This is a genomic window from Desulfonatronum sp. SC1 (assembly GCF_003046795.1).
GTDB lineage: Bacteria > Desulfobacterota > Desulfovibrionia > Desulfovibrionales > Desulfonatronaceae > Desulfonatronum.
Genome location: NZ_PZKN01000011.1, coordinates 1 through 57,671 on the forward strand (window position 1 = coordinate 1; position 57,671 = coordinate 57,671).

Below are 57,671 nucleotides of genomic sequence, written 5' to 3' on the forward strand. Positions count from 1 at the left end.
TTTTAAGCGTGAACATCTTTGAACGAAATCCATTATTACAGATAGTTGGAAATTACAGCTACGAAAACGAAGTTCGGTCAAACACTAACCAGTTGAGTTTCTTTGATTAAACGTTGGGACACTAGTGATATCGACCAAATCGTAAACATCTTTAGGGAGATTTAGCATTTTTTTCCCACCCGGCCACGGTGTTTTTTTATTTTGCACGAAAAATGCCAACCAAGTGCCGAACTGGCAGTCAAACCCTTCCGGAGCTTCTCATGACCACGACTATTGAACACCGCCCCATCCAGACCCTTGAAGAATTTTACCACCTCATGGACCAGACGGCCCTTGTCCGACGCAAGGCCGCTCAAGACGCCCTGGCCGGACGGGAACCCGCGGAATCGGATATCGCCTCACTGCGTAACGCCCTGGAAAGTTTGAAGCAGATTCCGAACACTGACTCGGAAAAACCTTTCGAACGACTGCTGCGCATGGACGACGACCACGCGGTGACCGTTGACCTGGACTACGAAATCACGGAACTGGCCAGGGACGTGATGTTCTTGGAGTTGGGCGAGACGGCCCTGAAACTGGTCATCGAGGATCAGACTCCAGGCCTGCTTTCCCAGTCCGATCAGTTGGCCCAGCGGCTGACCAAGGCCTTGGGCCACGCGACCTTGCGTTGCTTCATCACGGACCGCGACGGCACGGTAAACAACTACTGCGGCCGGTACCGCTCCTCGGTCCAGGCCGTGTACAACGCGGTCTTCCTGACCCGTTTCGCCCGAAGCCGCGTTACCTGGCCCATAGTGATCACCTCCGGCCCGTTGTCCGGCCCCGGCCTCCTGGACGTCAGCGTCATCCCGCCAAAAACCTACGTCATGGCCGCGTCCAAAGGCCGTGAATACATGGACCTTGCTGACGCCTACGGCAGCTTCCCGGCTCCTGATGAACAGAACCGCATGCTGCAAAATCTGCACGGCGATCTGAACAACCTGCTGGAAATGCCGGAACACCGGAAATTCGGCCTGATTGGCTCAGGCTTGCAGGTCAAGTTCGGCCAGCTCACCGTGGCCCGCCAGGACATTTCCGGGTCCGTCCCCGAGGCCGAATCCCTGGCCTTCCTGAAGACCGTCACGGCCCTGATAGAACGCCACGACCCTAAAGGGCACACCATGCGCATCGAAGACACCGGCCTGGACATCGAGATCATCCTGACCATCGGCTCCGGCGATAAGCGCAAGGACTTCGACAAGGGCGACGGGGTGCTGTTTCTGGACCAGGCCTTGAGTCTGAACATCGGCAAGGGGCCCCACTTGGTCTGCGGAGACACCTTCTCCGACCTGCCCATGCTCCGGGCGAGCCTGGAACGCTGCCCGGACACCCACGCCGTGTTCGTGACCCGCAACAAGGAACTGCACAAGGCCGTGCTCGACCTCTGCCCCAAGGCCAGCCTCGTGGCCGAACCGGACATCCTGGTCCTGGCCCTGCACGCCCTGTCCCGTGTTTCCCAGTGATCCGGACCATCCAGACCGACATCACCACCACGAACAGAGACGCTCTCCCAACCATCCGAACCACCGTCATTTCCATAAGGAGACCCATCCCATGGCCCTGAACAAAGAACTGCTCGACATCCTGGCCTGCCCCAAGTGCAAGGCCGACGTCACCCTGACCCCAGCCGAGGACGGCCTGACCTGCGCACCCTGCCGGGCCGTCTATCCCATTAAGGAGGAAATCCCGATCATGCTCATCGAAGAGGCCATCCCGCTGGCGGACTGGGAAAACGGGGTCCGGGAACGGGGCAAGGGCGCTCACTGAAACCAAGGCCCCCATGATCCCCCGGGCACGCGCTGGCCCCATCCCTCTCCTGCTCATTTTCCCTTCCCTCCTCTCTCCGCTCCAGGCTGAACCTTCCCGGCCGACCCCGCCCGTGCCTTCCGGCAACCGGGGTCGGCATCAAAAACATCGAAGAGGCCCCACATGGCTTCGCTTCCGATACCGACCCGAATTCCACGAGAGAATCACTAGAATGGGAAATGCTACTGTTCTCATTCCACTTTGCTTTCAAAATGACACTATCCAGAGAAACTCGAATTGGAGTCATGACCGAAATCGCAATCGAAATCGGTATCGAAATCGAAACAACCAAATGCCTTCCTGAATGACTGCGATTTCGATCTCGATTTCGATTGCGAGCTGTCAATTTACGTCAGTTGAATGCAAACCGGAATAAGGCCATCCCCCCGTTTCCTTTTCCTGATCAACGCACAGCGTTGATGCCCCCCAAAAAAATCACCTTAAACACGCCGCTTCGCGTCGTATACGCACGGGTGTTTTCGGGGTTATTATGACAACCTTAAATAATACAAAACAATTTTGACGCCTTTGTTCCCCCCGATATCCTTCTCGGCCATGGTCTCCAACCTGAAGGTCATGATCCGTGAGCCAGGGGCAAGGGGCCAATAGCCCAGAGCATGAACCAACTCGGGAGGAGAAAAATGCACAGCCAACAGGAGTCGCCGGGCAAGGATGGAACCTTGCTGCAATTGGTCACGTTTCACATCGGAGACGAGGAGTTCGGGGTGGAGATCCTCAAGGTTCAGGAGATTATCCGGATGATGAGGAACAGTCAGCGGCCAGCGAGGAGATCAACCGGGGGATGGAGGACATCAACCGGATCTCCACGGAGACCAGCGAGGTCATGGACCAATCGGCCCAGGCCGTGTCTGAACTGGCCCGCCAGGCCGTGGAACTGCGTACCCTGGTGCAGCAACTCAAGCAGGGTTGATCCTTTCGCCCGGCCCGATCTTCCTGATCGGGTCGGGCGATGATTTTCCCGCGAGGACAACGCCACATGGCATGTAGCGTTTAGGAGGATTATGAAACAGACTGCCTTCGAAACGAACCTCCGTGCTGCTCCCGCCAGCCAGGAGAAGGATGACTTCCCGCCCAAGGCAGCCTTACGAAAGAGCGAGGCAATGCCGCTTGAATGTCTGGAAGCCGCCGGGATAGGGAGCTATGTCGTAGATTTGGCCGGAGATGCCTGCAACAGCTCAGCCGTGTTCAACTCCCTTTTAGGCATCCCGCAACAGGAAAAACACCATCTGGAAATTTGGCCGTCCACCATTCATCCGCAATGGCGGAAACAGGTCATGCGTGCGCACGACGACGCCATGAAAAAAGGTGAGCGTTTTGACCAGGAATACAAAATCATCCGGCAAGAAGACGGCAGGAACATTGGGTGCACGACGTGGGAAGTTTTGAAAGCGATGATCAGGGCAGGCCGTTCAGGATGATAGGCGCCATCAGGGACATCACGAAACGAAAAAGAATGGAACAGAAACAGGAAAAACTCCAAGTACAACTGCTTCAGGCGCAGAAGATGGAGGCCGTGGGCGTCCTGACGAGCGGCGTGGCCCATAATTTCAACAATATCCTGCAGACCATGGTCGGAACCATTGAACTTATGCGTCGAAGCGTTCCCCATGAACATCCCAACGCCGACCGTCTGCGGACACTCGCCAATTCCGTTGATCGCGGCGCTCATCTGGTCCGACAACTGCTGCAGTTCAGCCGCAAGGCAGAAACCCACAAGGAATGGACGAATATGAACCGGGAAATCGCCCATGTCGTGGCGCTGCTGGAACACGTCATCCCAAGGATGATCAGCGTGGAGTTGCGCCTTGCTGAAGAGATCTGGACCGTCAACGCCGATCGGATTCAGGTGGAGCAGGTGCTGCTCAACCTGGCGAACAATGCCGTGGACGCCATGCCGGACGGCGGCAGGCTGATCTTCACGACGCAAAATGTGGTGGTCGACGATCCGCATGCCCTCGGCCTTGCGGGTGTCAATCTCGGACCTCATGTTTTACTGACGGTCACGGACACGGGGTGCGGCATGGACGAAGAGACGCTGCGACACCTTTTCGACCCCTTTTTCACCACGAAAGGCAACGACAAGGGCACCGGCCTGGGGCTGGCCACGGCATACGGGATCATCACGGATCACGGCGGGGATGTCGCGTGTTTCAGCGAGCCTGGACTGGTGACCACGTTCCAGATCCACTGGCCGGCTGTGCTCGATCGCGGTGAAACTCGGGATGTACAGGAGCAGGTAGCCCCGGACTATCCGCACGGCGACGAAACCATCCTGGTGGTCGACGACGAGCCGGGCATTCGCGAAGTAACCGGCGAGGCTCTTGAATCGTTGGGTTATACCGTGATCGCCGTGAAAAACGGAGAGGAAGCCCTGATCGATTACGAAAAAAAGAAAGAAGCAATCCGGTTGGTCATTCTTGATCTGGGTATGCCCGGCATGGGAGGTAGACCCTGTTTGCTCGAATTGCGGCGCATCGATCCCGAGGTGAAGGTCCTCGTGTCCAGCGGATACCATGGAGCCGGCCTGGTTGATGACATCTTGAAAAACGGTGCGGCCGGATTCATCCACAAGCCCTACCAGCTTCGCGACCTGGCCGTCCGGATTCGAGACGTGCTGGACCATGGACGGCAAGAGAACGGGGAGGTGAAGCAGAGGATATTGCGTTTAGGGTCATAAGTTTCGCCGAGGAGTTTGCGCGATGGGCCCCTATAATGGTCTTGCGCGCTCTGGCCGGGGAAGTGGAGACAGCGGCCCATGCCGGTGATCTGGATGCCGTGCGGGGAAAGGTGGGCGAGTTGGAGAGGCGGTTCCAGGAAGTGCGGGAAACGATGGAGCGCGTCGACACGGGAATGTAGAAGATCGGCTACATGAGAGCCGGTTTGGCAGGACTGTTCTTGAAGCGGAAAGGAGGAGCACATGCACCAATGGCCAAATTCGGATCACCGCCTCGGGGACCGGTTGCGGTATTTACGGACGCTGAAAAACATGACCCAGGCCGAACTGGCGCAAAAGCTCGACATCAGCCTGAGACAGTATAACCGCGTTGAACGGGGCGAGTCGCAACCGACCATCTCGTTGCTGGAACGGATTTGCACGGTCCTCGATTCATGCTTGAGCACGCTGTTCCTGGTTTTCGACGCGGAGGGAAGAAGTGACTGTCTCAAAAGGGCGGGACGAAACCAAGCGATTTGCGGACAGTCATTGACCGGGATGTGGGCCTTGAGAACAGGGTCCGGACCGCCTCGGTGGTCCGCTTCCTTGTATCAGCTTCTGGGCTACACACCTTTTTCCGTCAAGCCTACCTTGCATCGCTTTTTGAAGCATGTTTCTCCGGAGGATCAGTCCGCGTTCAACACGTTCATTGACGCGGCGAAGCAACCTGGAAACATCGAGAGCCAGTTCCTCCATATAATCACCAAATCCTCGGAAAAACGCTTTGTGATTCTTTCCAGGGACTTTTTCCCGGGTGAAAACAATGATGAAGAACCATATATTCTTGTTCAAGATGTAACGGATCGAATACTCATTGACCGTGATCTTGTCCGCGGAAAGGAGCAATTGGAAAAATATGTTCGCGAGAAAAACAGCGAACTCGAATTAACACTGGGTCGATATCAGCAGGAAATTTCAGAGCGTATCAAAGCGGGAAAATTTTTGAATATTTACAAGATGATGGTCATGAGCTCAAATGACGCGCAAATATACGTCAATATTGAAGGAATCATCGTCATCGCGAATGTCGCCTATGAAAAACTTACAAACATTCCGGTGCAAAAAATTATCGGAAGATTACACGATACATTCATATCCAGTAATTTTGGCGATGCATATTACGATCTTGAAGTTAAACCGCGCATGGATCTCGCTCTTCTGCGCGGAAGAAAAGCTTTTTATGACGGATGGATAACCATGGACTCAGGCCGCAGGTATTTGAGTCGAAGCTACACCCCATGCAGAGAGGGAAAAGAAATGGCCGGGGTGATCATCACGGTACATGACCTCACCCACCTGATGATCGCCCGTGATCAGCTCGCGGAAAGCGAAGCCCGCTTTCGCAACCTCCTCGCGAACGTCCCCAACGTGGCCGTCCAAGGGTATCGGATGGACGGCACGACTTTTTACTGGAACCAGGCTTCGGAACAAATCTACGGCTACTCCTACGAGGAAGTCGTGGGCCGCAATCTCCTGGACCTGATCATTCCTCCGGAAATGCGGGAGAAGGTCAAAACGGCGATGCAACACATGGCCCAAACCGGCGAGCCCATCCCCGCGTCCGAATTGTGGCTGATGCACAAGGACGGCTCCTCGGTCCCCGTTTATTCCAGCCACGCGATCATCAAGAAGGATAGCGCCCTGCCGGAATTGTTCTGCATTGACATCGACCTCACCGAAAGATTGCTGGCCGAGAAGGCGGTGCTCAACCAAAAATCCTACCTGAGAGCAATACTCGATACGACACGAGACGGGTTCTGTATTGTCGACTTGCAGGGCAATCTCGTCGATGTCAACGAGGCGTACTGTCATATGTCTGGGCACACCAGGGAAGAGCTGCTGCGCCTGCACATCAAAGACCTGGATATTGAGGAAACGCCGGCTGAAATCGCGGAAAGACTTGCACGCATCCTCACCAATGGTTGCGAGCTGTTCGAGGTCCGGCATCGCAAGAGCGACGGAACACTTTTCAACATCGAAATCTCCTCGACGTTTCTGAATGAAAATGGGGGGCAGATCGTCAGCTTTTTGCGGGACATCACGGAGCGAAAGAAGGCCGAAACAGCGTTGACCCAAGCCAGGGAAATCGCGGAAGCGGCCAATCGGGCCAAAAGCGACTTCCTGGCCAAGATCAGCCATGAAGTCCGGACGCCTTTGAACGGGATCGTCGGTTTTGCCAACCTTCTCGTGGACACCTCTCTTGATGCGGAACAGCGCGAATGCGTCACGCATATTACCGCGAGTTCGGAAAAAATGCTCAACCTGCTCAACACATTGCTCGACTTTTCGAAGATCGAGGCCGGCAAGATCGAACTACGGGATGAACCCTTCTCGCCCCGCTGGACCGTGGAGGAGGCGGTGAACCTGATGATCCCCGTGGCCCGACAAAAAAACCTTGCCCTGAAATGGAACGTTGCGGAAGATGTGCCGGATGTTCTCCGGGGAGACATGGACAGGTTGCGACAAATTCTGCTGAACCTTGTCGGCAACGCCGTCAAGTTTACGGACCAGGGCACAGTGGACCTGTCCTGTGGACTGGAGTTGATTGAAGGCCCAGGAGCCCTGCTGCGTTTCACGGTCAAGGATACGGGGATCGGCATTCCGGCGGACCAGATTGATGCGCTGTTCTCCCCATACGTTCGCGGAAAAAACGTGAACACCCGTTATTCCGGCACCGGGCTGGGGCTGGCCATCTCCAAGGAACTGGTGGAATTGATGGGAGGCGAAATCCGGGTGCAAAGCACCGAAGGCGAAGGCTCGACGTTCTGGTTCACGGCGTGGTTCAAGAAGGATTTGGAGCCAAAGGAGGATGCCGCGTAACCAGGGCGAAGGCGTTCTGGATTGGGAGTACGGATTGCCAAGTTCAAGCCCGATCGATAGTGAACATTCTACAGGCAACGCAACGATGATGCTCTTCGAGAATGCCACCATACTCTGAAAAAAAAACAACGACCACGATCACCGCATCGCCGCCGCGGTCAACGAATCGAGGAGAGGGCATGCGAATTCAATCCATTCTATTCTTCTTCGTTCTGTGCTTCGTCCTGTTTTCGTGGATAACTTCCCCCGCCAAAGCGGACGATATCATCATCAATGTGGATATTGACTTTGCCCAACTCCAAAAAGAAGCGGAACTCTACTTTAAGTTGAGCAGCGCGCTTTTCTCGGCGTTTACATCCCAGCCAAGCCTGATGCAGGGTTCGTTTACCGCGAAATATGATGACGGGGCCGACGCGTCGCTTGAGATATTCAAACTCCCGATTCCCGTATATTTCAGGAAAGAACACTCCCTGCAGCCGTTTATCAAGCTGACCTACGGGTATAGCGAATACACCCGCGTTCTTGAGCCCTGGGACTCCCGAATACCATTTGAAGAGGACTTCGGAAAGCGGGAAAAGGTGAAGATAAAGACAAACAGCCTGGGATTGAGAACGGGCGCAAAATGGAAATACGCTCACAATCTCTCCATAGAGCCGTCATTTGGCATCGCCTACACGCACGTTCACCACAAACAATACGCCAGAATGATGATCACGGATTACATCATCCAGCGCCACCCCTCATTTCACCGTGATCTTTACGACACAACCGTCGAACTCGTCACCATCAGCCCGGGCGTAACGCACTCCCTGGATTATCCTTTTGGTCCCGGGACGATCGGCTTTGACGCGCAATTCCTGACCCAGTACTCAAAAGTATTTCGCTCCAAGGGCAGGTATGGGCAGATCACGGCAAACAGCAGCATCACCCATCTGGTCGTGGATTATGATTTTCCTCTGGGGCGTTCTTTTTTCAACAGAGAAATTTCGGTCAAGCCCTTTGTCGGCAGAACGGATTATTTCGGAGATCTGAGAGCGGGCATGGGGTTGCGGACCATGTACGAGTATGGCTTGGACTTCATTGTGGATATCAAGGATTATGGAGCCTATCTCTCCAGACTGTCCTTCGGCGGATCATACATGAAGGGCTATCAGTTGACTGGCTGGAAAATCGGATTAGGCTGGGAATTTTAGCACGGCCCAGCATGGAGGTAGACAGTGAGCACATTCCCTTTTTGGATCGGATTCGGCGACATTCATGAACAGACCGGCAACCTTCGTCTGATTCCGAACCTGGCCGAGGCCGCGGGGATCCTGGTCAGCGGGGACCTGACCAACCGGGGCAAGAAGCCCGCGGCGGAGCGCATTCTGGAGCAGATTCGGAAAATCAACCCCAGGATCTACGCCCAGATCGGCAACATGGATTATCCGGAAGTGGAGGATTTTCTCAACGCCCAGGGCGTGAACATCCATGCACGGGGCCTGGACCTGGGTCATGGAATCGGGCTGATGGGCGTGGGCTACTCCAACCCCACGCCTTTTGGCACGCCGGGGGAAGTCACGGACGACCAGCTGGCCGTCTGGCTGGCCCAGGCCCACGAGCCGGTCAAGGATCTGCCGCACCTGTTGCTGGTGGCCCATAACCCGCCCTTCGACACCGCAGCGGACAAGGTCGGCGGCAAGACCTCCGTGGGCAGCCGGGCCGTCCGGGCCTTCATCGAGAAGGTCCAGCCGGAGGTCTGCCTGACCGGACACATCCACGAAGCCCGGGCCGAGGACCGCATCGGCAAGACCCAGGTGATCAACCCGGGCCCCTTGTCCGGAGGCGGCTACGCCCTGATCCGGCTGACCGAGACCGGACTGCGCGGCGAGTTGCGGATGATCGGCCAAAGGTCCTCATAGCGATACATCATGAAGCTGTACTCATGGAACGTAAACGGCTTCCGAGCCGTGCTGAACAAGGGCTTTTGGGACTGGTTCCATCAGGCCGACGCCGACGTCGTCGGCCTGCAGGAAATCAAGGCCACGCCGGACCAGCTCGCCGACCAGGATCGGCAAGCCTCCGGCTATCTGGACTACTGGAACCCCAGTCGAACCAAAAAAGGCTATTCCGGCGTGGCCTGCTTCAGCAAGGTGTTGCCCCTGGACGTGACTCTGGAACTGCCCGACGAGCGTTTCCACGGTGAGGGCCGGGTGATCCGGCTGGAGTTCCCGGACTTCCACTTCTTCAACATCTATTTCCCCAACGGCCAGATGAGCCTGGAACGGCTGGACTACAAACTGGGCTTTTACGACGCCTTCCTGGAACACGCCCAGGATTTGCGCCGCTCCAAGCCCGTCGTGGTCTGCGGGGACTTCAACACCGCGCACAAGGAAATCGACCTGAAAAATCCCAAGGCCAACGCCGAAACCTCCGGCTTTCTGCCCATCGAACGCGCCTGGATCGATTCCTTCATCGCCGCCGGATACGTGGACACCTTCCGGATGTACACCGACCAGCCGGATCAGTACACATGGTGGACCTACCGCTACGGCGCCCGAAGCCGCAACGCCGGGTGGCGCATCGACTACTTCTTCGTCTCCGAGGAACTCAAGCCCGCCGTCCGCCGAGCCTGGATCGAGCCCGAAGTTCAGGGCTCGGACCACTGCCCGGTGGGGTTGGAGCTGGAGTTGTAGCCGCTCGAACTCAAGCCGCACCGTCAAGTATTCTGATGGATGGAAACCAACCGCCCCTGCTCCAACCGATACACCCGCTCCATGTATTCCAGTCCCGCCGGACGATGGGTGATAAGCAGCACGGAACGGCCTTGCATCAGGGGGCGCAGTTCCGTCCACAACGCGGCCTCGGTTTCGGGGTCCAGCCCTTCGGTGGGTTCGTCCAGGATCAAGATCGGCGCGTCTTTGAGCAGGGCCCGGGCCACGCTCAGCCGCCGGGCCTGACCGCCGGACAACCTGGCCCCGAACTGACCGACCTGGGTATCCAGGCCTTCGGGCAAGGACGCGACGAACTCTTCCAGCCGGGCCTTGCGAAGAGCTTCCCAAAGCTGAGCTTTTGTGGCCCGGGGACGCCCCAAGCGCAGATTCTCGGCAATGGTGGCGTTGAACAGGAACACGTGCTGCGAAACCACGGCCATCCGGGCCCGGACCTCTTCTCCGGATACGGTGCGCAGCTCCCTTCCGGCAAGCCGGACCTCGCCCTGGTCATATTCCCAGAACCGAAGCAAAATATGTTGCAGGGTGGTCTTGCCCGACCCAGCCGATCCAACGATGCCGACCCGTGCGCCCTGGGGCAGGTCCAGATTCACGCCGCAAAGCGTCGGCTCTCGGCGGTCCGAAGCCCCGTGGGGATAGGTGAACCACAAATCGCGAATCACTAGATCCGCGACCTGCCGCGGTTCTTGCGGCGCGGCGGGCTCGGCTACCGGAGGCCGGGCCTCGGTGATTTCCAATATCCGGCTTGCGGCCATCCGGATCTGCCCCCACATCCGCCACGCTCCCGGCAGGGGCAAAATGGCCTCGAAACTGACCAGGGCCAGGACCGCCAGCATGGGCAGCGTAGCCGGAGACCAAACACCCGCGCCCACCAGGGGGATGCCGACCAGCAGCACCAGCCACATGGCCAAGCCCGAGGCCAGCCCCACCATGCCCTGGGCCATGCTCTCCAGCCGGGACGTCCGGGATTGCAGCCGAATCAGCCGGTCGCTTTCCCGCTGGACCAACTCCCGGTGCCTGGGTCCGGCTCCGTAGACCAGCAGATCTTCCATGCCCCTCAGACCGTCCACCACCAGACACCGCAACCGGGCGGCCGCTTCGACTTGCCCCGCGCCGTCCGCCGCACCCTTGGAAAGACAAAACGCCGGCAGCACGGCCCCGGCCAGCAGCCAGAGCCCGGCCAGGCCAAGGGCCAAGGTCGGTTGGAAAACCCAGAAAAAACCAAAAGCCACTCCGACCACGCAAACCGCAGTCCCGGCTGGCAGGAGCAGGCGCAGATAGAAGTTGTCCAGCAGGTCGATGTCCGCTCGCAACCGGCTGAACAGATCCGCGCTGTGCATCCCTCCTCGCCCGTCTTCCTTGTTCAGACCAGCGGGCGCCAGGGGAACCAAGCGCTCAAAAAAACGCACCCGCAGATCAGCCAGGAGGCGCAACGTGGCGTCATGACTGACCAGCCGTTCGAAATACCGCCCCACGCTACGGACAATGGCCAGGGTCCGAATGGCCCCGGCCGGAAGGAAATAATTGAACAGCACCCCGCTGACCCCGGCCAGGGCCATGGAGGCCAGAAACCAGGCCGCCAAGGCCAGCAGAGCCATGTTGGCCAGCACCGTGACCACGGAACAGGCCAGTCCCAGAAGCAGCCAGGGCCATTTGGCCCGAGCCATGGACAGCAGGAGTCGAAAAACGCGCATCACCCACCGTCCCGGCATGTTTCTGGAGGACACGCATCCTTCGGCCGCGTGAGTTCCACCACCACGTCCGCGAACTCCCGGACCCGTGGATCATGCGAGGCGATGACCACGGTTCGTTTGCCTGAAACACCATCGGACACTTTTCCCAACGCGGCCAGCACCATCTCGGCACCCTGATCGTCCAGGTGCGCCGTGGGCTCATCCAAAAGCAGCAACGGAACGGGTTTGCCCAGAGTTCTGGCCAAGACCCGAGCCAGGGTCAACCGCTGGCACTGCCCGCCGGACAACCCGGCCCCACCCTCGCCCACACGGGTTTGCCAGCCCTGGTCCATGGCGGCCAGATCCCGGTTCAAGCCGATCAGCGCGGCAATTTTGTCCAGGGCATCCCAGTCCACGGTATCCACTCTTCCAGGCTGCCCACTCGGTCCGGAAGCCCCGCCCAGCAGTACATTCTCCCACATCGTGGTCGGCGCGATATACGGATTCTGAGGCATCCAAGCCACGTGCCGCAGCCAGTGTTCCAGATCCATGCCCGTCAGGTCCGTCCCGTTGACCAGAATGCGTCCGCCTTCCGGGCGGGCCGTACCCAGAAGCAGCCGCAACAGGGACGTCTTGCCCACGCCGCTGGGCCCGATCAGGGCCAAGCGGCTTCCGGACGGAACGTGCAGGGAAAACCCGCGCAGCACTGGTTGGTCCGGTGCATGGCTGAAATCCAGATTCTTAATGTCCAGTTCCACGGTGGACCACTCCGGGCAGACTCCAGAAGCCGATCCTGATGGTCGAGGCCGTTCGGCCAGCAGAGCCGTCAGCCCTTCGGACGCGGCCATGGCCGAAAGTCGGGAGTGATAATGGACGCCCAGGGTCCGCAGGGGAAGATAGAATTCCGGGGCCAGCAAGAGGATGAAAAACCCGGCCTGGAAGGCCATGCTCCCGGAAAGCAGCTTGAAACCGATGATCACGGCAACCACGGCCAGGCTGACAGTAGAGAAGAATTCCAGAACCAGAGCGGAGAGAAAGGCGATTCGCAGGACGGAGAGAGTGGATTCCCGGTAGTCGTCGGTGATCTCGGCGATGATTCGGGCTTCCCGGCGGGTGGCGTTGAACAGCCGCAGCGTGGTCAGGCCTTGAAGGCTGTCCAGAAACCGGGCGCTCAGCATTGCCAGTCGCCTCCATTGGCGCTGGTTCAGCTTCTCGGCCCGAGAGCCGATCAGGAACATGAACAGGGGAATGAACGGTGCGGTGAACAGCAGGATCAACCCGCTGACAAAATCCATTGGAAAGACGAAGGCCAGGACGGCCAGGGGAAGCAACGCGGCCAAAGCGGCCTGGGGCAGGTACCGGGAAAAATAGGCCTCCAGCCCTTCGATCCCGTCCACCACATGGTGGGCCAGATCGCCGCTGGAACGGCCACGCAGCCGTTCCGGACCCAGGGCGGCCAAATGATCCATAACCCGCATCCGAAGCAGACTCTTGACCCGCATCGCGGCCCGCACCCCGAACTGCTCCCCGCCCCAGACCAACCCGGCCCGAACCAGCATCAGCACCGGCAGAGCCATCAGCGCCCCGAAGACATTCTCCAACCCGGACGCCTCAAACAACACCTGATGCACCACAAAGGCCAGCAACCCGGCCTGAACGATCAGCAAAACCCCGGCCGCCGCCCCCAACCCGATCCCCGCCAGCAACAATCCGCGCACCAACCGCGCATTCCCACGCAACCAGTCCTTGGGGGTCGGTTGGTCGGCCTTGGTTTCTGTTATTGAGTCAATCACGCGGGGTCAGCTTTTGGGCGGGGCCAGGCAGAATTCACGATCACCACTCATCCTAACCAGTTGCGGCCTTCTCGCTACGGAATGCGGAGAAACCACCTCTTCAGACGGTGATAACGTCCCGAATGGCATTGAAAACATGGTCCAGGTCATTGAAAATGTATCCGGACAGCGGCGATGGTTCAATTGTTCCATCCAGGTTATGGCGGTGATGCGGGTGGGTTGAAATTGACGGAAAATGAGGAGAGTTATCCCATCTTATAAGCGGCTTATTCGTATAAAGCTGGTAGGAGTACACCATTTCGGTTTGCGTCTGGATAATCCGGACCTCAAGCCGATATGAGGAAGGAAGCAGCGAGCACCGTACCCGGAGAACAAACCTGGAAAGAGCCTCGTCAAGAACAATGATCTTTACGGATGAAACGAGACGCTGAGACCTTAAATGGTCAATGATGCTTGACGAATCAACTCGCTCAGACATTATTCATGATCATCCTATTGACGTCTTTCCACGCCTGACGCATTTCCTCGGCAGCCTTCCAGTCAAACCAGTCGTCTTCCATGGCAAGATCAGCCCTTTCCCGCAACATGAGGCTGAATCGTTCAAAATCACAGCCATGCTTGTTTTCCAAATCCTGTATCGTCGATTCATAGCTACGGATCTTTCTCTGGGCAAAGTCGATAATGATATCCGTCAAGGCAGATTTCTCATCCTTATGGATACCCGCAACGACAAAAGGCTTTGCGATATCATGGAGTATTTCTTGACTATACATTTGCTTGCTCCTGCTTTTCAGATTTTTGCCCCGCCATCTGCCCGGGCAACAACGGCGGCATGGGGCATTCCAGAGCGTCGCTGACGGCCCGCAGGATTTCGGCCTGGGCTATGGAAACCTGGCCGTCGGCCACGATGACCGCGGCGCAGGCCGTGATCAGGTCGCGCTTGGAGGATTCGCGCAGGCGGACCAGCTTGTTCAAGGCCGCATCCAGAGCCTGAATGCCGCACTGCTCACGGGAACGCAGGCCCAGGACGGGCAGACGCAGTTCATTGGCCCCGGCTTCGAAGGCCATGGCCGTGTCTTCGGCCCGGGCTCCCACATGGGCCAGGGCCGAGAGGATCAGCGAAATCTGGTCCACGACCTGGTGCAGGGCCGCGTGACCAAAAGCCGAGGTCCGGCCCGGCACGAAGGATGGCTCCAGGTGGCGGAGTACTGCACGATGTAAGGCCCATTCAAACAGCCCGACCCGTCCGTCGGCCTTGATCAGCCCTTGCAGAGCTGAGCGAAACGCCGGATACCGGTCAAAGGGCATCCGACGCAGGGCCGGGAAGCAGATATCCAGCAGCGGCAAGCGCAACTCTCTAGGCAGCTCCACACGAGCCAGGTCGGCCACCTTGCGCTCAAGGGCCGGCCCGAAAATATTGTCCAACAACGCAAATTGCGCCTTGGCCACGCCCTGCTCCCGACTGAGCAGCATGGCGAACACCACCCAGTGGGCCTGGACAGTATCATGGGCAGCGTCCAGCAATACGGGGGGAATTCGCTCCCGGAGCCCCCGGGCATGGGCCACATGGGCATCGTCCAGTCGGCCCACGGAGGCGGTCAGGCCAACAGCCGTCGGCGTACCGGACTGGGCAGCGGGTCGCGCCGGAGGACTTGGTCGTTCCTGGTGCTGTTCCCGAGTCAGACTGGAAAAACCGAACTCCTTGGCGGCCGCGCCCGTCCTTGTCCGCACTTGTGGTCGGGGAAAGTCCGATATGACCGGATACGTTCCGTCCCAACCCGGCTCCACCCGTCGGATGCGTTCCTCCAGGGGTGGGTGGGTGGCGAACAGGGAGGTCATGAGCACATTTACGCCCTGGGCGAAAAACATGTGGCTGGCCTGGGCCGCGTTGGCGTGCTCCAGCCGCGAGCCCTGGGAAATGGCGCCGATCTTCTTCAGCACCCCGGCCATGGCCCGGGAGTCCCGGGTGAACTGAACCGCCGAGGCGTCGGCCAGGTACTCCCGCTGCCGGGAGACAGCGGCCTTGATCATGCTGCCGAAAAACATCCCCAGGGAACCCACCAGGATGAACCCCACGCCCAGCACCAGGGGCAAGGCCGCCCCCCGACGATCCCGGGACCGCCCGCCATAGACGGTCATCCGCAGGATCACCCGTCCGGCCAGCCCCAGGATGATCAGTCCGTGAATCACGCTCATCAACTTGATGTTCATGCGCATGTCACCGTTCAGGATATGGCTGAACTCGTGCCCGATCACGGCCTGCAGCTCCGAGCGGGTCAGCAGCCGGGCGGCTCCGCTGGTCAGCCCCACCACCGCGTCACCGGGGTTCTGGCCCGCGGCAAAGGCGTTGATGCCGCCCTCCTGGTCCAGCATGTACACCGGAGGCACGGGCAGGCCCGAGGCAATGGCCATTTCCTCCACCACGTTGAGCACCTTGCGCTCATCCGGGTTGGCGCTGTCCGGCATCACCAGCCGCCCTCCCAGCAGTTCGGCCACCGCGGCCCCGCCGCGTCGAAGCTGGACCATTTTGAAGATGGTCCCGAATCCGATAATGGCCAGGATCATCGCCCCCAGCATGGCCAGCAGGTCGGCCATGCTCTTGAACTCCCGCCAAGCCTGGGCCGCGTTGGGCGCGTCGGTCAGAATCAGCAGATAGATCAGGGCATAGACCGTGAACACGATGCCAATGGTGGCCAGAACGAACAGCACCACCAGAACCATGCTTTTACGCCGGGCCCGTTCCTGACTCTCAAAAAAATCCATGGTGTAACCAGCCTGAATGAATGTTCAGAACGCCTCCACCCATCACTGCTAAAATTGGACCTTGGGCACTTCCCGAAACTCCCTGCCCTCGAACTCCAGCAGCGTGGCCGGACTGAACCCGAACATCCCGGCAAAGATGGTCTGGGGAAAGGACTCCCGGTAGGTGTTGTAGGTCATCACCCCGTCGTTGAAGGCCTGCCGGGCGAAGGCGACCTTGTTTTCCGTACTGGTCATTTCCTCGCTGAGCTGCATCATGTTCTGGTTGGCCTTCAGGTCCGGATAGCTCTCCACCAAGGCGAACAGCTTGCCCAAAGCCCCGGACAGCATCCCCTCGGCCCCGGCCAACCCGGCCATGGCCGCGGCCTGCCCCGGATTGGCCGCCGCGGCCTGCATGGCCCCGTAAGCCTGGTTCCGAGCCGCGATCACCGCTTCCAGGGTCTCGCGTTCATGCGCCATATAGGCCTTGGCCGTCTCCACCAAATTGGGGATCAGGTCGTAGCGCCGCTTGAGCTGCACGTCGATCTGGGCAAAACCGTTCTTGTACCGGTTCCTGAGGGCGACCAACTGATTGTAGATGCGCACCACCAGAAAGCCCAGGGCGGCAAGCAGAACCAGGAAGACGACAAATGACGTGGACATGTGAGGATTCTCCTGTTTGAGGGACGAAAGGAAATGGGCAGCATGACCGAGAGGCTGCTTCGGACGACGCCTTGGAAGTTGTTCAAAAAGCCGGACTTGTCAACGGTTTTTGGCAAATACATGCTGTTCAAAAAAAACATCCAGCCCCTCCACATACACCGCACCGGAACTCAGAAAGCCCGAATTGTGGCCCCCGGAGATTTCCAGAAACATCTTCGGTTCGGGCGCGGCGGCGTAGAGGGCTTGGCCATTGGCATAGGGAATGATTTCGTCTCCCGGGCTGTGCACCACCAGCACCGGGGCATGGACATCGCTTATCCGTCCCAGGGTGTTGTAGCTGTATTTGGCCAGCCAGCGTACCGGAAGGAAGGGATAAAGCCGGGCGGCCATGTCCGGCAGGGAGGTGAAGGTGGATTCCAGGATCAGGGCTCCCGGAGCCTTCTCTCGGCCCACATGAGCGGCTAGGTGCGCGGCCACGGCCCCGCCCAGGGAGCGGCCGAAAATAATGATCCGCCCGGGTTCGACGCCCTTTTCTTCGACCAGAAAGGCCCAGGCCGTCTGGGCGTCCAGATAGGTGCCGAACTCGCTGGGCCGACCCTCACTGCGCCCGAAGCCCCGGTAGTCGAAGATCAGCACGGACAGGCCCAGGTCGCGGAAGATACGGATGGAGTCCAGACGATGGCCGATGTTTCCGGCGTTGCCGTGGCAAAAAAGCACCACGCCACGGGCGTCCTCAACCGGAACGAACCAGGCGTTGATGTTCACCCCGTCCGAGGTGGACAGCGTCAGGTCGTCATACTCCCAGCCGACGTCCGCCGGGGTCAGGGAAATCTCAGCCACGGGATGAAAGACCATGGCGTCCTGGCGAACATAGACCCATCCGGCCAGCCCCAGGTAGAGCAAGACCAGGATCACGGCGATGGTCATGGTGGAGTGCATGGCCGCCTCGCTAATCACAGGGTTTCTGGGGAAGGTCGCGTCGGAATTCTGATTCGTTCAGGCGGTTCACCCAGTATTCGGAACAGAGATCGAAAAGCCGCCATGCCTCCAGATCGGCCCGTTCGAACAACCGCGACCAGTTCACGGCATGGAAGTCACGCCAGAACTCCGTCCGGCCATTGCGTTTTCCGCTGGTAAAACCAGGCTCCCGGTCCAACTGCGCGTAGCACAGATTGAGCAGAACCGAGAGATCCAGCACCGGCGGATGATGCAGCGCGCGGACCAGGGCATAGGCGGCACGCCCCTGGACCAGTCGGTTGACCAGGAGTTGAACGGACAAGGCGGCGTGGACATCGTCTCGCCGCAGGCCGACCTCCTCGGCGAGGCGATGCAGCACACTCACTCTCTTGGCCGGATAGGGCCAGATAATCCGCGGATAATGGCAGCAGCGGTTGATTTGCTGGTCCAGAGCCGTTTCCACCAGCCGGTGCAGGGCGATGCTTTGTCCGGTGGAAGCCTGGCCGGGACGCTTGCCGGACAGGGCGTCCACCACGGGATGCATGACCCTGTCCAGGGCCACGTGGGACAGGTAACCCAGGACAAAGGCCTTGTCCCGTCCGGACTTCTCCTCCCGCGCCCAGGCCGCCATGCGTCCGAAGGACTCGGTCCGGGTCCGCGGGTCCGACCCGTGCAGCACCCGGGCCATCCGCCGCCCGCGAGAGAGGGGGTGATAGAAAAAAGCATCCGGGATGATCGAGCCCAGGGAGAAGAACAAAGGATGGGCTTGTATCAAATCCGTCGAAAAATGGTCGGCAACAGCGTTTTTCGATGGATTCCGAGTCTGTTTCCAAAGCCGCCGAGCGAACCAGAGATGGGTGTTTTCCTTAGGCATGCGATACCTCCACGACGCATGGAGATGACGGTTCTCGACGCGTCGCAACGACGTGTTCCATTCGCACGGCTGGGCGGGTGCGCGTCAGGTCAGCAAATGCAGTTCGTACTTTTTGGACACCAGGGCCTGAAATTCCGTCACGGTGGCGAAGCAGGCCTTGAGCCTCTTTCGCTCCGCCGCGGAAAGCCGATCCGGCATGATGAAATTGTCCGGCTTGTCCCTATTTTCGATCATTTCGGCCTGATTTCCGGTGCGCAGAACGTGAAAAAAAGCATAGGCCTCCCGCATCCTCGCCCCAAATCCGGCGGATAATGCCCCCGCCTCCAGCAGGCCCGCGATTCGTTCCTCGGTGGAGGTGGACAAAACGCCGTGCTCCGCGGCCAGGGTTCGGATTCCCTGGGTCAGGGGGAAAATTCCGCCTTTTTTTACATCCAGCCCCCCTTTATGTGCCCCGCTCTTCTGAACGACAAAATTATTGAACAAGCCCAGGGGCGGGCTGAAACGCACGGCTTCGCGGGCCAGGTAGCGCAAGATCAGAGGACGTTCGACGATCCGCCGGAGTAGATGCCGCCGGAGCTTCCAGCCCGGTTCCGGGTCTCCGGCCACGGGACGCATATCCAGCAGCACGGATATCTTGAGAATGCCCTGCTCATCGATCTCATCGGTCATGTCGTCCACGGCCCGCTCCCAATCGGCGGCGCTCAAACGCCACTGAGCGGCGTTGATCATCACCCCGTGCGGGCAGGGAGGAACACCCAGTTCCAGAAGCATCCGGACGAATCGATGGGCGAAGACCTCGAAAAAAATCGCCGCCTCGTCCCCCTCTTCATCGTCATAAACCAGGGCGTTGTCCTGGTCCGTGGCCAAATATTGCTCCTTGCGTCCCTCACTGCCCAAGGCCAGCAGGCAGAAGGCCGCTGGAGGCGGTCCGGTCCCGGCCAAAACCAGGTCATGCACCCGGACCAGAATCTTGTCGCGCAAGTCGGCGATCAGCCGCCCAAGGGCAAAGACTTCGTCTCCACCGTCAGAGAAACGGCCAAGACAGTGGACCGCGGAACGGGCCGCGAACTCCTGGACCGAGCCGAAGGCCCGGGCCAGGTCCGCAAGGCTCCCGGCCCGGGCGATTTCTCCGGACAGTCTGTCCGGATCATCGCTCCAGGCCGAGGGCCGTCGTCGTTTTTCGTCGTGGTCTGTAGGTTCGTGGGTCATTCAGCTCCGACGCCCAGATAGTTCCTGATCTTCTGTTCCTCGTACCTGCGCGACGCTTCCGGGTCGGGCCTGAGCTTGGAGCCCAGATATCCGGCCGCGAATGCCGCGGTCATGGAGATGATGGCCGGGTTGCGCAAAGGGAAGATTGCCATGGGATTATCAAGAATGTCCACCCAGACCGTGGGGCTGATGATGATCAGACCAACGGCCAGCGTGGTGCCCGTGCCAATGCTCAAGGCCGCGCCAAAGGTGGAGAAGTTCCGCCAGAGGATGGACAGCAGCAAGGCCGGAAAATTGGCGCTGGCCGCGATGGCAAAGGCCAAGCCGACCATGAAGGCCACGTTCTGGCCCTTGAAGGCCAGGCCCAGGGCAATGGCCACCACGCCCAGGCCCAAAGTAGCGATCCTGGCCACCTTGACCTCCTCTTCCTCGGAGGATTTCCCGGAACGGATGACGCTGACGTACAGATCGTGGGACAGCGTGCTGGCCCCGGACAGGGTCAGTCCCGCCACCACGGCCAGAATAGTGGCGAAAGCCACTGCGGCGATGAAGCCCAGGAAGACGGTCCCACCAGTGGCCTCGGCCAGCAGCAGCGCGGCCATGTTCCCGCCGGAATCCATGGCGGCGATGACGTCTTGGCCCACGATGACCATGGCCCCGAAGCCGATGGTGAAGGTCAGGATGTAGAAGTAGCCGATCAACCCCGTGGCGTAGAACACGGATTTCCGGGCCTCCTTGGCGTCGGGCACGGTGTAGAAGCGCATCAGGATGTGCGGCAATCCCGCGGTACCAAACATCAGGGCAATGCCCAGGGACAGGGCGTCCCAGGGATTGGTCACCAGCCCGCCCGGAGACAGGACGCCGTCGCCGTAGGTCAGGGCCGCCTGCTTGAACAATTCACCGTAGCTGAACCCAAAATGGAGCAGGATCAGAAAAACCATCAGCGTGGCTCCGCCCAGCAGCAGGACCGCCTTGATGATCTGCACCCAGGTCGTGGCCAGCATGCCCCCGAACAACACGTACATGATCATGACCATGCCCACGATGACCACGGCCAGCTCGTAGGGCATCCCGAAAATCATCATGATCAACGAGCCGGACCCGACCATTTGGGCGATGAGGTAGAAGCACACGGTCATCAGGGATCCGATGGACGCGGCGATGCGGATCGGCTTTTGGGACAGCCGATAGGCCACCACGTCCACGAAGGTGTACTTCCCGAGGTTACGCAGCGGTTCGGCGATGAGAAACATGATGATCGGCCAGCCCACCAGAAACCCGATGGAATAAATCAGGCCGTCGTATCCCCGCAGGGAGACCAGACCGGCAATGCCCAGAAACGAGGCCGCGCTCATGTAGTCCCCGGCCAGGGCCAAACCGTTCTGCCAGCCGGTCACGCTTCTGCCCGCGGCGTAAAACTGGGACGCGGAGCGGCTTTTCTTGGCCGCGTAATAAGTAATGACCAGGGTGGCGCAAATGAAGAACAGGAAAAAGACGATGGACGTAACGTTCGGCTGGCCGATGGAGGTGGCGATCTGGTCCATTTTAGTCCCTCCTCATGCTTTTCAGCACGTCCTTGACGGACTTGTCGTAGGAAGAATTGGCCCAGAACACGTAAATTCCGGTCAGAACCCAGGCCAGGACAATAAGCAGCATCCCCACCGGAATGCCGATGGTCAGATGCTCTCCGATCTTATACGCCAAAATGTCCTTGGCAAAGGCCAAAACAAGAATGAATCCATAATACGCAACCAGCATGATCGCGGCCAGGGTGAGGGAAACCTTCCATTTGCTGGCGACCAGACGCTGAAACTTCTCGGCATCCAGCGAGCCTTTGGGACGATCGGTGGACATGTGCATCTCCTTTATGATTAAAAAAACGAACAAGACAGGTCATGGCTAAAACCCGCGAACCATGAACCCCCTTGTTCTTTTTTGCACATGCTCTTCGCCGAACGGCGCGATTGGGAAGGTCAGGGAACGGACGAGCAGATATCCACCTACGCATCCTCATCCGGCGGAAATACGTTTGGCACTTGAGCGTCGATGCGACGGATGAACACCCCGCGCTCGCCTTCCCGCCCGCCGCGCCTTGCCTGCCGACAAGCGCACCAACGCGCCTTGTGTTGTCGAAATACAGAAATACAAAGTCTGACCCCGATCCGCTAGCTCGCTGAAGGCGATGGAGCCTCCCCCCTATTGTCAACCATCCAGAGACCAAGGTTTACAATAGAGCAATGCCTATGGCATAAACGATCGCATGAATGCCACCACGATCCGAATATATGAGCTGTTGGCGGAAACGCCGCACTGGCAGTCCGGCGAGCAACTCGGTCACGCCCTGGGCATCTCGCGCGGTGCCGTCGCCAAACACGTCGGGCAATTGCGCGAGCGCGGCTGCGTGATCGAGGCCGTCTCGCGTCGCGGTTACCGCTTCGTCTCGGCGCCGGACGCGCCTGAGGCGTTCGCCGTCGTGCCGTTGTTGACGACTCGCGTCCTGGGACGGCATCTGATCTATCTTGACGAGACCGACTGGACCAACCGCGAAGCCGCCCGCCTGGCACAGGCCGGCGCCGCCGAGGGCACGGTCGTGGTCGCCGCGGCCCAGACCGCCGGACGCGGGCGCTTCCAACGTCACTGGCATTCGCAGCCGGGGCTCAACCTCACCTTCAGCCTGCTTCTGCGCCCCTCGCTTGAGCCCGCCCGCATCCCGCAGCTCCCCATCCTGGCCGCCGCCGCGCTGCTGCCCGCGCTCGACCGCGTCTTCGGCGATACCCCATCCAAGCTCGCCATCAAATGGCCCAACGACATACTCGCCGACGGACGCAAGCTCTGCGGCATCCTCTGCGAATGCGAGACCGAAGCCGATCTCGTGCATCACATCATTCTCGGCATCGGCATCAACGTCAACAGCAGGCGCTTCCCGGTGGACCTTCGCGAAACGGCCACTTCCCTCGCGCTGGAAACCGGCAGGAGCACCGCACTGGCCCCTCTGCTGGCGGACATCCTCAACAGCTTTGAACCTCTCTATCTGCAATGGTGCGGCATCAGCGACTTAGCCCCGTTCCTGCCGCTGCTCATGTCGCGCAGCCATCTGCGCGGGCGCGACCTCGCCATCAGCGGTGCCGCCGGCACGCTGCATGGCCGCTTCAGCCGCATCCTGCCTGACGGACGCCTGGAAATCGAAGCGCCCGAAGGCCTGACCACCGTCCACTCGGGCGACGTCACACTGAAAGGAACACCATGAACGAACCCATTCTAAAACAAGCCGCCGACATCTCCCTAGGGGGGGACACGCTGCCGCGCGAACTCGCCGACGCCCTGGCCCGGCTCGACGGCGAGGCGGTGCTCGACCTCGTCGCCCTCGCCAATCGCGTGCGTAACCGTTTCGCGCCGCCCTTCCAAGCCTGCTCGATCATCAACGCGAAATCCGGCGCCTGCTCCGAGCAGTGCCGGTTCTGCGCCCAGGCGGGCACGCACGCCACGCACGCCGAGACCTATCCGCTGCTCTCGGCGCAAACCATCGCCGACGCCGCGCATTCCGCCTACGAAAGCGGCGTACGCAGTTTCTGCATCGTCACCAGTGGCTACGGCATGCCCAGGGTCGATAGCGACTTCGAGCAGGTGCTCAAGGCCATCGACACCATCCGCGCACGTTGCCCCGGCATGGGCGTCAGTGCCTCCTTGGGCATGCTCGGCGAGGAAACCGCCCGACTGCTCGTTGAACGCGGCATCGAGCACTACAACATCAACTTGCAGACCGCGCCCGAACGCTACGCCGAACTTATCACCCGCACCCACAGCGTTCAGGAGCGCATCGACACCATCAAACTGTTCAAGCCCGGCGGCGTAATGATCTGCTCCGGCGGCATCCTCGGCACCGGCGAGACCATGAACGACCGCCTCTCGCTGGCCTTCACGCTCGGCGAACTGGCCGTGGACATCATCCCGCTCAACATCCTCGTTCCGATCCAGGGCACGCCGCTTGAAAACCAGCCCCCGCTGCCCGCTATCGAAGTAGTCAGAACCGTCGCGCTCTTCCGCCTGATCAATCCGCGCGCCGTCATTAAGCTGGCCGCCGGACGCGAAAGCGTCATGAACGACTTTCAGGGGCTGCTGATGCTCGCCGGCGCCAGCGGCTTCATCACAGGTGGCTATCTTACCACCCGCGGACGCTCCGTTGAACGCGACATAGCTTTCCGCCGCGAACTCGACATCTTCGCCTCCGCCGCGGAGACCGTCCCATGAACAACCTCGCCGACTTCGACCGCCGCCACATCTGGCACCCCTACACCTCCATGACCGCGCCACTGCCCGTCTACTACGCGGACAGCGCCGAAGGCGTGCGCATCCGCCTGGCCGACGGGCGCGAACTCATCGACGGCATGGCCTCCTGGTGGGCGGCCATCCACGGCTACCGCCATCCCGCGCTCAACGCCGCCCTGACCGCGCAGGCGCGCCGCATGTCGCACGTCATGTTCGGAGGTCTGGCCCACCAACCTGCGGCGGACGTGGTCGAGCGCCTGCTCGCGCTCGTCCCCGAGGCGCTCGACTGCGTCTTCCTCAGCGATGCAGGCTCCGTGGCCGTCGAAGTCGCCATGAAAATGGCCATCCAATACGCGACCGGCACCGGACAACCCCACCGGCGGCGTTTTCTGACGCTGCGCGGCGGCTACCACGGCGACACGCTGCACGCCATGTCCGTCAGCGATCCGCACAACGGCATGCACACCCTCTTCAGCAGTGCGCTCCCCGCCCAGTTCTTCGCCGAACGCCCGCCCGCCGGATTCGACGCGCCGACGGACGAACACTACATCGGAAAACTTGCCGCGCTCCTGGACCGGCACGAGCGCGACATCGCCGCCGTCATCCTCGAACCCATCGTGCAGGGCGCGGGCGGCATGCACTTCTACGCACCCGCCTACCTGCGCTTCCTGCGCGAGCAAACCGCTCGCCGAGGCATCCTGCTGATCCTCGACGAGATCGCCACCGGCTTCGGCCGGACCGGCCGCATGTTCGCGCACGAACATGCCGGCATCGTGCCCGACATCCTCTGCGTCGGCAAAGCGCTCACGGGCGGCATGATGACGCTCGGTGCCACACTGGCGACGCGTCCCGTCGCCGAAGGCATCAGCACTTCGGCGGACCTCCCCTTCATGCACGGCCCCACCTTCATGGGCAACCCGCTCGCCTGCGCCGTCGCCGCCGCCAGTTTGGATCTGCTGTGCGCATCACCCTGGCAAACACGGGTCGAACGTATCGGCAAGGCATTCCGCGAAGGGCTCGAACCTTGCCGCTCCCTCCCGGACGTGGCTGACGTGCGCGTCCTTGGCGCCATCGGCGTCGTGGAAATGCGCGAGCCCGTCGATGTGGCCGCCTTCCAGCACGAGTTCGTCAAACGCGGTGTCTGGATACGCCCCTTCGGACGCCTCGTGTACATAATGCCGCCCTACTGCATCGAACCATCCGACCTCGCCACACTCACCCGGGCCATTCGCGAGGTCGTCGCCCTGAACCCAACCGCATGATGCAAACCCCGCGCACCCAAGCCATCCTCGAAAAACCATGAACGTATCCGCGCATCACGACTGGCAAAAGCGCCTCGACGACCTCGAAGCCCGCGGTCGCCTACGCGGCCTCGCCGACCTTGAACCGCTCCCCGGGCATCGTGTGCGCACCGCCGACGGCGCACTCCTCCTGAATCTCGCATCCAACGACTACCTCGGCCTGGGATGCGACCTCAGCGTGCAGGAAGCCTTCCTCGCGAAAATGGCCGCGGAGCCCGTCGGCACAACCGGCGGCTTCACCGCCTCGGCCTCGCGTCTCATGAGCGGAAACCACCCCGCCTGCACCGCGCTCGAAAACCTCATCGCGCAAGCCTACGGCAACGGCCGTTGCGCCCTCGTCTTCAATAGCGGCTACCACGCCAACCTCGGCATCCTCCCCTCGCTCGCGCAACGCGGGGACGTCATCCTCGCCGACCGTCTCGCCCACGCCAGCCTCATCGACGGCATCCGCCTCAGCCGCGCCGCCTGGCAACGTTATCGCCACGGCGACACCGCACACCTGCGCGCCCTGCTGGCCGCGCATCCGCCCGCGCCCGGTCGCCGCACCTTTATCGTCACCGAATCCATTTTCAGCATGGACGGCGACTGCGCCCCCCTGCACGAACTCGTCGTCATCAAGCGCGAGCACGATGCCATCCTGATCGTGGACGAAGCGCACGCCGTCGGCGTACGCGGCGCGCACGGGCTTGGCCTCGCCGAGGAAGCGGGTCTCCTGGCCGATGTGGACATCCTTGTAGGCACTTTCGGCAAAGCGCTCGCCTCCGTCGGTGCCTTCGCCGTTGTCGAACCCCTTGTCCGCGACCTGCTCGTCAACACCATGCGTTCGCTAATTTACACCACCGCCTTGCCGCCCATCACCCTCGAATGGACGCGGCATGTTTTCGCGTACGCGCTCAAAGCGAACGACCGCCGCCGCCAGCTGGCCGCAAACGCCGACCTCTTCCGCCGCGAACTCGCCCGCATCACCGGCAAACCCGCGAACGGCTCGCACATCGTTCCGCTTGTCGCGGGCGCCGATCAAGCCGCCGTGACGCTCGCCGCCCGCCTGCGCGGCGAAGGCTACCTCGTGCCCCCCGTCCGGCCTCCCTCAGTGCCGCCGGGCACCGCCCGCCTGCGCTTCTCGATCTGCGCCGGCATGAACCCGGACGATCTCGCCTCGCTCGTCCGTCTCGCCGGAATCATCCAACGGGAGAATGCGCCATGAACGCCACTTGGCTGAACCGAGCCAGCAACGCAAGACTGCTGCTCTTCTTCAGCGGCTGGGGCATGGACGCATCCGCCGTCCGCCATCTCGACCCCGGCCACCGCGACGTGCTCGTCCTCTACGACTACCGCGAACCCGACGCCATACCGCATGCTGACGCCATCGCGGCCTACCGGATCATCGATCTAGTCGCCTGGTCTCTCGGTTGCGCGGCCGCCAACCGCGCCGCCGGACGCCACCGCTGGTGCCTTGCCACCGCTCTCGCCATTGCCGGCACCCTCACACCCGAGGACGACCAAACCGGCATCCCCGCCCACTGGATCGACGCCACCACCGCCAACCTTCACAAAGGCGGCTGGGAGAAATTCCTCGCCCGCATGCGCGCCCCGGATGAATCCCGCCCCGCCATGGCGTACACACCCTCGCCGTGCCGCGACATCAACGCGCGTGCCGCCGAACTCGAAACGCTTCGGCACCTTCCCCCGCCCGAAGCCGCCATCTTCACGGCGGCGTTCATCGCCACGCGCGACCGCATCATCCGGCCCGACGCCCAACGCCGCTGCTGGGCGCACTACGGCGTACCAACCCACGACATCGCCGCGCCGCACAATCCCTTCAGCCGCTGGCGCACCTGGGAGGAACTGGTGCGGGAGACCACTCCTTCCGCGGTCGCGCCGAACAAACAACGCATCGCCCGGTGCTTCGCGCGCAGCGGCGACACCTATCCCGCCGCCGCCGTGCAGCAGAGCGCCATGGCCGATACTCTTCTCGACGCCCTGCGGACCGCCTGCCCAGTGGGGCGCTACCGCCAGGTGCTCGAACTCGGCTGCGGCACCGGTACGCTCACGCACCGACTCCTCAACCGCCACCGCCTGCAAACGCTCCACCTCAACGACATCACCGCGCAATGCGAACGTACCGCTCAACAAGCCCGCCGCATCGCCCCCGCCTGCGACATCCGTTCCTGTCCGGGCGACATGGAATATATCCCTCTGCCCGGCGGCAACGACCTCGTCATCTCCAACGCCGTCCTTCACTGGGCGGCCGACCCACCCGCCCTCCTGCAGCGCCTCGGTGCAACCCTGCGCCCCGGCGGCATCCTGGCAACCGCCACCTACGGCCCGCGCAACTACCGCGAAATCGCCCGCCTCACCGGCCTCACGCTATGTTACTGGACGCTCGACGACTGGCGCAAAGCCCTCGCGGTACGCTACGAAATTCTGGACGCCGCCGAGAGCATCCGCACCTTCCACTTCCCCAGGGGCCTCGACGTGCTACGCCACATGCGGCGCACCGGCGTCAACGCCCTCGGCGACGCCGCCTGGACGGCGGGTCGGACCGCCCGCCTTTGCCGCGATTACGACCGCGCCTACAATACCGCCAACGGCGTCCCCCTCACCTACCACCCTCTCATCATCATCGCCCGCAAGCACCCCGCCCCGCATGACAAAACAAGGACCGGCACATGATTATCTTCGTTGCAGGCATCGACACCGACGTCGGCAAAACGGTCGCGACCGGACGGCTGGCGGCTGTCTACGCGGCCGCGGGGCGGCGCGTCATCACGCAGAAACTTGTGCAGACCGGTTGCGAAGGCATTGCCGAGGACATCCTTGAACATCGCCGCGCCATGCAATACGATCTGCTGCCGGAAGATCTTGCCGGCTCGACCTGCCCCTATGTCTTCAAGTTTCCGGCGTCCCCGCATCTTGCCGCGGCTCTGGAAGGCCGCCGGATCGACACCGCCAAACTGACCGGGGCAACCAACACGTTGGCTAGGCACTACGAGATCGTGCTCGTCGAGGGCGCGGGCGGCCTTTGCGTACCGCTCGACGGGCAAACGACCCTTTTGGATTTGTTGGCCCGGCAGCACTGGCCCACCGTGCTGGTCACGACACCGCGGCTCGGTTCCATCAACCACACCCTGCTCTCGCTCGCCGCGTTGCGTGAGCGGCGCATCCCCGTCGCGGGTATAGTCTACAACCTCCATCACCCCTCCCCGCCGGAGATCGTGGACGATACCCTCCACATCATCCGCGACGCCCTACGCACTATCAACCACCGCGCACCCGTGCTCCACATGCCGACAGCCGCGAGCGGAACCACCGACGAGCGCTTCGTCAGTGGGGCAGAGGCATTGCTCGCAGCCTGCCAGCCGTAATGAGCATTGTCTTGGGTGTTTCCGTACTTCTTGTCGAGATGATAATTGAGACGGCCAAACACAATATCAGGTTTTACCTCAATGTCTTTCGCCTATGTACACGACAAAAGTTTACCAAACTTTTAAAATCGGCAAAGGATTTCGTGTGCAAAGGCTTAATTCTTCTTAATCGTATTCAAAACCGACCAGTAATATCAATTGCCGTAAATCGTAACACAACATATGACATCTTAAAACTTATACTGACTGCCAAAGATGTCGTCCTCGCAAAAACAAAGGTCCCTCCCCGCGATGAAGCACGAAAAGGGGCCATATTGCTACAAGTCTGACGAATCGCGTCGATCAGTGATCCACGGCCGCTCCGGCGCCGCGCGGCGAACGGATGGATTCCACGAGGTCTTGGATCTCCTAGGGTGGAGCCTTGGTCATGGAGGAGACGATCTGGGCCATGGCGAAGTTCAAGAGCATGCCTATGGTCCCGATGCCTTCCACGGCGATCCCGAAGAATCAGGGGGCCACGCCGAAGAAGCGAGTCTGGATGATGGTGTGCATGGTGAAGGAGGGCGAAGTGGGTGAACCTCGCCATGGCTGCATAACGGAGCGAGCGCAACCGAGGAAGCCTGCTGATGAAACCTGAACTCCAGACATGAGTATTGCGGAAAATCCGCAATATTCGGCATCACATTTGCGGATTATTCACACATGAAGAAAGCACGCTTCATGACGTACATAGACCGACATCTTGACCTTCGCCAGGAAGCGGAATGAACGCTCTTTGTAACGCTGTGACCAGCCTGCCTCTTCTCATGGCCAGGGAAGCAGCCGGTCACGAAGACCCGCCTCAATAATAAACGCCCCCTTCCCGCTTGAATCGCGGGAAGGGGGCGTTGCTGTTTCAGAATTGATGAATAACGCTGGCTAATGATCCACGGCCGCTCCGGCACCGCGCGGCGAGCGGATGGATTCCACGAGGTCTTGGATCTCCTGGGGGGGGGCCTTGGTCATGGAGGAGACGATCTGGGCCACGGCGAAGTTCAAGAGCATGCCGATGGTCCCGATGCCTTCCGCGGTGATCCCGAAGAACCAGGGATCCACGCCGAAGAACCGGGTCTGGATGATGTAGAACATGGTGAACCCGATGCCCGCGGTCATTCCGGCAATGGCTCCCTCCTTGTTCATCCGCTTGGAGAAGATGCCCATGATGATCACCGGGAAAAAGGACGAGGCGGCCAGACCGAAGGCAAAGGCCACGATCTGGGCCACGAACCCTGGTGGATTGATGCCGAAGTATCCGGCGATGATCACGGCCACGCCGATCATGATCCGGCTGACGAGCATGCGCTGCTTTTCCGTGGCCTGGCGGTTGATCATCCGGTAGTAGAGGTCATGGGACACCGATGACGAGATGACGATGAGCAGGCCCGAGGCCGTGGACAAGGCCGCGGCCAGACCTCCGGCCGCCACCAGCGCGATGACCCAGTTCGGCAGATTGGCGATTTCCGGGTTGGCCAGCACGATGATGTCCCGGTCGATGTACAGCTCGTTGGGATTGTCCGTGGGGTCGTTGGCCACCAGCCGCTGACCTTGCGGCCCGGTTTCTCCGGTGAACCGAGGGATTCCGACAAAAGGCGCCCCGGCCCGAAACTGCATGATCCCGTCGTCGTTCTTATCCACCCAGGCCACCAGTCCGGTCTGTTCCCAGTTGGTGAACCAGGTCGGGGCATCGGCATACGGCTGCTCGTTGAGGCTGTCGATGATGTTGTACCGGGCAAAGGCGGCCACTGCCGGAGCAGTGGTGTACAGGATGGCGATGAACAGCAGGGCGTAGCCCGCGCTGATCCGGGCGGCCTTCACGCTGGGCACGGTGTAGAAGCGGATGATCACGTGGGGCAGTCCGGCGGTGCCGACCATCAGGGCCATGGTAATGCAGATCACCGAGAGCATGTTCATGTTCCCCGGACCAAAGGCCGAGGTGTATTCACGAAACCCCAGGTCCGTGGCGATATGGTCCAGGGCCGAGAGCAAGTACTGTCCGGCATACTGTCCCTCGGCAATGGTCGAGCCAAAGCCCAGTTGCGGGATGGGATTGCCCGTGACCTTTATGGAAAGGGCCACGGCGGTGATCACGAAGGCCGTGATCAAGACGCAGTACTGGGCCACCTGGGTCCAGGTAATGCCTTTCATTCCGCCCAGGGCCGCGTAGAAAAAAACGATGGCCATCCCGATGAACACCCCGGTGTTCACGTCCACTTCCAGAAAACGGCTGAACACGATGCCCACGCCGCGCATCTGGCCGACAACGTAGGTGATGGAGACGAAGATGGCGCAGATCAGGGCCACCAGCCGGGCCGTGCTGGAGTAGTAGCGGTCGCCCACGAAGTCCGGCACCGTGAACTTGCCGAATTTGCGCAGATACGGGGCCAAGAGCAAGGCCAAGAGCACGTAGCCCCCGGTCCAGCCCATCAGGTACACGGCCCCGGTATAGCCCAGAAAGGAGATCATCCCGGCCATGGAGATGAACGAGGCCGCGCTCATCCAGTCCGCCGCCGTGGCCAGGCCGTTGGCCAGGGGCGGCACCCCGCCGCCGGCAACGTAAAACCCCTTGGTGTCCTGCACGCGGCAGCGCCAGGCAATGGTTAAATACAATCCGAATGTTATGAAGACCATGATATAGGTCCAGGCTAAGATCGACATGGGATGCTCCTCGTGTTCGCCCATGACGCACCGGCAATGCCGGATCATGGACATGAATGCCAATGAATACCGCTACTCTTGTACGTCGTATTCCTTGTCCATCTTGTTCATCAGATAGCAGTAGACGAAAATCAGCACGACGAAGACGTAAATAGATCCCTGCTGAGCGAACCAAAAGCCCAGCGGGAATCCACCCAGACTGAAATTGTTCAGCGGGTTCACCAGAAGGATCCCGAACACATAGCCTACGACGGCCCAAATCCCCAGAAGAATGGCGATCAATCGCAAGTTCTTCCCCCAGTACTCATCCATTCGTGTCTTCATGCTCCCCTCCCAAGGATTCAGGTTGTCTATACAAAAACTGCTTGGAATGGACACCATTGCCCATTCCTTTGCAGGGCGCCGCACTGTTTCTCACGCTGGCTGTTCAAAAAATCCTTTGTCTGCAGTCCGTTCAAAAATTCCAATTTCAAGGAGCAAGAACAATTCAAGATCGAAGCGTATTGTATAGATACGTGAGAGATTGAATTGTTTGCAGCGACGCAGCAATTAGGAGTTTTTCAACGGAGTTCTATATCCAACGCCAGCTCCTCCCGGCCAAGAACAGGTCACGCAGGGTCTTGATCTTCCCGCCGTGCAGCTTATGAACGAAGAACAAGAACAAGTACGCGGTCTGCATGGCGTCCTGCAGGGCGTTGTGCTCGTCGAACAAGGGCAGGCCGTATTCCTTGCTCAGGTCCGCCAGCGTATAGGAAACGTTGAGGTTGTAGCGATCGTAGTAGTTCTCCCACTGCGACTCCTTGTACAGCATGGCCAGCCGCATGGTATCCAGGCAGGGGTTGTGCAGGGTCCCGCCCAAATGTTTCTTCAAGGCCCGGTTCATGAACCCGATGTCCAGCCCGATGTTGTGTCCCACCAACAGGGCCTGACCGCAGAACGAGACGAATTCCGGAAGCACGGTCTCCAGCTTGGGAGCCTCTTCGGTCTGGCAAGGGGTGATCCGGTGGATCAGGGTGCTGCTTTTGGGAACGTATTGATCCGGCTGAATACAGGTGTAAAAGCAGTTCTGCAGATCGATGCGCATTTCCCGGATCCGCACCGCGCCGATGGACACGACCTCGTCCCGTCGCTCGTTCAAGCCGGTCAATTCCGTGTCAAAAACCACGAACTCGTACTCCGTCAGGGGCTTGTCCTGGCTGAAAGCGGCAAAATACTCGCGGTTGGCCTTGAGCAGGGCATGTTCATCCCGGCGACTCCAGGGCAACGAAGGCCACCAGGAGAAAAGGCTTTGCAATGGATGAGTCATGGTCAGCATATGCGCATTACGGCAGGTTAGACGTTGAGCATGAAGGCCGACTTCAAGAAGTTCTGCAGACTGGTGATCACCGAAAACGCGCCTTTCAAGGTTTGTTTTTCCAGGTCGGACAGTTCAGCGGGATCGACGAAGTTGTTCGGGGTCTTGCCCCCCTCTAACCACTTTAGTTGATGCACCAGCCGGAGTTGCATCAGAAATTCATAAGCCTCTCGGGCTTTGCGGTAGAGCTCCTCGGGGATATGCCCGCCGTCGGCCACGGCTTTAAGCCTGCGCAGGGTGTTCGTCTCCTGGCTGCCGTGGCGCAGGGCCATCAACCTGGCGAAGTCCCAGAAGGGAACAAGGCCTCTGGCCTTGAGATCCAGCCGGTTCTTGTGCTCCCCGTCGCGTTCCACGATGAAGTTGCGAAAAAATGAGAGTGGCGGGCGGGAAGTGAAGCAGTCCTGAGCCAGATGGCGAAAAAACAGATCCTTTCCCTGCAAGGTCTTGGTCAAATGATCCCGCAGCTTTTCGGCCAAGGCCTTGTCGCCGTATCCGGGCCGAAAATCGAAAAAGATCGTGGAGTGCAACACTTCCTGGGGCTCGGGAACGCTGACCCAGCGGTCGAAGTTGGCCCGCCACGCGGAATACGGCAAACGCCACTTGGGATTGGAGGCCATGATATCCCCCAGGCACCGGGGAAAGCCGCATTTGACCAGATGCTCGATGGCTTCTGCCGCGAACTTGGTAAAGTACGCTTCAGCCCGCTCTGCTTCCTGCTCGTCCCGTGGATCGGCGTACACCAGGGCGTTGTCCTGGTCCGTGCGAAAGGTCTGCTCCTTGCGGCCCTCGCTGCCCATGAGCATCCAGCAAAACGGCAGCGGCGGCGGACCGAGCTGCTCCAGGAGCAGGGTCAACAGGCGATCCAGGATCAGGTCGTTGAGCACCGTGATCACCCGGGTGATGTTGTCGGCCTTGCCGCCTTCCTCGATCAGCGGGCGAACAACCTGGGGAACCTGCCTGGAAACCTCATGCACGCCCTCGAAGGTGCGTTGAGCCAGAATTTCCCTGAACAGGTACAGCGGAGACTGGCCTTGGAGCAACATAATGTCGTGGCTGGTGACCACGCCGACGATCTTGCCCCCGTCCTCTACGGCCAGATGGTGAATCTGGTGAGTCATCATGGCCAGCAGAGCGTCGAAGCAGACCGCGTCCGCCGGAATGGTCCGCACCGGGGAACTCATGATCTCCCGAAGCGGGGTACGGTATTCCAGCCCCTTGGCCACCACCTTGGACCGCAAATCCTTGTCCGTGATGATTCCGCGAACGATGCCCTTGGCGTCTTCCACCAGCAGGGACCCGATCCGATGCCGGGCCATGTATTCGGCGGCCTTTTGCACGGAATAAGTGCCAGGGGCTGCCTCCACGTCGCGCTTGATCATGTCCGAAACAGGGACGCTGAACAGGATCAGGGAGCCCTCGCCCTTGGGCGTCAACCGTTGTCGACGTAGCTCGGAAAAAGACTTGTGGATGTAATTTTCGGAAAAGGATTTCAGGTAGTACTGCGCCAGACGAGGATCGTTCTTGACCAAGTTCAAGAATGTCTGCTTGTTCAATAAAAAGCAGAAGGTGTCCTCCAGCGCCTCCACGGTCATGCTGGCCTTGGCGCCGCGGATGATGCCCAAGGCCCCGAACACGCCGCCCTCACCGCGAAAATCCTTCAGGGTCACCTCTCCGGACTCGTCCTGCAAATAGAGCTTCACGCCGCCTTTTTGAATGAGGTACAAATGGACGATATCCGTGACCCCTTGCGTCAGGACCACGGTCCCCTTGGGGAAAAAGTCCAAGGCCGCGTCCTCGGCCAGTTCTTCCAGGGCACCAGGGCTCAGTTCGTTGAACGGCAGGGTTTGTTGCAGAAACTCCAGGACAACGCCGGGATTGAGCGAATGGCTTTGTGGCGCCTTGACGGTGAACATTTCCATAATCTCCTGGGATTCGCGACCGGTATGCCGTGGAGAGTACTCCCCGGCGTTGCTCTTCAACTCAGGTTCTTTCCGGTCAGTATCTGTATACTTGGTGATTTTTGCCAAGGCATTCGATTTCAGGTCAAAGGCGGAAAAAAAACCGTCAATAAGCACAGGGCCGAAAGAACGGCTTTCTGCTCCGCTCACCCCAACCGCTGAACCGAATTATTCCGCCTTTCACGAATCATCCGGAACCATAATCGTGACATGAGCCGCCGGTGTTGCCCGTACCCGCGAAACATGGCAGATTCCAACCGTCGTTCGTCAGATGATACGAGCCGTTCACGATCCGTATCCATCCACCAAAGCCCTTCCCGGGCTCACTTTCATGCCTACCTCTGGACACCCTCATGCCCATAGCCGATTTGAACACCCTGGACATTCTGATCCTGATCATCCTGGGATTCACTCTGATTCGCGGCCTGTTTCGTGGATTCATCGGTGAGATTTCCTCCGTCGCCGGACTGATCGTTGGATTCTTCCTGGCCAACAAGTACCACACCATGCTCCTGCCACTGGTGGAGAGCATTCTGCCGGATCGCGGCACGGCCCAGTTGGTCAGCTACGTCCTGGTCTTCTGCACCGGGTTGGTGGGCGTTCTGATGGTCGCGGCGGTCCTGCGGCACATCTTGAAGGTTATCCTTTTAGGCTGGGTGGATCGCTTCGCCGGAGGCGTGATCGGCCTGTTGAAAGGCGGACTGATCTGCGTTCTTCTGGTCCTGATCCTGACTACATTTCTTTCGCCGAAAGCCGACATCCTGGCCTCCTCCCGGATGGCCCCCCAGGTCAATCGCTTCTCGGCCATTCTAGCGGATCTGCTGCCACGGGAAATGCGTCGCGAATTCGAGGAAAAGAGCCAGCCTTTGCGCCAGACTTGGCGCGAAAACGTCCAAGAACGGCTGTCCGGCGACCAGGGAGGACAGCGGCCATGACCGGCGATCAAACCGCGCTAATGCGCCTGCGGGACGTACTGGAACGCCTGCTCGGCCCTGAAGGTTGCCCTTGGGACCGGGAACAGACCCCGCCAAGCCTGGCCGACTATTTGGTGGAGGAAGTGCATGAACTGGTGGACGCCATCCGCTCGAACAAGCCGGACGACGTCCGCGAGGAACTGGGCGACGTCTGGTTCCTGCTGCTCTTCGTGACCCGGTTGATGGAACGGGACGGACGCTTCACCCTGGAAGACGTCCTGGATCAGGCCGCGGCCAAGATGGTCCGGCGTCATCCCCACGTCTTCGCCGAAGCTTCCTTCGCGGACCTGGACGCCCTCTGGGCCAACTGGGAAAAGGAAAAAAAGAAGGAAAAAGCTGACCGCGGCCCTTTTGAAGGCATCCCATCGACACTGCCCCCCCTGTTGCGGGCCTACCGCATCAATTCCAAGGCCGCCCGGCTGGGCTTCACCTGGTCGGATGCGGACGGTGTGCGGGAACAACTGAATCAAGAATGGCAAGAATGGCACGCCACCCAGGTTGAAGACGGCGATTCAGCGGAAAAAGCCCTGGACGAATACGGCGACTACCTGTTCACCCTGGTGGAATACGGACGACGGCAGGGGCTCAAAGCCAACGAAGCCCTGGACCGGGCCAACCGCAAGTTTCTAAACCGCTTCGCCAAGCTCTCCCGCTTGGCCGAAGCCAGAGGAATCGACCTGGAAGGACTGGACCTGAATTCCTGGAACGCCCTGTGGAACGAAGTGAAACAGCGCCATGAACCAAGCCAAGATTGACCAAATCCTCGGCCTCTGCGCCGAACTGTCCGTGGAGGATCTGGAACAACTTTCAAAAGACCTGAAGAAACTCCTCTTCCGGTGCCGGGTCCAGGACAAGATCGACCTGCGCCGTGAAGACGTGGCCCAACGCCTCAGCGAGGCCATGGATCATCGGATGGAGAAGGTGGCGGACAACGCCTGACAATTTCGACACCGAGGGAAGGACAGGATGCTGACGGCGGAGCAAAGCAGATACATCGTATTGAAGATCCTGATTCCGACGGTGATCATTAACTTTTTCCTCAACGCCGGGATCGGCTACCTAACCTTCCATCGAGTACCCATTGTACCGCTGTGGGGGAATCCGGGTGTAGGCCCAGATACTCTCGGAACCACGTTCTTCCTGACGCTTATCACCTTTCTCATCCTGGCGACCATCGTGAGATGGGATATCGCCTCGGGCAACGTGAACGCGTGGCCGCGGGCAAGGCAACGGCTCTGGCTTGTCACCAACTGGCCAACAGGAAACCTTGCTGGGGCATTCTTGCTCGGGCTGGCGTATCTTGCTGTCGTGGGACCGCTTGCGATTGCTCTGCTCCATTTCCTCGGCCCTCCCGCCTACTCGTTTAGTGGTGCAGTGCTCGTCAAGGCAGTCTATTCTGCCCTGCTCTCAGTTCTTGCTGTTCCAGTGATCGTGGCGCTTGCTCTACGCCAGCAGCGGCACGGTGAGATCAGCCCGACGGATGAATGAGATTGGGCGACATGATTTCGACGATCCTTTCAACGACTTGCCCAGGCGTCAAACCCGCCGTGTCGATGATCACGGCGTCGTCAGCGGGCTTGAGCGGGGCGATGGCCCGATTGCGGTCCTGATCGTCGCGTTGGCGCAGATTGGCGATCAGGGCGTCCAGATCCTCGTCGACGCCCATCTCTTTGAGTTGCAGCCAGCGCCTCCTGGCCCGCTCCTCGGGCGCAGCGTCCAGAAAAAATTTGTACCGGGCCTGGGGGAAGACCACGCTGCCCATGTCCCGCCCCTCGGCCACCAGGGAGGTTCCGGCCCCCAGACGTTGCTGGGCCTGCTTGAGAATCTCCCGCACCACGCCCACCTTGGCCAGATTCGAGGCCCACATCCCGACCTCCTCGCGCCGGATTTTCTCGCCCAGCGGCTCCCCATTCAGAAGCAACGCGGCCTCACCGCCTCGTCCTTGCAGGGCGAACTTGAGCCCAACCAGGCGATCCCCTAGGACGTCCTCGCTCCAGGTCCAGCTTTGCGCTCCCAGGCCCAGGGCAAAAGCCCGAAACATGGCCCCGCTGTCCAGATAGGCGATGCCCAGCCGATCGGCGACCATTCTGGCCACGGTGGTCTTGCCCGACCCGGCCGGTCCGTCCAGGGTGACGACCAAAGGCTGTTCAGAAATAACTTCAGATGACCGCGCGGGGTTTTGTTCAGCCATGGAGCACGGCCTCCAGTTCCCGGACGAAAATCCGGTTCTCCTCTTCCGTTCCAACGGTCACCCGCAGATAATCCTCCATTCCGTAACTCTTCAGCGGCCGGATGATCACCCCTTGCTCCAGAAGTTTTTGAAAGACCTCCAGAGCGGACAAGGCACCTTCCCTTGGCTTGAACAGTAGAAAATTAGCCTGGGAAGGAAAGACGCGGCAACCAAGCCGGGCCAATTCCGTCGTCAGCCAAGCCCTTCCGACCTGGACGCAGTCCAAAGAGGCCTGGACGAAATGAACATCGCGCAAAGCGGCCAGACCGGCGATTTCCGCGAGGATGTTCACGCTGAAGGGCGGCTTGACCCGAATCAACGCATCCGCCAACCAGGGCGGCATGACCCCGTATCCCAGGCGTAACCCCGCCAGCCCGTACAGCTTGGAAAAGGTCCGCAGCACCACCACGTTGGGAAAATCGCGCAGCCGAGACAGCAGGGAGTAATGGTCCATGGGCGAGGCGAAATCCATGTAGGCTTCGTCCACCACCAGCAATGTCCGCGATGGGAGTCGGCGGGCAAGGATTTCCAGTTCCTGGACCGGAGGGGCGTATCCCGTCGGATTGTCCGGGGTGGTCACGAAAACCAGGGCGGTTTGCTCGGTCGCCGTGTGCAGCAACTTGTCCCAGGGGAAGTGAAAATTCTCGTCCAGGGGAACGGTTCGGATTTCCACGCCGCTGAGCTTGGCCAGCAGGCGATACATGCTGAAGCTGGGCTCGAAGATCAGGATGTGATCACGACCCTGTCTGGCCGCGACCCGGATCAACAGGTCAATGATCTCGTCCGAACCATTGCCGGCCACGATCCATTCCTCCGGCTGCCCCAAATACGCCGCCAAGGCCGCCCGCAACTCCGGGCTGCCCGACCGGGGATACCTAAACACTCCGGCGGCGTGATCTTGCAAAGCCTTTTGAACCAACGGCGAAACACCCAGCGGATTCTCGTTGCTGGCCAGCTTGATGACCCGCCGCAAACCGTATTTCTCTCGGATCTCGTCAATGGAAAGCCCAGGAGCGTAGGGGCTGAAGTTCTGAATTTCAGGACGGAGGAAAGGTTGTTGATGCACGATAAAGCCTCGTGTTCTTTCACGACAAAAGCCTTGAGAACAGGGAGACGCACATCTCCTCATTCCCAAGGCGACAGGGGAACCGGATCTAGCCGGATGCGCTCACCACGGGATCAAGCCCAGCCGCTTTTCAGTATCTCTGCAGGCAACAAACATGGGTTACAATATGCTGGGTCGAATGAATATAAGCAGTTCTTCCTTTCTTTCTTCAGTGATCCTGCTCTTGAAAAGAGCCCCCAGGCCAGGAATGCTTGCCAACCCGGGCACGCGATTCTCACGCTGACCTTCCGCGGCCTTGAACACGCCGCCCAAAACGATTGTTTCCCCGTTATTGACGATCAACTTCGCCTCGGCGGACTTGGTGTCGATATTCTCCCCCATCGGTACGTCGTCCTTGACGACAAGATCGAGAATGAGCTGGTCGTCAGGGGTGATTTGCGGCGTGACGGAAAGTTCAAGAACCGCGTCTTCAAAATCAGGCTGGGGATTGCCTGCTTCATCAAGCACGTTGACCCGCACACGGGTGCCTTGCTTGATCACCGCCCGCGAGTTGTTCAACGTTACAATGCGTGGGCTGGAGACGGTCCTGGATTCGCCTTGCAGCTCTCCGAGCTGCAACTGAACGTCCAGGGTGAACATATCCGGCCCAACGAGCTTGGAGATGAAGCCTCCGATTCCAAATGTAGGAAGCATGGCGATGGGAGTATTGACCAGGTATCCGGTCTGTCCGACGCCGCCCTGGTTGATTGGGATTCCTCCGCCGGCCGCTCCGTAGACCCCTCGATAGTACTCCGTGGTGACGCCTTCGATGCCACCGCCCCAGCGGAGTCCAATGGCGCGTTGAAACTCGTCCGACGCATAAACGACCCTGGCCTCGATCATCACTTGTCGTTCGGGCTGGTCAAGTCTCTCGATGATTCCCTGAATCTGCCGGATTCGCAACGGAGAGTCTGTCAGGATCAGCGTGTTGGTCCGTGGGTCGAAGCTGAGCCTGCCCCTGTCGCTCAGAAAAGGTCGTGTCCTGGCGTCCATCTCCGCCGCGGTGGCGTAATTGATCTGAATGTAGGCCGTCTGCAACGGTTCCAGGCGTTCGATGGTTTCCTGGGCCTGCATGGCGGCCTCCCGGGCACGGCGGCGTTGTTCCCGTTCGCTTTCCAACTGCGGGGCCGTGCTGATGCGCAGAATGTTCCCGCGGACCACCATTCCCAGATTGCGCTGGACAAGGACGAGGTCCAAAACTTGGTCCCAGGGTACGTTGTCCAGTTTCATGGAGATCCGACCGCCGACTCCGGCGTCCAGGATCAGATTATACCCGGCAACCTCGCCGATGAGCCGCAGCACGTGCTCCACTTCGGCGTTCTGCATATCAATGGAAATCGGCGTCCCGACGTACTCTTCGCGCATGCCCGGAAACAGCGCTTCCTCCTCGGGAAAACGAGTTTCCAACGCATCCTGGACCGGACGCTCCCGGAACTCCGAACGAGCCGTCGGCACGGCGGATGGTTTGTCGTCTTCCGCTTGGGCTTGGGCGTCCACGAAACGCAAGACCAGTCCTTCCGGCACTTTCTCGGGCTCGATGACTACCGGGCCGGTGGCTGTCAATATCAACTCCCCGCCGTCGTCCGTATTCCGCAGCAACCCTGTTTTCACCGGATGTCCGAAGGCGTGAAGCTGGTGCAGTCGGGCAGCCGCCGCCACTATAAAGACATCGGGAAACAGAATCCGAATTTGCCCCGGACGAGCCGAAACGGATCGCCACGTCAGTTCGCCGGTCGCTTCCAGACGGATGCCCACGACGTCGTCGGCCTGAAAAAACGACGCCTGGCGTATGCTGGGCCGTGAATCAACCGTCTTTGATTCTCCAATAAAATTCTCGCTCGGTTGCGTGGCCCTCGCCTCGGGCGACACTATTTCATCGGGCATGGGCTCCGGGGCGATTACCTCGGCACCGATGGAAGCGCTTCTAAAAATCGTCACCAGTACGAACGCGATCGCGCCGCAAAAGAGGAGCGGCAGTCGGTTCGTCCACCGTCTTCTCGTCCGAATCCTTATCGCACGCTGGGCGCTACCCATGGTCATCTCCCTCGCTTGGATGCAGCTTGAGGATCACTTCCCTGACCTGTTCGCGACCGGCGATGTCCAGGCCATATTCCTCGATGATCACCTCGTTAGCGGTGATCCGGCGGACTTTGCCGCCGTACCGTCCCACGCCCACTCCGGGCCGAAGCACGAATCCCTTGCCGTCGGGCATCTCAACCATGGCCAGAGCCTGGTCGGGACGATCCATGGCCCAGACGATACCGATCACCCGCAACTGGGTCGCCTCGACGCGCTCCAGCGGGGTCAACTCTCTGGCCGGGACCTGAGCCCGAAACGCCTCTTCCGGCGGGGCCGGGCGGACGAACGGACGAAACGGATCCGGCTTGCCTACCGGGCGAAAGACGTAGCCGTCCGGGGTACGCAACCAGTCCGGAAGTTCCAGGGAGGTGCCCATGAACAGCTCCTTCACCCCATTGTCCTCCCCTTCGACCGACCAGCCGGTGCGTGGCGAAACGAGCTGAAAAAAAAGCATCAACGCCAGAAAGAAGGACGGAAACAGTCCAGCGGAAAACAACAATAGGCCCATCAGGTTGCGTGGAAATCTCCTCCGCGCACCGGCTTGCCGGGTTGTTCGGGGTGCGTCCTGCTGCGTGGGCGTCATGGAATCCCTCGGCGAAAAGCGCCGGACTATCTGCGCCGCCTGGTTTGTTGCTGCTGGTTTTGCTGTTCCTGCGCGGCCTTGATTTCCCGCTCGGTCAGTGCCCTGTAGACCTGGATGGTGCTTTCGGCGTTCAGGATGATCGGGCCGGTCCCGGCCACGGCGGTGGGCTGCAAACGAAGGCGATCCAGGCTGACCAGTCGATCCAGCCGGGCCATGCGGTCAAAAAAGGTGATCAGGTTATGGAACTCACCGCGCATGCGCAACTGGACCTCGCGGGAGGCGTAGAAATCGTGCTGAACCTCCCCGCCGGGTTGAAAGAGCATGAACTCGACACCCACGTCCATGCCCAGCCGCTCGATGGCGGCCAGAAGCCGTTCACGTTCCTGGGCGTCCTCGGGCAGCAGCATCTTGGCCAGGAGCAACTCGTACTCCCGGGCCTCCACTTCCTCCTCCAATTCCGGCAGCCTGACGGCCAGCCGGCGGTTGGCGGTGATGGAAGTTTCCAGATTCTGAATATCTTCTTGCAGAAAGGCCTTGCGCTCGAGTTTGGGCATGAGCGAAAAAAAGGCGTAGCCACCCAAAGCGACGACGATCAACAGGACGAGGATAGCCAGCTTGTGCAGCTTGCTCAGGTTCTCCAGTTGCTTGACCACTGTACGACTATCCATGATCGGCCCTCTCCAGGAAGTAGTCGGCCGGCGGAGGACCGAAGGATACCCGAAAATGAAACTCCACCAGCGACAGGCCCTGCACCTCCCGGCGTAAGGTCCGCTCCGTCACCACGCCGCGGACAAAGGCCGATGTCCGAAGGATTTCCACGTAGGCGGCAAAGGACTGGTTGTCCATGGCCACCCCCCGCAGCTGCAAAACCCCATTCTTTTCCAGGTGGAAAGTCTCGAACCAAATCCGCTCTTCCGGCAGCAAGGAAATCAATGCGTCCACATAGCGCACCGGCAGGGTCTGGATGCTTCGGATATCCGTGATGATCTGAATTTTCGACTCGATGGACTTCAGCTCGTTCTCCATCCGCCGGACCCGGGCCACCTCGGCCATCAAGGCCAGGTTCTCGGCTTCCCTGGCTTCATGAACGCGCTCCAGCTCCTGGACTTCGGAGCTGATCCACAGATGGGTCAATAAAATCACGCCCCCGACGAGTACGAAGGCCAGCACCAAAACGCCCAGGTCCAGGCGCAGGGTGGAAATCCGCGGCCGTTTCTCCGGGGGGAGGAGGTTGATGCGGATCATGGAACCGCCTCCCGCAGGGCCAGCCCGGCGGCCACGGCGTATTGCGGCCCCACGGCGCGAAGATAGGCCGCGTCGAACTGGGTCGGGTCCGGCTCCAGCTTGCGCCAGGGATCGAGGTAGCGCACGTCCAATTCCAACTCTCGCCCCAGACGACCGGGCAGCCCGGCCAACAGGCTGCCTCCTCCGGACAGATATAGGGTTTCAGCGGGTTTGGCCTCCGGCACCGAACCGAGATAAAATCCGATCAGGCGCCGCACCTCGCCCGCCCAGGAGACCACCGCATCTTCCAGTTCATCAACGACCACTGCCCGTTCCGTGGACGGCAAGTCCCCCGGACCGTTGATTTTCATTTTTTCGCACTCCGCCCTGGACCGGTTCAATAATTTCGCCAGCCGGTCGGTCAACTGAAGGCCTCCGAAACTCAATTCACGGTGAAAGACCAACTGCTTGTTCCAGACCACGCAAAACACGCTCAATTGGCCGCCGATGTCCAAAATGTACTGGGGACGGTCGATCAGTTCCGGATAGTTGAATTCAAAACAGTTGTTCAGGGCGAAGGCGTCCACGTCCATCACCCGGACTTCCAGACCGGCCCGGGTCAGAATGCTCAGCCGCTCCTCCACTTCTCGCTTCTTGCTGGCCACCAAAAGCACGTCCACGGTCCCTTCCTTGACTCCGGGACCGAGATTTTGGTGGTCGATATACACGTCCTGCAGATCGAACGGGATGTACTGCTTGGCTTCCTTGACCAGGAAACTCTCCATGTTCGTCGCAGCCTCGAAAGCCACGTTGACCTTCTTGACGATCACGGCATGTCCGGTCATGGCCGAGATCACGCCTTTCTCCCGAATGCCCAGATGACGCCACAGCTCGGCCAGCCGATCCGCCGCCTTCTCCCCCTTGTCCATGTCGCCGACGGCCAGGGGAATGCGGCCGATCCGGCTCAGGACCGGCTTGCGACGACGCAAGCCCAGGGCGACGACCTTCATCCAACCGCTGCCCAGGTCCACTCCGGGAGGAGGACTTTTTTTGCGAAGCTCAATGGTTATAGCCAATCCGAGCCCTCCGGATGTTCATGAGCGGCCACAAACGAAAACCGATTCCGCGCGATCATAATTATTGGAAATTCACGGGACAGAAGGGCCGCAGGGTCAAAACGGGGCAATTGGCGCTTTTTACGACCTTCTCCGCCACCGAGCCGAACAGTATCCGATCGATCCCCTTGCGGCCATGGGTACCCATGATGACCATGTCCACGCTCTCCTCATCCGCGCACTTCACTATCTCTTCCGCCGCATACCCGCTGACCACGCGCCCGGTGACGTTGACGTCCGGCAGGTACTGCGAAATAAAAGCCTCCATACTCTGTTCCGCCCCGGAGACGATTTCTCCGACAAAGGTTTCAATGGAGTTGGGCGGAACGTGAAAGCTGACGTACTGATTTAGCGACGGGGCCGAGTACAAGAGTATCACCTCCGCCCCAAAGGCCTTAGCCAAGGAATGCGCGTACCCCGCCACCATGGGGCTGACTTCCGAAAAATCAATGGCGCAAAGAATCTTTTTCATGTCCACCATCGTCATATCCTCCCGCGGGTTGGGTGAAGAGCAACGACCTTGAAGCGAAAATCGGCGACAATCGCCGCTTCTTCAATGCCATGTGTTTATAGTTCTGCCAAAGTGTTAAACAAATTGCAAGGAGGGGAAGTGCCTCCCATCTTCCGAGTAAGCGAAGTTGATTCTCCAATCAATTGATTTTCCTGACCATCCATCAAGCGTTATCCCAAAACAGGCGACGACGCTGTTCCGGATGTGCTCTTTGAACTTGCTTCCCGAACCCGCTACCCGAGGCTGCTTTTCAGGCAAATGGGGGATGGCCCAAAGAAGAAAAAAACGGTAGAAGTCAAAACGCCTTCAAACAACATCTTGCTTTGACTTAGAACTATCGGGGATCGCCTCATCATGCGGTTAATCGATTATGAACACTATATAAAAAGCGAATCCACGGCTCGTCGCTATCTGCTGAAATTTTGCTGGAAAAACCACCAGCGTTTCTGCCCGCGCTGCCGGCAACGCAAGAACTACCCCTTGACCGACGGTCGACGTCGTTGCGCCCAGTGTTCCTACACCTACCACGACTTCAGCGGACGCTGGATCAACAACTGCGACCTGAGCTGCAGGAACTGGCTGCGGATCATCAAGCTGTTCGAAATGGACCTGACCGTTCTGGCCATGAGCAAGGAAGTGGATCTGGCCTACAACACGGTGTACAAGGCCGTGACCACCATCCGTTGCGCCATCGCCGCCAGCGCCATCGACGCCAGAGACTTTTTCGGCCCGGAACGCAGCATCGAGCTGAAAACCTCCGGCAGGGTCCTGCGCGTCGTTCCGTCTTCCAAACTGGCCACGCCGGTCTTCGGAGTCATCGAACACTCCGGAGTGGCCTTCGTCGACCTCGTTCCGGGCCTGCGGCCTGAAACGGTATTCCATTTTCACCAGAGCTTCGGCCTGGAGTTGGGCCATTGGGGCAAGACCTATTACAGCGCCCCTTATCAACGCTACCATACCCTGCTTTTCTGTACCACAGCCCCTCCGCCCCGCTTTCTGGAATTCACCCTCCCTTCGCAAACGCCTTCCACCGGGCCTTCATCCGACTTCCTCACATACCTCCTAGACAAGATCCGCCGCTATCGCGGCCTCTCTCCGGAAAAATTCCCCCTGTACGTCAAGGAACTGGAGTTTCGCTACAACCATCGTAACGCGGACATCTTCACCGAAACCGCCGGGCTACTTTGCCGGCTTGTGCCAAAATTTGGGTAATCAGCTTTTTTATTGACCGCTTTCGCGATTTCTCCCATGAGTGTGGTTAACGGATTGAATCTAGAAAAAAACCTATGGAGATCGTCATGTCCCAACTCGCTTCCTTTGCGGCGAGCCTTCCCTTCGTCGGGCTCGGATTCCGAATCAGGCCGTTTGCGGTCCAGGTCCTGGACCGAATCCGGAAAACCGTGCTGTCGGCGTTTCGGAGCATCCTGCTTGGGCGCCGTCCTGGAAGCGAGCGCGAGACGGACATCCCCCGGGCCTCTGGGTACGATCTGTTGGTTATGCAGGCACGAGAGATCCGCGGTCAGTGAGTTTTTTTTCATCAACCGTCTTTAGACTAAGGAGGCCGTATGCAGATTAACCGCAGGAATTTTCTTAAATTTTCAGCCGTGGCTGGCTCGGCGCTGGCCTTCGGTGGCTTGGGGTTCGACCTCAAGCCCACCGTGGCCAGGGCGCAATTGCTCCAATTGAAGGATGCCAAGGAAACAACCTCGATCTGTTGCTACTGTTCCGTGGGCTGTGGGCTGATCGTGCACACGGCCCAGAGCGGTCCCGACAAGGACCGGGCCGTGAACATCGAAGGCGACCCGGATCATCCCATCAGCGAAGGCTCCCTGTGCGCCAAGGGCGCTTCCCTGTGGCAGCTTGTCGAAAACGACGACAGGATGAGCAAGGTTCTTTACCGCGCCCCCAACTCCGACAAGTTCGAGGAAAAGACCTGGGACTGGGCACTGAACCAGATCGCCCGCAAGGTCAAGGACGCCCGGGACGCCACATTTGAGGTCAAGAACGCCCAAGGCCAGGTGGTCAACCGCACCAACGGCATCGCCCATACTGGCTCCGCCGCCCTGGACAACGAAGAGTGTTGGTATCTTTCATCTTTGATGCGTTGCTTCGGCTTGGTGTACATTGAGCACCAAGCCCGGATCTGACACAGCGCCACTGTAGCGGCTCTGGGAGAGTCGTTCGGACGCGGTGTGATGACCAATCACTACATCGACCTGATGAACAGTGATTGCATTTTGATGATGGGCGCCAACCCGGCGGAAAACCATCCTGTTTCTTTTAAATGGGTAATGAAGGCCAAGGAAAAGGGCGCGACTCTGGTCAACGTGGATCCTCGCTTTAACAGGACTTCCTCCAAGTCCGATCTTTACGTGACCATGCGTTCCGGAACGGACATCCCGATTCTGGGCGGCATGATCAAGTACATCATCGACAACGAACTGTACTTCAAGGACTACGTCGTCAACTATACCAACGCCGCCTTCCTGGTGAATCCCGATTTCGGTTTCGAAGACGGCCTGTTCACCGGCTTCAAACCCGAGACGGCCTCCTACGACAAGACCACCTGGACATTCCAGATGGACGAACAGGGCATCCCCAAAAAGGATCCCAGCCTGAAGGATCCCAACTGCGTCTTCCAGTTGATGAAAAAGCATTACGAGCGGTACGAACTGGACCGGATCGAGAAAACCTCGGGCACGCCCAAGGACCAGCTTCTGGCCCTGTACAAGACCTACGCGGCCACCGGCGCTCCGGACAAGTCCGGGACCATCATGTACGCCATGGGCTGGACCCAGCACACCACCGGCGCGCAGATCATCCGGACCATGGCCATGATCCAGCTCCTGCTGGGCAACATGGGCGTTGCCGGCGGCGGGGTGAACGCCCTGCGCGGCGAGTCCAACGTCCAGGGTTCCACGGACCAGGCCCTGCTGTTCCACATCATCCCCGGCTACAACCCCACTCCCCGAGCGGCCATGGCCACCTTCGAGGACTATCAGAAAGCCACCACCCCGGTGAGCAACGATCCCAAGAGCGCCAACTGGTGGCAGAACCGGCCAAAATACGTGGCCAGCCTGCTCAAGGCCATGTATCCTGACAAGGATCCGAGCGAAAGCTACAATTACATGCCCAAGCTGGACGCTGGCCAGAACTGTTCCTGGCTGGTGCTCTTCGACCACATGCTCCAGGGCAAGTTCAAGGGCTATTTCGCCTGGGGCCAGAACCCTGCGGCCTGCGGCGCGGACTCCAACAAGACCAGAAACGCCCTGGCCCAATTGGACTGGTTGGTGGTGGTCAACTTGTTCGACAACGAAACCGCCTCCTTCTGGCGCGGCCCGAACATGGATCCGGCCAAGGTCAAGACCGAGGTCTTCGTCCTGCCTCCGGCGGTCTGGTGTGAAAAGGAAGGCTCCATCTCCAACTCCGGCCGCTGGGTCCAATGGCGCTATGCCGGTCCCAAGCCCAAGGGAGACTGCATCCCGGACGGCGACATGGCCCTGGAACTGTGGCGCAGGGTTCGCGCCCTGTATGAAAAGGAAGGCGGCGCTTTCCCGGATCCGATCCTGAACTTCAACACCAGGGACGTCGTGAATCCGGACAAGAAGTTCCCGCACGACTTTGATCCGCACCGGGTGGCCAAGCTGCTCAACGGATACTTCGTCAAGGACGTGAAGATCGGCGACACCACCCACAAGGCCGGAACCCAGGTGCCCAACTTCACCGCCCTCCAGGCCGACGGTTCCACGGCCTGCGGCAACTGGGTCTACAGCGGCTGCTACACCGAAGCCGGGAACATGATGGCCCGCCGCGACAAGACCCAGACCGAAATGCAGGCCAACATCGGCATCTTCCCGGGATGGTCCTGGGCTTGGCCGCTGAACCGCCGCATCGTCTACAATCGGGCCTCCTGCGATCCGCAAGGCAAGCCTTATGCGCCGCACAAGGCGGTTATCGCCTGGGACGGCTCCAAATGGGTCGGCGACGTTCCGGACGGCGGATGGGCGCCCAGCGAGCGGCACCCCTTCATCATGACCGCCGAAGGATACGGACGACTGTTCGGTCCGGGCATGGCCGACGGCCCGTTCCCCGAGCACTTCGAAGCCATGGAATGTCCCTTTGAAGAGCATCCGTTCTCCAGCCAACTGCACAACCCCACGGCCCTGGAGTTCGTGGGCGAGGCGATCAAGCGCGCGGTGTGCGATCCGCGGTATCCTTTCGTCGGCACGACCTACCGGGTCACCGAACACTGGCAGTCCGGGGTCATGACCCGCTGGACGCCGTGGCTGCTGGAGAGCATGCCCCAAAACTTCGTTGAGATTGATCCCGAACTGGGCAAACTGCGCGGCATTGAAAGCGGCGACAAGGTCATCGTGGAGAACATGCGCGGCAAAATCGAAGCCGTGGCTATCGTCACCCCTCGCTTGCAGCCGATCAAGTCCATGGGGCAGACCATTCACATGGTCGGCACCACATGGCACTATGGTTGGGTCCATCCCAAGGGCGGAGGCGATTCGGCCAACCTGCTGACGCCGTCCGTAGGCGACCCGAACACCTTCATTCCCGAGACCAAAACGTTCATGGTCAACATCCGCAAGGCCTAAGGAGGAGTGCGATATGCAAGGTAAAAGCTTCTTTGTCGATCTGACCAAGTGCACGGCCTGCCGGGGCTGCCAGGTGGCCTGCAAGCAGTGGAAGAAACTCCCGGCGGAAGAAACCAGAAACTGGGGCTCGTTTCAGAATCCCAAGGACCTGTCCGCTATTACCTATAAACTGGTGCGGATGACCGAGGCCATGGAAGGCGAGAAGTTCAAGCAGTGGTACTTTTTTCCGGATCAGTGCCGGCACTGCGTCTACCCGCCCTGCAAGATGGTCGGCGACTATGACGACGACCAAGCCATTCTGCATGACCAGGAGACGGGGGCGATTCTGTTCACGGAACGGACCAAGAACCTGGACGGGCAGCAGATCAGGGAATCGTGTCCGTACGACATTCCCCGCTGGAACGAAGAAACCAAGATTCAAACCAAGTGCGACATGTGCATCGACCGGGTTCAGAACGGTTTGCTCCCGGCCTGTGTGCTGAGCTGTCCCACCGGGACGATGCAGTTCGGGGATTCGGACGAGATCCTGGAAATCGCCAAGAAGCGGCTGGAAGAAGTCAAGAAATACAAGCCCAACGCCGCATTGACGGACCCGAACGACGTCAGGGTGATTTTCCTGTGCGAAGACAATCCCCGGGAATACTTCCGGTATGCCGTGGCATCCGCGGATATTCCCAAGTACAGCCGTAAAGCCGCTCTGGCCAAGGTGGCCTCACCTGCCAGACGGATTTTCGGATAGTCTCTTTTCTCTCACCCTCCTTCGTCTTGACCGGGGCCCCGTGGGCCCCGGTCGTTTTTTTATTGCCTCTCCAGCACGATCACCCCGACTCCGGGGAGGTCCACCTTTAGCCGGATCGCATCCACGATATCCCCGGTGATCACGCCTCCAGTACGGGTATGCAACCAGATATCCCCCCCGCGCTGCTTCCAGCGAAACGAAACCACGTCAAAATCCGTCTCCCAGGTCCCCTGTCCATTGGGCTGCAAATCCAACAAAACAAAGCGCTCCGCCTCAGGAAGGCTTTGGTACTTGCCCACCAGGTGCAACGGGTCGGAGCAGGCCGCGGCCAATACAAAGGCCCAGCTCAATAGGCCGAGCAATATAAGTCTGCACATCGGACACCTCACAAAAACTCAGGTGATAAACGGCGTATTGCAATTACCGCAATGAACACTGAAGGCTGAGTTGGAGAAGAAGGTCATTCTTCCGCATGAGGCGCGCGAAACCTCAGGCGATTTTCTCGATTCTGGAGGTGAACTGATTTTCCAGATGCAAAATCTTGTCGAAGTAATAGATGTGAACGGTCATGGCCACCCAGATCAGATCGCGGACCACCGTCCACCATGATATCGGATCCTCGACGCTGCTGAAACAGCCGCAAGGGATGGGCGAATCGCGCAGCAGATTGACCACCACGGCGATGGTAAACATCACCAACATACCGCCGATGAGTACCACCGCAGACTTGGCCCGGAAACCGATGATCAGCAAAACGCCGCAAACCAACTCGAACCAGGGCATGAACACGGCCAGAACGTTCACCGCCCAGTAGGGGACCAATTGGTAGCTGGCGATGGTCTCGGCGAATTCAGCGGTGTAGCTGATCTTGTACATGCTCGCGTAGATGAACAAAGCGCCGATGTACAATCGCAGCGCCAAAGCCAAGTATTCATGGGTCAGTAACCTGACCAGCGGATTTTTCGTCATGGCTCCACCGGAAGCCCGTTGCGTTGCCATTGCCGCAGGCCCCCCTCCATGACCCGCACATTGACCATGCCGCGCTCCTTGAGCTTGGCCGCCACCTGCTCGTCGTATCTTCTGCTGATGTTCCGGCCGTAGACGATGACGTCCTTTCCCGGGTCCAGCATGGCGAAGCGCATGGAATAGACAAAGTCGAACAGGTTCAAAGGCAGATTTTCCGCGCCGACGATACGCGACTGGTTGTAAAACTCCGTGGGCCGAGCGTCTAGAAACAGCGCACCTTGTGACTCATGCTTGAGCTTGGCCCAGGCCACGTCGATGTAATCGGGTCGAGGCTGACCCCAGATTTCCGGCAACAGCGAAATACCGCCGGGGCTGGAGGCGTTGAAGACCAGCGCCAGAACCAGGCTGACCAAGGCCAAAGCCAGGCAGTCGAAAAGGCTCACCCGCTTAATGCGCAGTGTTTCGGAGCGCAGCAAGGAGCTAATGCGATTACCGGCAGCCTCCAGAAGGCTGATGGTCTGACGGCTTTGTTGCAACTCATCCAATGTTTGGCGCAGTTCGGCGTTTTTGCGCAGCAGGTCGCTGTTCAATTTTTCGATGGTTTCAAAGGCCAAGGCATTGCCCAGACTGACCAGAAATCCCTGGAGCAAGGCCGGCAACAATTCCCGTTCAGCTTGGTCGTCCTCGGAGCGGGCAAGACAGTTCCCGATTCCAACCAGCCCATACCAATTTTCGTCCACCAGAAACGCGGCGCCGACTTGCGACGTCTCAGCCAATTCCAGAGCCTGGAGTTCGTCTCGGGTCAGCAACTGATAGTGTTTTTCTCCCTGAGCCGGGACAAACGGAGGATGCAGCAGGGAACGGAAAACGGCGTCTAAACGCCGGGCGTCAAAGACCGGGCCCGTGTCGTCGCCGAACCCTCTAGCCGCGACCTCAATACGCTCCTCCCGACGTTCCCAGAGCACGATGAACCCGCGTTGGGCACTGAACGTGCCCATGACCGACAATAAAAAAGAGGAAAGCAGGGTTTTGGCGTGGAGGTTCCCGCTGAGTTCCCGTGTGGTGTCGCAGATGGACTTGAAGTGAAAATAACGGCGGTCCAGCCGGGCCTGGATGTCCTGGGCAGCCAGCAGAGCCCGCTGAAGTTCGATGTTTCTCGCTTGCAATTCCTCATTCAAGCCGCGAATGGTCTCATTCACGCACGCGGAGGCCAGGGCGTCCATGAAGGCCGTGACCAGTTGCAGCACGAAATCTTCATCCTGGTGGCCGTACGCCGAGCCGTTGACCTTGGGGCCATAGCCCAAGACTCCGAAACGATGCTCGTCCAGATACCACTCCACCACGACGCGCAACGGCTCGGGCAGGCCGGACTTTTCGGGAGACTCGTTGATCAGCACGACCAGAACCTGCCGGGAAAGCATCCCGCCCTCGTCTCGAACTTTTGCGGAAACGGACTGAACCGCCTCGGGCAGACGCTCCTTGTCGGACTCGTTCAGGCCGCGCAAGACGATATGCTGACGGCCAGAACGGCGATCCTGGGCGACGAGCAATCCCTGAGCCGTTCCCAGGGCCCCCATGCTCATCAGGACGAAGGCCTCCATGACCTCCACCGGGTCGGTCAATCGACTCAGTTCGCTGACCGTCTCGAACAGGGCATCCAGATGAAAGGCACGTAGGTCTCCGGAAGCCACACCCAACGCCTCTTTGGGAGAGGCGTTGGGTGCATCTTTTGATGCGTCAACTGATGCATTTAACGACGGTCCCGCTGAAGGGTTCGGAGCCTGCCGCTGATTCATGTCGTCTCCTCGAGCGACTCCCCGGCATTTCAGGCCAAGGAGGCCGGTGAGTTGGAATCAGAAAAACGAGATTCAGGGTAGCTGTTTGAGCGTGTTGTAGAGACTGCTGGTATCTGAACGGCCCAGATGGGTGTAGAGGATGGAACCTTCCCGGTCCAAAAGCAGGGTATACGGCGTGTCTGGTTCGCCGATCAGTTTGTGCAGAATGTAGTCCCCATCCTGGAAAATGGGGAAGGGAAAGCGCCACGTCCGATGGAGATGCTCGATTTCCATCGGGGTGGCTCCAGCGGCCACGGCGACCATGGCCAGCTTGCCCGCCAGTTCCGCGTCGCGCTGGATGCGTTGATACAGACGCAGGATGTCTGGGGCCTGATTATGGCAGACGGGACAGTAAACACCAACGATCTCAATCAGGAAGAAATCCTTCTCCATGTCCGCCAGGGCCACGCTGGCCTGATCCTCCCCAAGTTCCAGATAAACTCGATGGTCCGGAACCTCCGGAGCGGGGAACACAAAAGCCAAAATCTCCGGGTGTCGCTCACCGACGCCCAGTGGCCCGGCGGCGGAAACCTGACCGGCGAGCAAGGCCAGCGACAACCACACCAGAACCAAATACTTGCCTGCAAATCCGCGCATATCCGTATTCTCCGGTAATTATGATAAAAAGTGGCTTCAAACCGGCATGCCGCTCAACACGGAGCGAGCCTCGGCTTCATCGTGAACGATCCGGGCCAGTTTGGTCACCCCGACCATTTCGAACACCTTGCGAAAATTCTCGGCCAGACCAGTGAGGATCACGGATTGGCCGCGCTGCTTGCTTTCCGTAAGGAGTTGGATCAGCACGGCGATGCCGGCACCGTTGATCGAGGCGTTCTCGTTGAAACGAAAAAGGATTTTGGGGACGTTCCAGGCCGAGATATGACCGTAAGCCTCCAGCAGCACCGGTTCGGAAGCGGCGTTGACGTTACCGCGGATGTCGATGCAGGCCATATCGTCCTCCTGGACCCAGGAAATCTCCCTTTCCTCGTTTTCGGCCATGATCAGCCGCTCCTCGGCGCGCCGCAGGGCTTGGTCCAGAGCGGCCTTCTGAATCGGCTTGTTGATGAAGTCCGTGGCGTCCATGTTCAGCGCGCGAATGGCCAGATCCAGGTCCCCGTGCCCGGTGATGATGATCACCTCGGCCAGGGGATTGATCTCCTTAATGCGCTTGAGGACCTCCAGTCCGTCCATCCCTGGCATCTTGATGTCCGTGATCACGATGGCCGGTTGCTCTTTCTTGAAAACGACCAACCCTTCCTCGCCGTTTTCCGCGGTGAACACCGTGAATCCGTAGGCGTTCAAAAACAGGCGAAACATGGACAGGGTGGGTTTTTCATCGTCGATAACGAGAATTTTGCGCATCAGCTAGGCCTCCATTCATTCCTGAGCAACGGGGAACGAAAGCACGAAGGTCGTCCCTTCGCCCCCCTCACTCGTGATGTCGATGGTCCCATCATAATCCTTGATGATACCGTAGGAAATGGACAGCCCGAGCCCCATGCCCATCCCCGTCTGCTTGGTGGTGAAAAACGGATCGAAAATCTTTTCCGCCACGGACGGACTCATCCCGCACCCGGTATCCGACACGCTCAGACAAACCCGGTCGTGGTCCAGGAAGGAGCGGATCACGATATCTCGTCTTCCTTCCTCTTCCAAGGTTTTATACCGGTCCTGAATTGCATCCCGGGCGTTGGTGACCAAATTGAACAAGACCTGTTCCAAGCGATTCACATGGGCCAGCACCGGAGGGATACTCTCGTCCAGGTCAAGAGTAACTACAATGTTTTGCAGGCTCAACTGGTGGGCCATGATGGACATCACCCCGCGCACCGGCTTGTTGATGTCGATGGGTTCCTTCGAAAAGTCGGACTTGCGTCCGAATTCTCGCAAATGATTGATGATTTCCGTGGCACGATCAACTTGGGCGCTCATTTCACTGCTGATTTCCCGCAAACTCTCATCGGAAAGCGGCATCTGCTCGTTCACCGCCATGTCTAGGAATTCACTGCCCATCTTGATCATGTTTAAAGGCTGATTCAGCTCATGGGCGATCCCCGCGGAAAGCTGACCCAGGCTGGTCATCTTGCTGGCCTGGATCAGCTGGGCATCCTTTTCCAGCATCTCCGTGATGTCCGAAGTGGAGACGATGATCGCGTCACGCTCCAGATAGCGCGTTTTGCAGGCTACCACGTTCACGTAAAAAGGCACTTCACCTTTCTTAAAATGCATGGCCTTGGGATAAATGAAACTCTCGGAACTCGGATTGTCTCGGAAAAAAGCGGAGAATCGATTCTTGAACTCCGGCGCCAACTCCAGAAACGACGTCTTGAGCATTTCCTCCTTGGAATAGTCGTAGATGGTCAAGGCGCTGGGATTGGCATCAAGAATCCGGAAAGTGCGGGTGCTGAGCACGAAAATCGGGGCCGGCCCACTTCGAAACAAGGAACGATACTTTTCCTCGGACTCGCGGACCCGATTACGGTAGAGCTTGATACTGCGAACCATGTACTTGAAGGAGTCCGCCAATTGCAACACTTCGTCGCCGGATTTTTTCTTTTTAATGACGCAGTCGATGCAGTAGGCGGGCTTCTCCGGGGTGTAGTCGGGGCTGAACCGGCCCAGGGTCTTGTCCACGTGCCAGCAGGGCAGGTCCATGTTGTAGTAGGCCGGGCAGTGCTCCTCTTTGTCCGCTTCATCCAGCCCCAAAGGCTTCATGTCCAGGTTTCCCCGGGTGATTTCGTCGGCCAGCTTGGTTAACTGGGTCAAAGATCTGGTCACGTACTTGGAAAGTTTATGGCTGACCAGAAAAATGATGACGATAATTGCGCTGATAAATCCAAGAAACGTGATGCGCAGCTTGGCGATCAGTTGGTCGATGTGCTTTTGCTTCAGTCCGACGTGAACGGTGCCGATGGGGTAGATGCCCTCCCAGATCGGCACGGCTATGTCGTAGACCGGGGCGTCGTCGATGGTCAACTGGGCCACGCTGTACTGCTTGTCCGCTGGAATGGGGTTGGCGGAGCTCAAGGGCTCCGGAAACGGACGGATGAATGTGTGGGACAGGACATTGCGCTCGTCGTCCAGGATGAAGATATACTCCACGAGCATCCGCCGCTCGCCCAGTTGGGCGGCATCGAAAATCAGGCTGACCAGATTCGGGTGGTCCCGGGTCAGCACGTAGCCGCGGCCCTGGTCGGCGATGCTTTGGGCGATGGCAATCCCGCGGGCGGTCAGTTCATTGACCAGACTGGTGATCAAGATCCACCTGGCCAACAGGGCGATGGTTGCGCTGATGACCAATACCATGGCCAGGGTGGAGAAAAAAATCTTGTTCTTCAGGCTGATTTCCCGCAGAGCGGTCAGCATGGTCTTCGGCGTCGAGCTTAACCGTTGTGTATTCGGCAAAATGTCTACTCCGAATAAGCCGCCGACGGATCATGCGGTATTTCCGTCGTGAGTCGGTTCCAGTCGGTCAAGATAACCAGACGTCCGTCCTGGATGATCGTAAAGTAAACCCGCTCCAGCCCTTGATGGTTCGTCGGCCCGAAGGACAAGGTGTTGGCGATGCCCAGGGAATATTGCTGAACGGACTGAATGGCGTCGATGAAACGCGCCCTGCTCAGGTTGCGTCCGGCCCTTCGCAACCCCTCCACCAAGACCTTGGCGTTGATGTAGCCTTCCAGGGCCACAAGATTAGGCTGATCCTCCGGAAAAGCCCGTTTATGCCGCTCCAGATACTCCACCACGCCCCACAACAAGGCCTGAGATTCCAACGAGTCCGGAGGGGGAACCACCTGGGAGATGATGACCCCGTCCCCGTCCTTGCCCAGAATACGGGCCAACTCCTCGGACCCGACGAAAGAGACGTTGTGAAACAACGGAGAAAAGCCTCGAGATCGGGCCTGTTTGATGAATTTCGCGCAGGCGTCGTAGGTCCCGACCATGATCACGGCCTCGGCCTGGGATTCCATGATTGCCTCCAAGCCCTCTTCTATGTCCTGGGTGCCGCGGGTGTAGCTGCCTCTGGCCACCGGGGCCAGTTCATAAGCCCGCAGGGCCAGTTCCGTACCCTTCAGTCCGTCGAAGCCATAGGCGTCGTATTGGTAAAATACGGCTATCCGGGTCAGCCCGAGGTCTTCGACGAAATGACGGACGACTTCCTGGGTTTCCTGATAGTACGAGGCGCGAATATTTATAATATTCCGGTTGAACGGTTCTCGAAACGCATTCGCCCCGCTGAATATCCCCAAAAGTGGAATCTGAGCCTGTTCGATTAACGGGAGAATCTTGACAGTGGTCGGAGTGCCGACGTAACTGAAGAGCGCAAAAACTTGGTCGTCAACGATCAGCTTCTGCGTGTTCGCCAGACACCTTGGCGGATCATACCCATCATCATAGGCGATCACCCGGATTCTGCGCCCATGCACCCCGCCCTGTTCGTTGACATGGTTGATGTACGACAACGCCCCATTTAGGGTCTGTGTCCCCAAAAAACCTGCATGCCCGCTGAGCGCCAACGACGAGCCGATCAAAATCTCCGACTCGCTCACCCCCGGAACATCGTTCAGTGGCGAGTCATCATGGACGCTTTGGGTGCAGGAGAGAAGGAGGGCGACCACGGCAAACATCGAAAAAAGCTGGTGAATTTTCACGAACGCAATCTCCCTGGAAATATTGGCCATTCATCCGCGATTACTGGGCATAATGAACGAACCGCTTGCAGCGGGCCGCTTTTTCTCATAAGGATGTT

General features: G+C 59.4%; 54 protein-coding genes and 2 pseudogenes. 26 read left to right on the forward strand and 30 right to left on the reverse strand.

Annotation, left to right across the window (positions count from 1 at the left end; translation table 11 throughout):
• The first annotated feature begins 260 nt into the window (after positions 1 to 260).
• From C6366_RS07630 to C6366_RS07670, 11 genes and pseudogenes are all read left to right on the forward strand, one after another.
• Positions 261 to 1,502: a hypothetical protein gene (locus C6366_RS07630; protein ID WP_107736741.1), complete on the forward strand. Its 1,242-nt coding sequence runs from the start codon at positions 261 to 263 to the stop codon at positions 1,500 to 1,502.
• A gap of 91 nt (positions 1,503 to 1,593) precedes the next feature.
• Positions 1,594 to 1,806 (forward strand): Trm112 family protein, encoded by a 213-nt coding sequence (locus C6366_RS07635; protein ID WP_107736742.1) that lies wholly within the window; start codon positions 1,594 to 1,596, stop codon positions 1,804 to 1,806.
• Between the two features lie 802 nt (positions 1,807 to 2,608).
• Positions 2,609 to 2,776, forward strand: a pseudogene (locus tag C6366_RS07640) (chemotaxis protein); the annotation flags it as partial.
• A 91-nt stretch (positions 2,777 to 2,867) separates the two neighbouring features.
• Positions 2,868 to 3,284 carry a PAS domain-containing protein gene (locus C6366_RS07645; RefSeq protein ID WP_107736743.1) on the forward strand — a complete coding sequence of 139 codons (417 nt, stop codon included), beginning with the start codon at positions 2,868 to 2,870 and terminating at the stop codon, positions 3,282 to 3,284.
• A gap of 35 nt (positions 3,285 to 3,319) precedes the next feature.
• On the forward strand, positions 3,320 to 4,543 hold the full coding sequence (locus tag C6366_RS07650) for an ATP-binding protein (protein WP_158269689.1): 1,224 nt from the start codon (positions 3,320 to 3,322) through the stop codon (positions 4,541 to 4,543).
• A gap of 35 nt (positions 4,544 to 4,578) precedes the next feature.
• Positions 4,579 to 4,722 carry a hypothetical protein gene (locus C6366_RS19555; RefSeq protein ID WP_158269690.1) on the forward strand — a complete coding sequence of 48 codons (144 nt, stop codon included), beginning with the start codon at positions 4,579 to 4,581 and terminating at the stop codon, positions 4,720 to 4,722.
• A 61-nt stretch (positions 4,723 to 4,783) separates the two neighbouring features.
• Positions 4,784 to 4,960 (forward strand): annotated as a pseudogene (locus C6366_RS20665) (helix-turn-helix domain-containing protein); the annotation flags it as partial.
• 876 nt (positions 4,961 to 5,836) lie between these two features.
• Positions 5,837 to 7,399: a PAS domain S-box protein gene (locus C6366_RS20245; RefSeq protein ID WP_233248425.1), complete on the forward strand. Its 1,563-nt coding sequence runs from the start codon at positions 5,837 to 5,839 to the stop codon at positions 7,397 to 7,399.
• A gap of 179 nt (positions 7,400 to 7,578) precedes the next feature.
• Entirely contained in the window at positions 7,579 to 8,592 is a 1,014-nt protein-coding gene (locus tag C6366_RS07660) for a hypothetical protein (RefSeq protein ID WP_107736746.1), read from the forward strand.
• A gap of 24 nt (positions 8,593 to 8,616) precedes the next feature.
• Positions 8,617 to 9,300 (forward strand): metallophosphoesterase, encoded by a 684-nt coding sequence (locus C6366_RS07665; protein WP_107736747.1) that lies wholly within the window; start codon positions 8,617 to 8,619, stop codon positions 9,298 to 9,300.
• Between the two features lie 9 nt (positions 9,301 to 9,309).
• The gene (locus C6366_RS07670) at positions 9,310 to 10,074 is read left to right on the forward strand and encodes an exodeoxyribonuclease III (protein WP_107736748.1); all 765 of its coding nucleotides are present in this window, start codon (positions 9,310 to 9,312) and stop codon (positions 10,072 to 10,074) included.
• Between the two features lie 23 nt (positions 10,075 to 10,097).
• On the opposite strand, the gene cydC is transcribed toward C6366_RS07670, so the two are convergent.
• From cydC to C6366_RS07720, 11 genes are all read right to left on the reverse strand, one after another.
• Positions 10,098 to 11,804, reverse strand: a complete 1,707-nt coding sequence (gene cydC / locus C6366_RS07675; protein ID WP_107736882.1) for a thiol reductant ABC exporter subunit CydC — start codon at positions 11,802 to 11,804, stop codon at positions 10,098 to 10,100.
• Complete coding sequence (gene cydD / locus C6366_RS07680; protein ID WP_107736749.1) at positions 11,804 to 13,576, reverse strand: thiol reductant ABC exporter subunit CydD; 1,773 nt, start codon at positions 13,574 to 13,576, stop codon at positions 11,804 to 11,806. Before cydD ends, cydC begins: the two co-directional genes overlap by 1 nt.
• Positions 13,577 to 13,676: 100 nt before the next feature.
• Positions 13,677 to 14,054 carry a DUF6516 family protein gene (locus tag C6366_RS20670; protein ID WP_368731480.1) on the reverse strand — a complete coding sequence of 126 codons (378 nt, stop codon included), beginning with the start codon at positions 14,052 to 14,054 and terminating at the stop codon, positions 13,677 to 13,679.
• The gene (locus C6366_RS07685; protein ID WP_107736750.1) at positions 14,047 to 14,349 is read right to left on the reverse strand and encodes a hypothetical protein; all 303 of its coding nucleotides are present in this window, start codon (positions 14,347 to 14,349) and stop codon (positions 14,047 to 14,049) included. Before C6366_RS07685 ends, C6366_RS20670 begins: the two co-directional genes overlap by 8 nt.
• Complete coding sequence (locus C6366_RS07690; protein ID WP_107736751.1) at positions 14,342 to 16,339, reverse strand: M48 family metallopeptidase; 1,998 nt, start codon at positions 16,337 to 16,339, stop codon at positions 14,342 to 14,344. The genes C6366_RS07685 and C6366_RS07690 overlap by 8 nt, the downstream gene beginning before the upstream one ends.
• Before the next feature lie 48 nt (positions 16,340 to 16,387).
• Positions 16,388 to 16,978, reverse strand: coding sequence for a LemA family protein (locus tag C6366_RS07695; RefSeq protein WP_107736752.1), 591 nt, complete (start codon positions 16,976 to 16,978; stop codon positions 16,388 to 16,390).
• 99 nt (positions 16,979 to 17,077) lie between these two features.
• A complete protein-coding gene (locus C6366_RS07700; protein WP_107736753.1) occupies positions 17,078 to 17,917 on the reverse strand; it encodes an alpha/beta hydrolase in 840 nt (279 codons plus the stop codon).
• A gap of 10 nt (positions 17,918 to 17,927) precedes the next feature.
• Complete coding sequence (locus tag C6366_RS07705; RefSeq protein ID WP_107736754.1) at positions 17,928 to 18,809, reverse strand: zinc dependent phospholipase C family protein; 882 nt, start codon at positions 18,807 to 18,809, stop codon at positions 17,928 to 17,930.
• A gap of 84 nt (positions 18,810 to 18,893) precedes the next feature.
• Positions 18,894 to 20,018, reverse strand: coding sequence for a putative nucleotidyltransferase substrate binding domain-containing protein (locus C6366_RS07710; protein WP_107736755.1), 1,125 nt, complete (start codon positions 20,016 to 20,018; stop codon positions 18,894 to 18,896).
• Positions 20,015 to 21,562 carry a sodium/solute symporter gene (locus C6366_RS07715; RefSeq protein ID WP_107736756.1) on the reverse strand — a complete coding sequence of 516 codons (1,548 nt, stop codon included), beginning with the start codon at positions 21,560 to 21,562 and terminating at the stop codon, positions 20,015 to 20,017. The genes C6366_RS07710 and C6366_RS07715 overlap by 4 nt, the downstream gene beginning before the upstream one ends.
• Before the next feature lies 1 nt (position 21,563).
• Positions 21,564 to 21,872 (reverse strand): DUF485 domain-containing protein, encoded by a 309-nt coding sequence (locus tag C6366_RS07720; protein WP_199221461.1) that lies wholly within the window; start codon positions 21,870 to 21,872, stop codon positions 21,564 to 21,566.
• A gap of 406 nt (positions 21,873 to 22,278) precedes the next feature.
• Between C6366_RS07720 and C6366_RS07725 the strand changes: the two genes are divergently transcribed.
• From C6366_RS07725 to C6366_RS19560, 7 genes are all read left to right on the forward strand, one after another.
• A complete protein-coding gene (locus tag C6366_RS07725; RefSeq protein WP_107736758.1) occupies positions 22,279 to 23,265 on the forward strand; it encodes a biotin--[acetyl-CoA-carboxylase] ligase in 987 nt (328 codons plus the stop codon).
• Positions 23,262 to 24,266 (forward strand): biotin synthase BioB, encoded by a 1,005-nt coding sequence (bioB, locus tag C6366_RS07730; protein ID WP_107736759.1) that lies wholly within the window; start codon positions 23,262 to 23,264, stop codon positions 24,264 to 24,266. Before C6366_RS07725 ends, bioB begins: the two co-directional genes overlap by 4 nt.
• The gene (gene bioA, locus C6366_RS07735) at positions 24,263 to 25,546 is read left to right on the forward strand and encodes an adenosylmethionine--8-amino-7-oxononanoate transaminase (protein WP_107736760.1); all 1,284 of its coding nucleotides are present in this window, start codon (positions 24,263 to 24,265) and stop codon (positions 25,544 to 25,546) included. The genes bioB and bioA overlap by 4 nt, the downstream gene beginning before the upstream one ends.
• A 37-nt stretch (positions 25,547 to 25,583) precedes the next feature.
• Positions 25,584 to 26,789 (forward strand): 8-amino-7-oxononanoate synthase, encoded by a 1,206-nt coding sequence (locus C6366_RS07740; RefSeq protein ID WP_107736761.1) that lies wholly within the window; start codon positions 25,584 to 25,586, stop codon positions 26,787 to 26,789.
• Positions 26,786 to 28,258 (forward strand): pimeloyl-ACP methyl esterase BioG family protein, encoded by a 1,473-nt coding sequence (locus C6366_RS07745; RefSeq protein ID WP_107736762.1) that lies wholly within the window; start codon positions 26,786 to 26,788, stop codon positions 28,256 to 28,258. Before C6366_RS07740 ends, C6366_RS07745 begins: the two co-directional genes overlap by 4 nt.
• Positions 28,255 to 28,950 (forward strand): dethiobiotin synthase, encoded by a 696-nt coding sequence (gene bioD / locus C6366_RS07750; RefSeq protein ID WP_107736764.1) that lies wholly within the window; start codon positions 28,255 to 28,257, stop codon positions 28,948 to 28,950. Before C6366_RS07745 ends, bioD begins: the two co-directional genes overlap by 4 nt.
• Before the next feature lie 427 nt (positions 28,951 to 29,377).
• On the forward strand, positions 29,378 to 29,587 hold the full coding sequence (locus C6366_RS19560; RefSeq protein WP_158269691.1) for a hypothetical protein: 210 nt from the start codon (positions 29,378 to 29,380) through the stop codon (positions 29,585 to 29,587).
• Between the two features lie 281 nt (positions 29,588 to 29,868).
• Here C6366_RS19560 and C6366_RS07760 read toward each other — a convergent pair whose 3' ends face one another.
• The 4 genes from C6366_RS07760 to C6366_RS07775 form a co-directional block, all read right to left on the reverse strand.
• Complete coding sequence (locus tag C6366_RS07760; protein ID WP_107736884.1) at positions 29,869 to 31,644, reverse strand: sodium:solute symporter family protein; 1,776 nt, start codon at positions 31,642 to 31,644, stop codon at positions 29,869 to 29,871.
• A 72-nt stretch (positions 31,645 to 31,716) separates the two neighbouring features.
• A complete protein-coding gene (locus C6366_RS07765; protein WP_028572539.1) occupies positions 31,717 to 31,968 on the reverse strand; it encodes a DUF4212 domain-containing protein in 252 nt (83 codons plus the stop codon).
• Between the two features lie 247 nt (positions 31,969 to 32,215).
• The gene (locus C6366_RS07770; RefSeq protein ID WP_107736886.1) at positions 32,216 to 32,950 is read right to left on the reverse strand and encodes a PolC-type DNA polymerase III; all 735 of its coding nucleotides are present in this window, start codon (positions 32,948 to 32,950) and stop codon (positions 32,216 to 32,218) included.
• Positions 32,951 to 32,976: 26 nt separating this feature from the next.
• On the reverse strand, positions 32,977 to 34,911 hold the full coding sequence (locus C6366_RS07775; RefSeq protein WP_107736888.1) for a DUF294 nucleotidyltransferase-like domain-containing protein: 1,935 nt from the start codon (positions 34,909 to 34,911) through the stop codon (positions 32,977 to 32,979).
• A 398-nt stretch (positions 34,912 to 35,309) separates the two neighbouring features.
• On the opposite strand from C6366_RS07775, the gene C6366_RS07785 reads away from it, so the two are divergent.
• The 4 genes from C6366_RS07785 to C6366_RS07800 are packed head-to-tail and all read left to right on the forward strand — an operon-like array spanning position 35,310 to position 37,418.
• On the forward strand, positions 35,310 to 35,891 hold the full coding sequence (locus C6366_RS07785; RefSeq protein WP_107736767.1) for a CvpA family protein: 582 nt from the start codon (positions 35,310 to 35,312) through the stop codon (positions 35,889 to 35,891).
• The gene (gene mazG / locus C6366_RS07790) at positions 35,888 to 36,685 is read left to right on the forward strand and encodes a nucleoside triphosphate pyrophosphohydrolase (protein ID WP_107736769.1); all 798 of its coding nucleotides are present in this window, start codon (positions 35,888 to 35,890) and stop codon (positions 36,683 to 36,685) included. The genes C6366_RS07785 and mazG overlap by 4 nt, the downstream gene beginning before the upstream one ends.
• Positions 36,666 to 36,869 (forward strand): hypothetical protein, encoded by a 204-nt coding sequence (locus tag C6366_RS07795; RefSeq protein WP_107736771.1) that lies wholly within the window; start codon positions 36,666 to 36,668, stop codon positions 36,867 to 36,869. Before mazG ends, C6366_RS07795 begins: the two co-directional genes overlap by 20 nt.
• Before the next feature lie 27 nt (positions 36,870 to 36,896).
• Positions 36,897 to 37,418, forward strand: coding sequence for a hypothetical protein (locus tag C6366_RS07800; protein WP_107736772.1), 522 nt, complete (start codon positions 36,897 to 36,899; stop codon positions 37,416 to 37,418).
• On the opposite strand, the gene cmk is transcribed toward C6366_RS07800, so the two are convergent.
• The 8 genes from cmk to C6366_RS07840 all read right to left on the reverse strand — a co-directional run bounded on the left by cmk (position 37,399) and on the right by C6366_RS07840 (position 44,747).
• Positions 37,399 to 38,121, reverse strand: a complete 723-nt coding sequence (gene cmk, locus C6366_RS07805) for a (d)CMP kinase (protein WP_107736774.1) — start codon at positions 38,119 to 38,121, stop codon at positions 37,399 to 37,401. The genes C6366_RS07800 and cmk overlap by 20 nt on opposite strands.
• A complete protein-coding gene (gene hisC / locus C6366_RS07810) occupies positions 38,114 to 39,226 on the reverse strand; it encodes a histidinol-phosphate transaminase (protein WP_233248426.1) in 1,113 nt (370 codons plus the stop codon). The genes cmk and hisC overlap by 8 nt, the downstream gene beginning before the upstream one ends.
• Positions 39,227 to 39,385: 159 nt before the next feature.
• On the reverse strand, positions 39,386 to 41,149 hold the full coding sequence (locus C6366_RS07815; protein WP_158269694.1) for a type IV pilus secretin PilQ: 1,764 nt from the start codon (positions 41,147 to 41,149) through the stop codon (positions 39,386 to 39,388).
• A 142-nt stretch (positions 41,150 to 41,291) separates the two neighbouring features.
• Positions 41,292 to 41,927, reverse strand: a complete 636-nt coding sequence (locus C6366_RS07820; RefSeq protein ID WP_107736779.1) for a pilus assembly protein PilP — start codon at positions 41,925 to 41,927, stop codon at positions 41,292 to 41,294.
• Between the two features lie 26 nt (positions 41,928 to 41,953).
• A complete protein-coding gene (locus C6366_RS07825; RefSeq protein ID WP_107736781.1) occupies positions 41,954 to 42,595 on the reverse strand; it encodes a type 4a pilus biogenesis protein PilO in 642 nt (213 codons plus the stop codon).
• The gene (locus C6366_RS07830) at positions 42,588 to 43,172 is read right to left on the reverse strand and encodes a PilN domain-containing protein (protein WP_107736782.1); all 585 of its coding nucleotides are present in this window, start codon (positions 43,170 to 43,172) and stop codon (positions 42,588 to 42,590) included. Before C6366_RS07830 ends, C6366_RS07825 begins: the two co-directional genes overlap by 8 nt.
• Positions 43,169 to 44,227 carry a type IV pilus assembly protein PilM gene (gene pilM, locus C6366_RS07835; protein ID WP_107736784.1) on the reverse strand — a complete coding sequence of 353 codons (1,059 nt, stop codon included), beginning with the start codon at positions 44,225 to 44,227 and terminating at the stop codon, positions 43,169 to 43,171. Before pilM ends, C6366_RS07830 begins: the two co-directional genes overlap by 4 nt.
• A gap of 61 nt (positions 44,228 to 44,288) precedes the next feature.
• On the reverse strand, positions 44,289 to 44,747 hold the full coding sequence (locus tag C6366_RS07840; protein ID WP_107736785.1) for a universal stress protein: 459 nt from the start codon (positions 44,745 to 44,747) through the stop codon (positions 44,289 to 44,291).
• A 384-nt stretch (positions 44,748 to 45,131) separates the two neighbouring features.
• Between C6366_RS07840 and C6366_RS07845 the strand changes: the two genes are divergently transcribed.
• The 4 genes from C6366_RS07845 (at position 45,132) to C6366_RS07860 (ending at position 50,120) form a co-directional block, all read left to right on the forward strand.
• Positions 45,132 to 45,989 (forward strand): transposase, encoded by an 858-nt coding sequence (locus C6366_RS07845; protein WP_107736787.1) that lies wholly within the window; start codon positions 45,132 to 45,134, stop codon positions 45,987 to 45,989.
• Between the two features lie 86 nt (positions 45,990 to 46,075).
• Positions 46,076 to 46,303: a hypothetical protein gene (locus C6366_RS07850; RefSeq protein ID WP_146164792.1), complete on the forward strand. Its 228-nt coding sequence runs from the start codon at positions 46,076 to 46,078 to the stop codon at positions 46,301 to 46,303.
• A gap of 39 nt (positions 46,304 to 46,342) precedes the next feature.
• Complete coding sequence (gene fdnG / locus C6366_RS07855; RefSeq protein ID WP_107736790.1) at positions 46,343 to 49,381, forward strand: formate dehydrogenase-N subunit alpha; 3,039 nt, start codon at positions 46,343 to 46,345, stop codon at positions 49,379 to 49,381.
• Positions 49,382 to 49,394: 13 nt separating this feature from the next.
• Positions 49,395 to 50,120: a 4Fe-4S dicluster domain-containing protein gene (locus C6366_RS07860; RefSeq protein WP_107736791.1), complete on the forward strand. Its 726-nt coding sequence runs from the start codon at positions 49,395 to 49,397 to the stop codon at positions 50,118 to 50,120.
• 59 nt (positions 50,121 to 50,179) lie between these two features.
• Here the strand turns inward: C6366_RS07860 and C6366_RS07865 are convergent, their stop codons facing one another.
• From C6366_RS07865 to C6366_RS07895, 7 genes are all read right to left on the reverse strand, one after another.
• On the reverse strand, positions 50,180 to 50,497 hold the full coding sequence (locus C6366_RS07865; protein ID WP_146164793.1) for a hypothetical protein: 318 nt from the start codon (positions 50,495 to 50,497) through the stop codon (positions 50,180 to 50,182).
• 112 nt (positions 50,498 to 50,609) lie between these two features.
• On the reverse strand, positions 50,610 to 51,089 hold the full coding sequence (locus C6366_RS07870; protein WP_107736794.1) for a MauE/DoxX family redox-associated membrane protein: 480 nt from the start codon (positions 51,087 to 51,089) through the stop codon (positions 50,610 to 50,612).
• A complete protein-coding gene (locus tag C6366_RS07875; protein WP_107736796.1) occupies positions 51,086 to 52,882 on the reverse strand; it encodes a rhodanese-like domain-containing protein in 1,797 nt (598 codons plus the stop codon). The genes C6366_RS07870 and C6366_RS07875 overlap by 4 nt, the downstream gene beginning before the upstream one ends.
• A 72-nt stretch (positions 52,883 to 52,954) precedes the next feature.
• Complete coding sequence (locus C6366_RS07880) at positions 52,955 to 53,518, reverse strand: TlpA disulfide reductase family protein (RefSeq protein ID WP_107736798.1); 564 nt, start codon at positions 53,516 to 53,518, stop codon at positions 52,955 to 52,957.
• 36 nt (positions 53,519 to 53,554) lie between these two features.
• Positions 53,555 to 54,283: a response regulator gene (locus C6366_RS07885; protein WP_107736800.1), complete on the reverse strand. Its 729-nt coding sequence runs from the start codon at positions 54,281 to 54,283 to the stop codon at positions 53,555 to 53,557.
• 15 nt (positions 54,284 to 54,298) lie between these two features.
• The gene (locus C6366_RS07890) at positions 54,299 to 56,326 is read right to left on the reverse strand and encodes an ATP-binding protein (protein ID WP_306460425.1); all 2,028 of its coding nucleotides are present in this window, start codon (positions 56,324 to 56,326) and stop codon (positions 54,299 to 54,301) included.
• 5 nt (positions 56,327 to 56,331) lie between these two features.
• Positions 56,332 to 57,573, reverse strand: coding sequence for an ABC transporter substrate-binding protein (locus C6366_RS07895; protein WP_233248427.1), 1,242 nt, complete (start codon positions 57,571 to 57,573; stop codon positions 56,332 to 56,334).
• Positions 57,574 to 57,671 lie beyond the last annotated feature (98 nt).

Coding starts and splice junctions, on each gene's coding strand:
- C6366_RS07645 (WP_107736743.1), top strand. CDS start 2,868: ATGAAACAGACTGCCTTCGAAACGAACCTCCGTGCTGCTCCCGCCAGC.
- C6366_RS07850 (WP_146164792.1), top strand. CDS start 46,076: ATGTCCCAACTCGCTTCCTTTGCGGCGAGCCTTCCCTTCGTCGGGCTC.
- C6366_RS07795 (WP_107736771.1), top strand. CDS start 36,666: ATGAACCAAGCCAAGATTGACCAAATCCTCGGCCTCTGCGCCGAACTG.
- C6366_RS07740 (WP_107736761.1), top strand. CDS start 25,584: ATGAACGTATCCGCGCATCACGACTGGCAAAAGCGCCTCGACGACCTC.
- bioD (WP_107736764.1), top strand. CDS start 28,255: ATGATTATCTTCGTTGCAGGCATCGACACCGACGTCGGCAAAACGGTC.
- C6366_RS07885 (WP_107736800.1), bottom strand. CDS start 54,283: ATGCGCAAAATTCTCGTTATCGACGATGAAAAACCCACCCTGTCCATG.
- cmk (WP_107736774.1), bottom strand. CDS start 38,121: ATGGCTGAACAAAACCCCGCGCGGTCATCTGAAGTTATTTCTGAACAG.
- C6366_RS07840 (WP_107736785.1), bottom strand. CDS start 44,747: ATGGTGGACATGAAAAAGATTCTTTGCGCCATTGATTTTTCGGAAGTC.
- C6366_RS07705 (WP_107736754.1), bottom strand. CDS start 18,809: ATGCCTAAGGAAAACACCCATCTCTGGTTCGCTCGGCGGCTTTGGAAA.
- C6366_RS07635 (WP_107736742.1), top strand. CDS start 1,594: ATGGCCCTGAACAAAGAACTGCTCGACATCCTGGCCTGCCCCAAGTGC.
- C6366_RS07700 (WP_107736753.1), bottom strand. CDS start 17,917: ATGCACTCCACCATGACCATCGCCGTGATCCTGGTCTTGCTCTACCTG.
- C6366_RS07865 (WP_146164793.1), bottom strand. CDS start 50,497: ATGTGCAGACTTATATTGCTCGGCCTATTGAGCTGGGCCTTTGTATTG.
- C6366_RS07720 (WP_199221461.1), bottom strand. CDS start 21,872: ATGTCCACCGATCGTCCCAAAGGCTCGCTGGATGCCGAGAAGTTTCAG.
- C6366_RS07830 (WP_107736782.1), bottom strand. CDS start 43,172: ATGATCCGCATCAACCTCCTCCCCCCGGAGAAACGGCCGCGGATTTCC.
- C6366_RS07870 (WP_107736794.1), bottom strand. CDS start 51,089: ATGACGAAAAATCCGCTGGTCAGGTTACTGACCCATGAATACTTGGCT.
- C6366_RS07670 (WP_107736748.1), top strand. CDS start 9,310: ATGAAGCTGTACTCATGGAACGTAAACGGCTTCCGAGCCGTGCTGAAC.
- C6366_RS07765 (WP_028572539.1), bottom strand. CDS start 31,968: ATGAAGACACGAATGGATGAGTACTGGGGGAAGAACTTGCGATTGATC.
- C6366_RS20670 (WP_368731480.1), bottom strand. CDS start 14,054: ATGTCTGAGCGAGTTGATTCGTCAAGCATCATTGACCATTTAAGGTCT.
- C6366_RS19555 (WP_158269690.1), top strand. CDS start 4,579: ATGGTCTTGCGCGCTCTGGCCGGGGAAGTGGAGACAGCGGCCCATGCC.
- C6366_RS07695 (WP_107736752.1), bottom strand. CDS start 16,978: ATGTCCACGTCATTTGTCGTCTTCCTGGTTCTGCTTGCCGCCCTGGGC.
- C6366_RS07775 (WP_107736888.1), bottom strand. CDS start 34,911: ATGTTCACCGTCAAGGCGCCACAAAGCCATTCGCTCAATCCCGGCGTT.
- C6366_RS07770 (WP_107736886.1), bottom strand. CDS start 32,950: ATGACTCATCCATTGCAAAGCCTTTTCTCCTGGTGGCCTTCGTTGCCC.
- C6366_RS19560 (WP_158269691.1), top strand. CDS start 29,378: ATGGAGGAGACGATCTGGGCCATGGCGAAGTTCAAGAGCATGCCTATG.
- C6366_RS20245 (WP_233248425.1), top strand. CDS start 5,837: ATGGCCGGGGTGATCATCACGGTACATGACCTCACCCACCTGATGATC.
- bioB (WP_107736759.1), top strand. CDS start 23,262: ATGAACGAACCCATTCTAAAACAAGCCGCCGACATCTCCCTAGGGGGG.
- C6366_RS07820 (WP_107736779.1), bottom strand. CDS start 41,927: ATGACGCCCACGCAGCAGGACGCACCCCGAACAACCCGGCAAGCCGGT.
- C6366_RS07630 (WP_107736741.1), top strand. CDS start 261: ATGACCACGACTATTGAACACCGCCCCATCCAGACCCTTGAAGAATTT.
- C6366_RS07715 (WP_107736756.1), bottom strand. CDS start 21,562: ATGGACCAGATCGCCACCTCCATCGGCCAGCCGAACGTTACGTCCATC.
- C6366_RS07685 (WP_107736750.1), bottom strand. CDS start 14,349: ATGTATAGTCAAGAAATACTCCATGATATCGCAAAGCCTTTTGTCGTT.
- C6366_RS07875 (WP_107736796.1), bottom strand. CDS start 52,882: ATGAATCAGCGGCAGGCTCCGAACCCTTCAGCGGGACCGTCGTTAAAT.
- C6366_RS07860 (WP_107736791.1), top strand. CDS start 49,395: ATGCAAGGTAAAAGCTTCTTTGTCGATCTGACCAAGTGCACGGCCTGC.
- C6366_RS07815 (WP_158269694.1), bottom strand. CDS start 41,149: ATGCCCGATGAAATAGTGTCGCCCGAGGCGAGGGCCACGCAACCGAGC.
- C6366_RS07845 (WP_107736787.1), top strand. CDS start 45,132: ATGCGGTTAATCGATTATGAACACTATATAAAAAGCGAATCCACGGCT.
- C6366_RS07710 (WP_107736755.1), bottom strand. CDS start 20,018: ATGACCCACGAACCTACAGACCACGACGAAAAACGACGACGGCCCTCG.
- C6366_RS07725 (WP_107736758.1), top strand. CDS start 22,279: ATGAATGCCACCACGATCCGAATATATGAGCTGTTGGCGGAAACGCCG.
- C6366_RS07690 (WP_107736751.1), bottom strand. CDS start 16,339: ATGGATTTTTTTGAGAGTCAGGAACGGGCCCGGCGTAAAAGCATGGTT.
- C6366_RS07800 (WP_107736772.1), top strand. CDS start 36,897: ATGCTGACGGCGGAGCAAAGCAGATACATCGTATTGAAGATCCTGATT.
- bioA (WP_107736760.1), top strand. CDS start 24,263: ATGAACAACCTCGCCGACTTCGACCGCCGCCACATCTGGCACCCCTAC.
- C6366_RS07785 (WP_107736767.1), top strand. CDS start 35,310: ATGCCCATAGCCGATTTGAACACCCTGGACATTCTGATCCTGATCATC.
- C6366_RS07760 (WP_107736884.1), bottom strand. CDS start 31,644: ATGTCGATCTTAGCCTGGACCTATATCATGGTCTTCATAACATTCGGA.
- C6366_RS07650 (WP_158269689.1), top strand. CDS start 3,320: ATGGAACAGAAACAGGAAAAACTCCAAGTACAACTGCTTCAGGCGCAG.
- cydC (WP_107736882.1), bottom strand. CDS start 11,804: ATGCGCGTTTTTCGACTCCTGCTGTCCATGGCTCGGGCCAAATGGCCC.
- C6366_RS07745 (WP_107736762.1), top strand. CDS start 26,786: ATGAACGCCACTTGGCTGAACCGAGCCAGCAACGCAAGACTGCTGCTC.
- C6366_RS07660 (WP_107736746.1), top strand. CDS start 7,579: ATGCGAATTCAATCCATTCTATTCTTCTTCGTTCTGTGCTTCGTCCTG.
- mazG (WP_107736769.1), top strand. CDS start 35,888: ATGACCGGCGATCAAACCGCGCTAATGCGCCTGCGGGACGTACTGGAA.
- C6366_RS07825 (WP_107736781.1), bottom strand. CDS start 42,595: ATGGATAGTCGTACAGTGGTCAAGCAACTGGAGAACCTGAGCAAGCTG.
- C6366_RS07880 (WP_107736798.1), bottom strand. CDS start 53,518: ATGCGCGGATTTGCAGGCAAGTATTTGGTTCTGGTGTGGTTGTCGCTG.